This window comes from Caldovatus sediminis (assembly GCF_014644455.1).
GTDB lineage: Bacteria > Pseudomonadota > Alphaproteobacteria > Acetobacterales > Acetobacteraceae > Caldovatus > Caldovatus sediminis.
The window spans coordinates 54,474-108,547 of record NZ_BMKS01000005.1; the positions used below are offsets into that span (position 1 = coordinate 54,474).

Annotated in this window: 55 protein-coding genes (2 of these 55 cut by a window edge); 22 read left to right on the top strand and 33 right to left on the bottom strand. The window is 76.0% G+C overall.

The window, feature by feature from the left end; genetic code table 11:
* Both IEX99_RS09695 and IEX99_RS22685 read right to left on the bottom strand, forming a co-directional pair.
* Positions 1–203, bottom strand: the 5' end (the start) of a protein-coding gene (locus IEX99_RS09695; protein ID WP_188899842.1) for an Ldh family oxidoreductase. It extends 880 nt beyond the left edge of the window; 203 of the gene's 1,083 nt are visible here — the first part of the coding sequence; its start codon is at positions 201–203; the stop codon falls past the left edge of the window.
* A gap of 31 nt (positions 204–234) precedes the next feature.
* On the bottom strand, positions 235–369 hold the full coding sequence (locus tag IEX99_RS22685; protein ID WP_268237471.1) for a hypothetical protein: 135 nt from the start codon (positions 367–369) through the stop codon (positions 235–237).
* A gap of 108 nt (positions 370–477) precedes the next feature.
* Here IEX99_RS22685 and IEX99_RS09700 point away from each other — a divergent pair, with 108 nt between their 5' ends.
* The gene (locus tag IEX99_RS09700; RefSeq protein WP_188899843.1) at positions 478–1,452 is read left to right on the top strand and encodes a Bug family tripartite tricarboxylate transporter substrate binding protein; all 975 of its coding nucleotides are present in this window, start codon (positions 478–480) and stop codon (positions 1,450–1,452) included.
* Here IEX99_RS09700 and IEX99_RS09705 read toward each other — a convergent pair.
* The 3 genes from IEX99_RS09705 to IEX99_RS09715 all read right to left on the bottom strand — a co-directional run bounded on the left by IEX99_RS09705 (position 1,449) and on the right by IEX99_RS09715 (position 5,094).
* The gene (locus tag IEX99_RS09705) at positions 1,449–2,444 is read right to left on the bottom strand and encodes an NADPH:quinone reductase (protein WP_188899844.1); all 996 of its coding nucleotides are present in this window, start codon (positions 2,442–2,444) and stop codon (positions 1,449–1,451) included. The genes IEX99_RS09700 and IEX99_RS09705 overlap by 4 nt on opposite strands.
* A gap of 8 nt (positions 2,445–2,452) precedes the next feature.
* Positions 2,453–3,871 (bottom strand): M20/M25/M40 family metallo-hydrolase, encoded by a 1,419-nt coding sequence (locus IEX99_RS09710; protein ID WP_188899845.1) that lies wholly within the window; start codon positions 3,869–3,871, stop codon positions 2,453–2,455.
* A 71-nt stretch (positions 3,872–3,942) separates the two neighbouring features.
* Positions 3,943–5,094 (bottom strand): 2-methylaconitate cis-trans isomerase PrpF family protein, encoded by a 1,152-nt coding sequence (locus IEX99_RS09715; RefSeq protein WP_188899846.1) that lies wholly within the window; start codon positions 5,092–5,094, stop codon positions 3,943–3,945.
* Positions 5,095–5,204: 110 nt separating this feature from the next.
* Here IEX99_RS09715 and tcuA point away from each other — a divergent pair, with 110 nt between their 5' ends.
* From tcuA to holA, 8 genes are all read left to right on the top strand, one after another.
* Positions 5,205–6,713 carry an FAD-dependent tricarballylate dehydrogenase TcuA gene (gene tcuA, locus IEX99_RS09720; RefSeq protein ID WP_188899847.1) on the top strand — a complete coding sequence of 503 codons (1,509 nt, stop codon included), beginning with the start codon at positions 5,205–5,207 and terminating at the stop codon, positions 6,711–6,713.
* A gap of 116 nt (positions 6,714–6,829) precedes the next feature.
* Entirely contained in the window at positions 6,830–7,471 is a 642-nt protein-coding gene (locus IEX99_RS09725; protein ID WP_188899848.1) for a hypothetical protein, read from the top strand.
* Positions 7,472–7,523: 52 nt separating this feature from the next.
* Entirely contained in the window at positions 7,524–8,306 is a 783-nt protein-coding gene (locus IEX99_RS09730) for a DUF4412 domain-containing protein (protein WP_188899849.1), read from the top strand.
* A gap of 82 nt (positions 8,307–8,388) precedes the next feature.
* On the top strand, positions 8,389–9,063 hold the full coding sequence (locus tag IEX99_RS09735) for a hypothetical protein (protein WP_188899850.1): 675 nt from the start codon (positions 8,389–8,391) through the stop codon (positions 9,061–9,063).
* 92 nt (positions 9,064–9,155) lie between these two features.
* On the top strand, positions 9,156–9,836 hold the full coding sequence (locus IEX99_RS09740; RefSeq protein ID WP_188899851.1) for a LolA family protein: 681 nt from the start codon (positions 9,156–9,158) through the stop codon (positions 9,834–9,836).
* Positions 9,837–10,067: 231 nt separating this feature from the next.
* Positions 10,068–12,710, top strand: a complete 2,643-nt coding sequence (leuS, locus tag IEX99_RS09745) for a leucine--tRNA ligase (protein WP_188899852.1) — start codon at positions 10,068–10,070, stop codon at positions 12,708–12,710.
* Positions 12,676–13,377: an LPS assembly lipoprotein LptE gene (gene lptE / locus IEX99_RS09750; protein WP_188899853.1), complete on the top strand. Its 702-nt coding sequence runs from the start codon at positions 12,676–12,678 to the stop codon at positions 13,375–13,377. The genes leuS and lptE overlap by 35 nt, the downstream gene beginning before the upstream one ends.
* A gap of 26 nt (positions 13,378–13,403) precedes the next feature.
* The gene (gene holA, locus IEX99_RS09755) at positions 13,404–14,435 is read left to right on the top strand and encodes a DNA polymerase III subunit delta (protein WP_188899854.1); all 1,032 of its coding nucleotides are present in this window, start codon (positions 13,404–13,406) and stop codon (positions 14,433–14,435) included.
* A gap of 190 nt (positions 14,436–14,625) precedes the next feature.
* On the opposite strand, the gene IEX99_RS09760 is transcribed toward holA, so the two are convergent.
* The 3 genes from IEX99_RS09760 to IEX99_RS09770 all read right to left on the bottom strand — a co-directional run bounded on the left by IEX99_RS09760 (position 14,626) and on the right by IEX99_RS09770 (position 17,547).
* Positions 14,626–15,183 (bottom strand): DUF3576 domain-containing protein, encoded by a 558-nt coding sequence (locus tag IEX99_RS09760; protein WP_229677912.1) that lies wholly within the window; start codon positions 15,181–15,183, stop codon positions 14,626–14,628.
* Between the two features lie 105 nt (positions 15,184–15,288).
* On the bottom strand, positions 15,289–16,746 hold the full coding sequence (locus IEX99_RS09765) for a porin (RefSeq protein WP_188899856.1): 1,458 nt from the start codon (positions 16,744–16,746) through the stop codon (positions 15,289–15,291).
* Between the two features lie 111 nt (positions 16,747–16,857).
* On the bottom strand, positions 16,858–17,547 hold the full coding sequence (locus IEX99_RS09770; protein WP_188899857.1) for a thiamine phosphate synthase: 690 nt from the start codon (positions 17,545–17,547) through the stop codon (positions 16,858–16,860).
* Between the two features lie 3 nt (positions 17,548–17,550).
* Here IEX99_RS09770 and IEX99_RS09775 point away from each other — a divergent pair, with 3 nt between their 5' ends.
* Both IEX99_RS09775 and trpS read left to right on the top strand, forming a co-directional pair.
* Entirely contained in the window at positions 17,551–18,252 is a 702-nt protein-coding gene (locus tag IEX99_RS09775) for a YggS family pyridoxal phosphate-dependent enzyme (protein WP_188899858.1), read from the top strand.
* A gap of 107 nt (positions 18,253–18,359) precedes the next feature.
* On the top strand, positions 18,360–19,361 hold the full coding sequence (gene trpS / locus IEX99_RS09780) for a tryptophan--tRNA ligase (RefSeq protein WP_188899859.1): 1,002 nt from the start codon (positions 18,360–18,362) through the stop codon (positions 19,359–19,361).
* Positions 19,362–19,455: 94 nt separating this feature from the next.
* Here the strand turns inward: trpS and IEX99_RS09785 are convergent, their stop codons facing one another.
* From IEX99_RS09785 to IEX99_RS09795, 4 genes are all read right to left on the bottom strand, one after another.
* Positions 19,456–20,850 carry a dipeptidase gene (locus IEX99_RS09785; RefSeq protein ID WP_188899860.1) on the bottom strand — a complete coding sequence of 465 codons (1,395 nt, stop codon included), beginning with the start codon at positions 20,848–20,850 and terminating at the stop codon, positions 19,456–19,458.
* A gap of 81 nt (positions 20,851–20,931) precedes the next feature.
* Positions 20,932–21,933, bottom strand: a complete 1,002-nt coding sequence (locus IEX99_RS09790) for a cupin domain-containing protein (RefSeq protein WP_308421483.1) — start codon at positions 21,931–21,933, stop codon at positions 20,932–20,934.
* Positions 21,934–22,148: 215 nt separating this feature from the next.
* On the bottom strand, positions 22,149–22,628 hold the full coding sequence (locus IEX99_RS22460) for a hypothetical protein (protein WP_229677913.1): 480 nt from the start codon (positions 22,626–22,628) through the stop codon (positions 22,149–22,151).
* A 40-nt stretch (positions 22,629–22,668) separates the two neighbouring features.
* The gene (locus IEX99_RS09795; RefSeq protein ID WP_188899861.1) at positions 22,669–23,127 is read right to left on the bottom strand and encodes a hypothetical protein; all 459 of its coding nucleotides are present in this window, start codon (positions 23,125–23,127) and stop codon (positions 22,669–22,671) included.
* A gap of 222 nt (positions 23,128–23,349) precedes the next feature.
* Between IEX99_RS09795 and mdoH the strand changes: the two genes are divergently transcribed.
* A complete protein-coding gene (gene mdoH / locus IEX99_RS09800) occupies positions 23,350–25,110 on the top strand; it encodes a glucans biosynthesis glucosyltransferase MdoH (RefSeq protein ID WP_188899862.1) in 1,761 nt (586 codons plus the stop codon).
* 80 nt (positions 25,111–25,190) lie between these two features.
* On the opposite strand, the gene IEX99_RS09805 is transcribed toward mdoH, so the two are convergent.
* From IEX99_RS09805 to IEX99_RS09820, 4 genes are read right to left on the bottom strand one after another with little or no spacing between them, the layout of a single operon-like run.
* The gene (locus IEX99_RS09805; RefSeq protein ID WP_188899863.1) at positions 25,191–25,583 is read right to left on the bottom strand and encodes a helix-turn-helix domain-containing protein; all 393 of its coding nucleotides are present in this window, start codon (positions 25,581–25,583) and stop codon (positions 25,191–25,193) included.
* Positions 25,580–26,200 carry a Smr/MutS family protein gene (locus tag IEX99_RS09810; protein ID WP_188899864.1) on the bottom strand — a complete coding sequence of 207 codons (621 nt, stop codon included), beginning with the start codon at positions 26,198–26,200 and terminating at the stop codon, positions 25,580–25,582. Before IEX99_RS09810 ends, IEX99_RS09805 begins: the two co-directional genes overlap by 4 nt.
* A 30-nt stretch (positions 26,201–26,230) precedes the next feature.
* Entirely contained in the window at positions 26,231–27,025 is a 795-nt protein-coding gene (locus IEX99_RS09815) for a LutC/YkgG family protein (RefSeq protein ID WP_188899865.1), read from the bottom strand.
* Complete coding sequence (locus IEX99_RS09820; protein WP_188899866.1) at positions 27,025–28,458, bottom strand: lactate utilization protein B; 1,434 nt, start codon at positions 28,456–28,458, stop codon at positions 27,025–27,027. The genes IEX99_RS09815 and IEX99_RS09820 overlap by 1 nt, the downstream gene beginning before the upstream one ends.
* Before the next feature lie 191 nt (positions 28,459–28,649).
* Here IEX99_RS09820 and IEX99_RS09825 point away from each other — a divergent pair, with 191 nt between their 5' ends.
* Together IEX99_RS09825 and IEX99_RS09830 are read left to right on the top strand one after the other, a co-directional pair.
* Positions 28,650–29,900 carry an ABC transporter substrate-binding protein gene (locus tag IEX99_RS09825; protein ID WP_188899867.1) on the top strand — a complete coding sequence of 417 codons (1,251 nt, stop codon included), beginning with the start codon at positions 28,650–28,652 and terminating at the stop codon, positions 29,898–29,900.
* A gap of 189 nt (positions 29,901–30,089) precedes the next feature.
* Positions 30,090–30,665: a fasciclin domain-containing protein gene (locus tag IEX99_RS09830; RefSeq protein ID WP_188899868.1), complete on the top strand. Its 576-nt coding sequence runs from the start codon at positions 30,090–30,092 to the stop codon at positions 30,663–30,665.
* Between the two features lie 44 nt (positions 30,666–30,709).
* Here IEX99_RS09830 and IEX99_RS09835 read toward each other — a convergent pair whose 3' ends face one another.
* Positions 30,710–31,342, bottom strand: a complete 633-nt coding sequence (locus tag IEX99_RS09835) for a Maf family protein (protein WP_229677914.1) — start codon at positions 31,340–31,342, stop codon at positions 30,710–30,712.
* Positions 31,339–32,265 (bottom strand): pyruvate, water dikinase regulatory protein, encoded by a 927-nt coding sequence (locus IEX99_RS09840; RefSeq protein WP_456304525.1) that lies wholly within the window; start codon positions 32,263–32,265, stop codon positions 31,339–31,341. Before IEX99_RS09840 ends, IEX99_RS09835 begins: the two co-directional genes overlap by 4 nt.
* Positions 32,266–32,553: 288 nt before the next feature.
* Here IEX99_RS09840 and hemE point away from each other — a divergent pair, with 288 nt between their 5' ends.
* Positions 32,554–33,630, top strand: a complete 1,077-nt coding sequence (gene hemE / locus IEX99_RS09845) for a uroporphyrinogen decarboxylase (RefSeq protein WP_188899870.1) — start codon at positions 32,554–32,556, stop codon at positions 33,628–33,630.
* Between the two features lie 22 nt (positions 33,631–33,652).
* Here the strand turns inward: hemE and dnaQ are convergent, their stop codons facing one another.
* The 5 genes from dnaQ to IEX99_RS09870 form a co-directional block, all read right to left on the bottom strand.
* Positions 33,653–34,384, bottom strand: a complete 732-nt coding sequence (gene dnaQ / locus IEX99_RS09850; protein ID WP_229677915.1) for a DNA polymerase III subunit epsilon — start codon at positions 34,382–34,384, stop codon at positions 33,653–33,655.
* Positions 34,381–34,971, bottom strand: coding sequence for a dephospho-CoA kinase (gene coaE / locus IEX99_RS09855; protein ID WP_188899871.1), 591 nt, complete (start codon positions 34,969–34,971; stop codon positions 34,381–34,383). Before coaE ends, dnaQ begins: the two co-directional genes overlap by 4 nt.
* Positions 34,968–35,810, bottom strand: a complete 843-nt coding sequence (locus IEX99_RS09860) for a shikimate dehydrogenase (protein ID WP_456304526.1) — start codon at positions 35,808–35,810, stop codon at positions 34,968–34,970. Before IEX99_RS09860 ends, coaE begins: the two co-directional genes overlap by 4 nt.
* Positions 35,811–35,862: 52 nt before the next feature.
* Positions 35,863–36,492 carry a bifunctional nicotinamidase/pyrazinamidase gene (pncA, locus tag IEX99_RS09865; protein WP_188899872.1) on the bottom strand — a complete coding sequence of 210 codons (630 nt, stop codon included), beginning with the start codon at positions 36,490–36,492 and terminating at the stop codon, positions 35,863–35,865.
* A gap of 101 nt (positions 36,493–36,593) precedes the next feature.
* Positions 36,594–37,841 carry an MFS transporter gene (locus IEX99_RS09870; RefSeq protein WP_229677916.1) on the bottom strand — a complete coding sequence of 416 codons (1,248 nt, stop codon included), beginning with the start codon at positions 37,839–37,841 and terminating at the stop codon, positions 36,594–36,596.
* A gap of 76 nt (positions 37,842–37,917) precedes the next feature.
* On the opposite strand from IEX99_RS09870, the gene IEX99_RS09875 reads away from it, so the two are divergent.
* The 3 genes from IEX99_RS09875 (at position 37,918) to IEX99_RS09885 (ending at position 40,071) form a co-directional block, all read left to right on the top strand.
* Positions 37,918–38,730, top strand: coding sequence for a helix-turn-helix domain-containing protein (locus IEX99_RS09875; protein ID WP_188899873.1), 813 nt, complete (start codon positions 37,918–37,920; stop codon positions 38,728–38,730).
* A 161-nt stretch (positions 38,731–38,891) separates the two neighbouring features.
* Complete coding sequence (locus tag IEX99_RS09880; protein WP_188899874.1) at positions 38,892–39,125, top strand: hypothetical protein; 234 nt, start codon at positions 38,892–38,894, stop codon at positions 39,123–39,125.
* Between the two features lie 229 nt (positions 39,126–39,354).
* Positions 39,355–40,071, top strand: a complete 717-nt coding sequence (locus tag IEX99_RS09885) for an endonuclease III domain-containing protein (protein WP_188899875.1) — start codon at positions 39,355–39,357, stop codon at positions 40,069–40,071.
* Positions 40,072–40,328: 257 nt separating this feature from the next.
* Here the strand turns inward: IEX99_RS09885 and IEX99_RS09890 are convergent, their stop codons facing one another.
* Together IEX99_RS09890 and hisD are read right to left on the bottom strand one after the other, a co-directional pair.
* Complete coding sequence (locus IEX99_RS09890; protein WP_229677917.1) at positions 40,329–41,336, bottom strand: Ldh family oxidoreductase; 1,008 nt, start codon at positions 41,334–41,336, stop codon at positions 40,329–40,331.
* A gap of 4 nt (positions 41,337–41,340) precedes the next feature.
* Entirely contained in the window at positions 41,341–42,654 is a 1,314-nt protein-coding gene (gene hisD / locus IEX99_RS09895; RefSeq protein WP_188899877.1) for a histidinol dehydrogenase, read from the bottom strand.
* A 163-nt stretch (positions 42,655–42,817) separates the two neighbouring features.
* Between hisD and IEX99_RS09900 the strand changes: the two genes are divergently transcribed.
* Positions 42,818–44,863, top strand: a complete 2,046-nt coding sequence (locus IEX99_RS09900) for an AI-2E family transporter (RefSeq protein ID WP_188899878.1) — start codon at positions 42,818–42,820, stop codon at positions 44,861–44,863.
* A gap of 32 nt (positions 44,864–44,895) precedes the next feature.
* Here IEX99_RS09900 and IEX99_RS09905 read toward each other — a convergent pair whose 3' ends face one another.
* The 3 genes from IEX99_RS09905 to IEX99_RS09915 all read right to left on the bottom strand — a co-directional run bounded on the left by IEX99_RS09905 (position 44,896) and on the right by IEX99_RS09915 (position 47,459).
* Positions 44,896–46,071, bottom strand: coding sequence for a UxaA family hydrolase (locus IEX99_RS09905; protein WP_308421484.1), 1,176 nt, complete (start codon positions 46,069–46,071; stop codon positions 44,896–44,898).
* Between the two features lie 16 nt (positions 46,072–46,087).
* Entirely contained in the window at positions 46,088–46,372 is a 285-nt protein-coding gene (locus tag IEX99_RS09910) for a UxaA family hydrolase (protein ID WP_188899879.1), read from the bottom strand.
* Between the two features lie 151 nt (positions 46,373–46,523).
* Positions 46,524–47,459, bottom strand: coding sequence for a PfkB family carbohydrate kinase (locus tag IEX99_RS09915; RefSeq protein WP_188899880.1), 936 nt, complete (start codon positions 47,457–47,459; stop codon positions 46,524–46,526).
* Between the two features lie 91 nt (positions 47,460–47,550).
* Between IEX99_RS09915 and IEX99_RS09920 the strand changes: the two genes are divergently transcribed.
* The 3 genes from IEX99_RS09920 (at position 47,551) to IEX99_RS09930 (ending at position 49,623) form a co-directional block, all read left to right on the top strand.
* The gene (locus tag IEX99_RS09920) at positions 47,551–48,252 is read left to right on the top strand and encodes an RluA family pseudouridine synthase (protein ID WP_229677918.1); all 702 of its coding nucleotides are present in this window, start codon (positions 47,551–47,553) and stop codon (positions 48,250–48,252) included.
* 80 nt (positions 48,253–48,332) lie between these two features.
* On the top strand, positions 48,333–48,644 hold the full coding sequence (gene rpmB, locus IEX99_RS09925; protein WP_188899882.1) for a 50S ribosomal protein L28: 312 nt from the start codon (positions 48,333–48,335) through the stop codon (positions 48,642–48,644).
* Positions 48,645–48,726: 82 nt separating this feature from the next.
* The gene (locus tag IEX99_RS09930; protein WP_188899883.1) at positions 48,727–49,623 is read left to right on the top strand and encodes a sensor histidine kinase; all 897 of its coding nucleotides are present in this window, start codon (positions 48,727–48,729) and stop codon (positions 49,621–49,623) included.
* Positions 49,624–49,643: 20 nt separating this feature from the next.
* Here IEX99_RS09930 and IEX99_RS09935 read toward each other — a convergent pair whose 3' ends face one another.
* The 5 genes in view from IEX99_RS09935 to IEX99_RS09955 are tightly spaced (each overlapping or abutting the next) and all read right to left on the bottom strand, a layout consistent with a single transcriptional unit that may run on beyond the window.
* Entirely contained in the window at positions 49,644–51,233 is a 1,590-nt protein-coding gene (locus tag IEX99_RS09935) for an AMP-binding protein (RefSeq protein ID WP_188899884.1), read from the bottom strand.
* On the bottom strand, positions 51,233–51,976 hold the full coding sequence (locus IEX99_RS09940) for an ABC transporter ATP-binding protein (RefSeq protein ID WP_188899885.1): 744 nt from the start codon (positions 51,974–51,976) through the stop codon (positions 51,233–51,235). Before IEX99_RS09940 ends, IEX99_RS09935 begins: the two co-directional genes overlap by 1 nt.
* A complete protein-coding gene (locus IEX99_RS09945) occupies positions 51,973–52,764 on the bottom strand; it encodes an ABC transporter ATP-binding protein (RefSeq protein WP_188899886.1) in 792 nt (263 codons plus the stop codon). Before IEX99_RS09945 ends, IEX99_RS09940 begins: the two co-directional genes overlap by 4 nt.
* Positions 52,761–53,636: a branched-chain amino acid ABC transporter permease gene (locus tag IEX99_RS09950; RefSeq protein ID WP_188899887.1), complete on the bottom strand. Its 876-nt coding sequence runs from the start codon at positions 53,634–53,636 to the stop codon at positions 52,761–52,763. Before IEX99_RS09950 ends, IEX99_RS09945 begins: the two co-directional genes overlap by 4 nt.
* On the bottom strand, positions 53,633–54,074 hold the 3' portion of the coding sequence (locus tag IEX99_RS09955) for a branched-chain amino acid ABC transporter permease (RefSeq protein WP_188899888.1). The gene runs 428 nt beyond the window's last position; 442 of the gene's 870 nt are visible here — the last part of the coding sequence; the start codon falls outside the window, past its right edge; its stop codon occupies positions 53,633–53,635. The genes IEX99_RS09950 and IEX99_RS09955 overlap by 4 nt, the downstream gene beginning before the upstream one ends.

The following is a 54,074-nucleotide window of genomic DNA, read 5'->3' on the forward strand; positions in this document are numbered from 1 at the left end:
CGCGGCCGCGCGTTCAGGTTCAGCCGCTTCTCGGCCACGCGCTGCTCGTAGGTCATCAGCATCGAGATGCCGTGCGAGTCCACGCCCATCAGGTCGGTCTCGACCATCGCCTCGGCGGTGGTGGCGGCGAGGTCCTCCGCCATGCCCCAGGCGCGGAGGATGTTGAGGATCTGCTGGCGCACGCGGTCGGCGCTGACGTTCATGCTGGAACGGCTCCGTCTCGGGTCTCGTGGTTCAGGCGGCGGCCGGCGCGGGGCCGAGCGCCCGCGGCACGAGGGCGAAGGTCGCGTCGTCGAGCGGGCGGGCGAGGTCCGCGCCGCGGACGGTCGCGCCCGGGATCGCCCCGGTCGGCCCGATTGTCGGCGGCATTGGCGCCTCCTTCCCGATCCGGCATTCTTCTAGCGTGACCGGCCGGCCAGCCGCAACGTGGCCCGCCACCAGAAGAACCCGCCACCATGAAGAACCGGAGGAAACGCGATGAGCATCGCCAGGCGGAGCGTCCTGTCCGCCGCACCCGCCCTGCTGCTCGGCGCCGCGCGCGGCGCCGCGGCGCAGGACTACCCGACGCGCCCCGTGCGCGTGATCATCGGCTTCGCCGCCGGCGGCGCGACCGACATCATGGCGCGGCTGCTCTCCAGCCGCCTCAGCGAGCGCCTCGGCGGGCAGCCCTTCGTGGTCGAGAACCGGCCCGGCGCGGGCACGCTGCTCGCGGCCGAGGCGGTCGCGCGCGCGGCGCCGGACGGCTACACGCTGATGTACGCCTCCTCCTCCACCGTCATCACGCCGCTGATCAACCGCAGCTCGACCCTCAACGTGCCGCGGGACTTCGCCGCCGTCGCCATCGCCCAGGCCTCGCCGATGATCCTGGTGGCGAACAACGACTTCCCGGCGCGCACCATCCCGGAGATCGTGGCGATGGCGAAGGCGCAGCCGGGCCGGATCACCATCTCCCACCCCGGCATCGGCGGCATCAACCACCTCTCGCTCGCGATCTTCATGCAGCGCACGGGCACCGAGTTCACCCTGGTGCCGTTCAACGGCAACCAGCCATCGCTCAACGCCCTGATGCGCGGCGACGTGAACCTCGCCAGCGATTCGCCCTTTGCCACCCGCGGGCTGCTCGAGGCCAACCGCATCCGCCCGGTCGCGGTGACCACGGCGCGGCGCTCCGCCATCCTGCCCGAGGTGCCGGCCTTCGCCGAGTACCTGCCGGGCTACGACGTGCCCTTCTGGTCCGGCTTCATCGCCCCGCGCGCCACGCCGCCCGCGATCCTCGACCGGCTCAACCGCGAGGTCGAGGAGATCCTGAAGCTCCCTGACGTGCTGGAGCGCCTGCGCAGCTTCGGCGCCGAGCCGGTCGGCGGCAGCCGCGAGTCCTTCCAGCGCACGATCGAGGAGGACTGGAGGCGCTGGGGCGAGGTGGTGCGCCAGCTCGGCCTGCAAGGCGGCTAGGGCCGGCCGACCAGCACCACCACCTTGCCCTCCGCCCCCGCTTCCGCGAGCGCGTGCGCCTCCGCCGCGCGCTCCAGCGGGAAGGCCGCGGCGACGGGGAGGCGCATCCAGCCCTCGGCCACCGCGGCGCGCGTCGCCGCCACCGCCGCCCTGCGCGCCGCGCCGTCGAGCAGCATCGCCTGCACGAAGCGCAGCGTCGCGCCCTTGCGCGCGAAGGCGTAGTAGTCGAGCACCGGCGCCGGCTCGCGCGTCGAGGAGTAGGAGGCGATCACGCCGTGCGGCGCGATCGCCGCCGCGTCCAGCGCCTGGTTGGCGCCGAAATCCACCTCGACGATGCGGTCCACGCCGCGCCCGCCGGTCAGCGCCAGGACCCGCTCCGCCGCGTCCGGCGCGCGGTAGTCGAGCACCTCCGCCGCGCCGGCCGCGCGCGCGCGGGCCTGCTTCTCCGGCGTGCTGGCGGTGGCGATCACCCGCGCGCCGGCGCGCGCGGCGAAGCGCACCGCCGCCTGGCCGACCGCGCCGGCGCCGGCGTGGACCAGCACGGTCCGGCCGGCGATCGGGCCATCGGAGAACAGCGCGAGATGCGCCGTCAGGCAGGGCACGCCGAGGCAGGCGCCCTGCGCGAATTCCACCTCCGCCGGCAGCGGCACGGCCTGCTCCGCCGGCACGGCGCAGTACTCGGCGCAGGTGCCGCGGCCGCCGCGCGCGCCGAACACCCAGACGCGCTCGCCGATGCGCGCGCGCGGCACCCCTGCGCCGACCGCCTCGATCACGCCGGCGCCGTCGCCATGCGGGATGTAGCCCGGCTCCTCCGCCGCGTGCCAGCCGCGCACGCCGCGCCAGCCGGCGCGCGCCTTGGTGTCGTGCGGGTTGATGCCGGAGGCGGCGACGCGCACCAGCACCTGCCCCGGCCCGGGCTCCGGCCGCGGCAGCTCCACGAGTTCGAGCACCTCCGCCGGCGGTCCGGTGCGGCGCCAGACGATCGCGCGCATCGCGCGCCTCACCGCCGCCGCGCCGGCGCGGCGCCGGCGCCGATGTCCCACCAGATTCCGGCCAGCAGCCCGAGCCCCTCGCGCAGCAGCGGCGCCAGCGCGTGCTCGTTCGGGCCGTGCTGGTTGCAGCCGGCGTAGCTGCTCGGGATCCAGATCACCGGGATGCCGAGCTCCTCCAGGAACATGTCGGAGGGGTTCGAGCCCGAGGAATTCGGCACGACGTTCGGCGGCCGGTTCGCCGTGCGCGCCATCGAGGCCGCCACCATCCCCACCCAGGGATCGTCCGGGTCGGTGCGCGCGGCGCCGAACATGTCGCGCTCCACCACCGGGACGATCTGCACGCGCCGGAAGCCGCGCGCGTCCAGGTGGCGCCGCAGCGCCGGCACGATCCCGTCGCCCGGCACGTCCACCGTGTGGCGCACCTGCAGCCGCGCGCGCGCCCTTCCCTGCACCGCGTTGGTCGGCGCGTCCGGGTGGCCGGTGATCTGCGCCAGCACGATCACGCTGGTCCAGGCGAAGATCTTCTCGGCCCTGGTCAGCCCCGGCTCGCCCCAGTCCGGATCGGCCTCCGGCAGGCCGGGGATGTCCTCGAACACCAGCTCCGCGCAGGCGCGCTTCACCGACTCCGGGATCGCCTTCGGCGTCCATCCCTCCACCAGGATGCGCCCCTGCGGCGTGACGATGGAGGCGAGGGCGTGCGCCAGCACGAAGGCCGGGTCGGTCAGCACGCCGCCCCAGTGGCCGGAATGGTGCTCGCCCTCGCGGCACTCCACCACCAGGTCGAAGGCGACGCCGCCGCGCGCGCCGAGCTTCAGCTCCGGCATGAAGGTGGTCTGGCGCGGCCCGTCGAGGCCGATGAACACGTCCGCCGCCAGCAGGTCGCGGTCGCGCCGGATCAGCGCGCGCAGGCCCGGCGAGCCCTGCTCCTCGCCGGTCTCCACGACGACCTTCGCGTTGAAGCCGAGCCTCCCGCCGCGCTCCGCCAGCACCGCGCGCAGCGCGTGGATGGCGATCAGGTGCTGGCCCTTGTTGTCCGCCGTGCCGCGGCCGTACCAGCGGTCGCCGCGCACCGTGACCTGCCACGGGTCGAGCCCGTCCTGCCAGCGCCCCGCGAGGCCGCGCACCACGTCGCCATGGCCGTAGATCAGCACCGTCGGCAGGGCGGGGTCCTCGATCCGGGTCGCGAGCAGCACCGGACCGCGGCCCTCGGCGGGATTCTCCAGCACGCGCGTCGCGAAGCCCATGCCGGCGAGCACCGCGGGCAGCGCCTCCTCGCAGTAGCGGCGCAGCTCGGGCAGGCTGCCCGGCATCTGGCTCTCGGTGCGCAGGGCGACGAGCCGGCGCAGGTCGGCGAGGAACCGCCCGTCGTCGAACGCCGCCTGCGCCCGCGCGATCGCGCCCGCCCGCGTGCCGCCGATCTCAGCCATCGCCCCCTCCCATTGGAACGCCCCGCGATCGTGGCATCCGGCCCGCGCCGCCGGAAGCCCGCCCCTGGCGCTCACTCCGGCGGCAGCCAGGCCACCTCGCCCTGCATCAGCCGCCGCGCGGTGCGGAACATCAGCGCGCTCTCCGCCACCCAGGCGCCGTCCGCGCCGCGCCGCACCTCGGCCCCCGCGGCGAGCACGCCGGAGGGATTGCCGATCCGCACCTCCTCCGCCGCCCCGGCGCCGCGGCGGGCGAGCAGGTTCGGCAAGGTCCCCTCGATCCGGCAGGCGACGCCGAGGCAGAGCGCCGCGGTCAGCGGCACCGCGCGGTGCAGCCGCTCCATCGAGACCGCGCGCACCGCGATGTCATACGCCTCCGCCCCGATCGTCTCTCCACCGATGGTGCGGTAAGCGGCGGGCGCGGCCACCATCGCCACCTTCGGCACCCCGAGTCCCGCCTTCTCCGGCGACGCCGCCAGGCCCATCGCCACCGCGCCCACCCGGCGCAGCCGGTCGAGCCGGGCCATCACCCCGGGCCGCGCCTCGATCTCCTCCGGCGTCTCGGCCCCGGTCAGGCCCAGCGCCTCGGCCTCCACGAACACCACCGGCGTGCTCGCATCCACCAGCGAGGCGCGGTAGCGCCGCCCCTCGTCCACCAGCGCATCGAGCACGCGCCCCGTCGGCAGCAGCGCCCCGCTCGCCGCGCCGCCGGGCGCGAGGAAGTCGAGCCGCACCCGCGCCCCGGTGCCGGGCACGCCGGCGATGGCGAAGTCGCCGCGCACCTCCGCCCGGCCGTCGCGCACCGGGAAGCGCGCGTGGATCAGCTTGCGCGTGTTGGTCTGGTGGATGCGCACCAGCGCCTCGCCCTGCCGCGGCGCGCGCACCAGCCCCTCGTCCACCGCGAAGGGCCCGACGGCGGAGGAGAGGTTGCCGCAGTTCCCGGCCCAGTCCACCGCCGGCCGGTCCACCGCGACCTGGGCGAAGGTGTAGTCGAGATCGGCCTCCGGATGCGTCGGCGGCCCGATGATCACGGCCTTGGACAGCGAGGAGATGCCGCCCCCCATCCCGTCGAGCTGCCGCCCGTAGGGATCGGGGCTGCCGAGCACGCCGAGGAAGATGCGCTCCTGCGCCGCGCGCTCCGCCGGCAGGTCGCGGGCGTGGAAGAACACCCCCTTGGAGGTGCCGCCGCGCATGAAGACGGCGGGGATGAAGCGCTGGTTCGGCATGGCGGGCGGCCTCCCTCCGCGAGGCGGGGCGGACGCCCCGCGTTGACACGAATTTGCCGCGGTGCCTAGGGTCTGCGCCGACCAGCAGCGGGCAGGAGCGGAGGATCGGCATGGCCGGACAGGACGCGGCGGCGGCGTATGACGTGATCGTGGTCGGGGCCGGCAACGCCGCGCTCTGCGCCGCCCTCTCGGCGCAGGAGCAGGGCGCCCGGGTGCTGGTGCTGGAGAAGGCCTCGGTCGAGGAGCGCGGCGGCAATTCCACCTTCACCGCCGGCGGCTTCCGCTTCGTCCACGACGGGCTCGAGGACCTGCGGCGCGACGTCCTCGTGGACCTCTCCGAGGCCGAGGCGAAGCAGATCTACATCCCGCCGCAGTCCGTGGACCGCTACATGGAGGATCTGATCCGGGTCACCGAGGGGCTGACGACGGAGGAGCTCGCCAACATCCTCATCCGCCGCTCGCGCGAGACGATCGTCTGGATGCGCACCAGGGGCGGCGTGCGCTTCATCCCGATGTTCGGCCGCCAGTCCTACGTCGTGAACGGCATCCACCACTTCTACGGCGGCGTGAACATCGAGGCGGTCGGCGGCGGCTGGGGCCTGGTGGACTTCCTGATCAAGGCCGCCGAGCGCCACGGCATCGAGATCCGCTACGAGACCGGCCTGCGCAGGCTGCTGCAGGACCGCAAGGGCCGGGTCGTCGGCGTGCAGGTCTTCGGCCCCGAGGGCTACGAGGACATCCACGCCAGGGCCGTCGTCCTCGCCTGCGGCGGCTTCGAGTCCAACCCCGAGATGCGCGTGCGCTACCTCGGCCCGGGCTGGGAGCTCTGCCGCGTGCGCGGCACGCGCCACAACACCGGCGACGGCCTGCGCGCCGCGCTCGAGATCGGCGCCCAGCCCTATGGCGGCTGGTCCACCTGCCACGCCGTGCAGTGGGACATCAGCGCCCCGCCCTACGGCGACCGCCAGGTGCTCGACAATTTCCAGAAGCACTCCTACCCGCTCGGCATCATCGTCAACCTGAACGGCGAGCGCTTCGTGGACGAGGGCGCGGACTACCGCAACCACACCTACGCGAAGTACGGCCGCGAGGTGATGAAGCAGCCGCAGCGCACGGCGGTGCAGATCTTCGACGCCAAGACCATCGGCATGGTGCGCGACGAGTACCGCATCCGGCAGGTGACCAAGGCCACCGCGAACACGATCGAGGAGCTGGCCCGCGCGCTCGACATCAACCCCGAGGGGCTCGCGCGCACGGTGCGGGAGTTCAACGCCGCCTGCCGGCCCGGCGACTACAACCCGGCGATCCTCGACGGCAAGCGCACGGAGGGCATCGCCCCGCCGAAGTCGAACTGGGCGCTGCCGATCGACGAGCCGCCCTTCACCGGCTTCGTCGTCACCTGCGGCATCACCTTCACCTTCGGGGGCCTGCGCATCAACACGCAGGGCGAGGTGCAGGACGTGACCGGCCGCTCCATCCCCGGCCTCTACGCGGCCGGGGAGCTGGTGGGCGGGATCTTCTACCAGAACTACCTCGGCGGCGCGGGGCTGATGTCGGGCGCGGTGTTCGGGCGGCTCTCCGGCGCCAGCGCCGGGCGGTTCGCGACGGCGGGGGGCTGAGGCGGCGCCCCTTCGGCCGGCGGCGGGCGCGCCGGGCCTGCCACGCGGCCCGCATCGTCGTCCAGGCCGCGGGCCGGGTCTCGCCCATCCCCGCAGCGCCCGTCCCGCGAGGCCCCATGCGCCGCCGCCCGCTCCTCGCCGCCTTCGTCCCGCTCCTCGCCGCCCCGGCCTGCGCGCAACCGGCGGCGGAGCGCCCGACCAACCTGCGGCCGACCCGCGACGTCGCCATCCGCTACCGCGTCACCGGCCCCGACCAGGGCGAGATGCGCATCGCCCACTCCGCCGCGGCGGAGGCGATCCGCACCGACTACGCCGGCTTCGGCCCGCCCGGCCCGGTGATCGCCGACATCGCCAACCGCCGCCTGATCTTGCTGCTCGAACACCAGCGCGCGGCGCGGGTTCACCCCCTCTCCGAGCCGGAGCTCCGCACCTTTCGGCAGCCCGAGCCCGGCACCCGGTTCGCCCGCCTGGGCACGGAGCGCATCGCCGGCCACGCCTGCACCCTCTGGCGCATCATCCCGCCCATGCCCGGCGCCCCGCCGCTGACCGTGTGCCTCACCGAGGCCGGGGCGATGCTGCGCGCCGAGGAAGGGGGCCAGCGCGCCGAGGCGCTCGAGGTCATCTACGCCGTGCAGGACCCGGCGCTGTTCCGAATTCCGGACGGATGGCGGGTCGTCCGCGACTGTCGCGGCCGGCGGCCGCCTCCTCCGGCCGCCGGGACCGCGGCGCCTGCCCCGCGGTTGTGCTTCGTCCCTTGACCGCAACCCGAATGATGCGGGATCGTGAAAACCGCCCACGGACCGGGGGGCCATGACCATGCGTCGCCGATCGCCGCTCGCCGCCGTCTCCGCCGCCCTGCTGGCCGGGTCCGCCTCGGCCGGTGCCGCGCAGGACCGCCCGCTCGCCTCGCCGACCCGCGACGTCGCCGTCACCTACCGCCTCGGCGCCGGCGGGCCGACGGAGGAGATGCGCCTCTCCTGGCTCACCGCGGAGCAGCGCATGCGCCTCGACATGCCCGGCCAGGGCTACATGGTGATCGATCAGCGCGCCCAGCGCGCCTTCATGGTCATGGACGACCAGCGCATGGTCATGGAGATCCCCTTCGCCCAGAACACGCGGCGCATGGGCCAGCTCCCGCCCGGCGCGAGGCTGACGCGCGAGGGGCAGGACCGGGTCGCCGGCGCCCCCTGCACGATCTGGGCCTACCAGGAGCGCGGACGCACCGGCCGTTCCTGCATCACCGACGATGGCGTGGTGCTGCGCGTCGAGAGCGCCGCCGGGCCGGAGGAATCCATGGAGGCGCGGACGATCGCCTACGGCCCGCAGGACCCCAGCCGGTTCCGTCCCCCGGAGGACTACACCCTGCTGTCCATGCTGCCCGGCCCTGCGCCGGCCGGCCCGCCGCCGATCGCCTCCGGTCCGGCCGGGCCGCCCCCGTTCGGCGGGGCCGTGCCGCCCGGCGCCATGCCGTTCGGCGCGCTGCCGGCACTGCCGCCGGCCGGCGCGGTCGGAGCGACCTCGACCGGAAGCTCCTCCTCCGCATCCTCCGCGGTGGTGGCTCCGTACGGCGCCGCCCCGCAGCGGTCGCGCTGAGGCCCGTCCGGTGCGCGCGGCTGCGAAGGCGGCGGCACCGCCCCGCTCCCGCGAGCCCGTAACGCCCGTCCGGGGGACCCGCATGGCACACCGGTCATGCCGCCTTTTCCGCCCCTTGCGTGGACTCGCCATCGCCGTCGTGGCCCTGGCCGCGGCGCCGGTTCCCGGCGGTTCGGCGGCGGCCTCCGACCAGGAGGCGCCGGAAGGCGCCGCGCCGCCCCTGCTGCCGGTGCGCGACGTCGCGGTGACCTACCGCCTCGCGGGCCTCGGCGGCGCGAAGGAGATGCGCATATCCTGGCTGGCTGCGGCGGGCCGCCTGCGGCTCGACCTGCCAGCGGAACTCGGCGGCGTCATGCTGGTGGACCGCCACGCCCAGCGCGCCTTCATGGTCATGGACCCCCAGCGCCTGGTGGTGGAGCTGCCGCTCGGCGGCGACCTGCCGCGCCTCGGGGAGCTGCCGCCGGGCGCGCAGCTCGTGCGCGAGGGGCAGGACCGGGTCGCCGGCCTGCCCTGCACGGTCTGGCGCTACCGGGACCGCGAGCAGTCCGGCCGCGCCTGCATCACGGCCGACGGGGTCCTGCTGCGCGCGAGCGGGCCGGGGCCGGCGGGGACAGGGGATGGCGGCGCGCTGGAGGCGGTGGCCGTCGCCTACGGCCCGCAGGATCCGGCCCGGTTCGAGCCGCCGCCCGGCTACCGGTCCATGCGGGCCGCGCCGCCGGCAGGCGAGGCCCCGCCGACGCGCACCGCCGGCCGCTGAGGGAGCGCTCGCGCGCCCGGCTTCGGAGCGGGCGCGCCACCGCAGGCGTCAGCCCCTTCCCCCGGGCGGGCCGCCGCGCCACATCGGGGCGGATGACGAGCACGCCGCCCCGCCGCGCCCTCTCCCGACGCGCCGTCCTGGCCGCCACGGTCCTGTCCGCCGCCGCCGTTCCGCCGCCCGCCGCGGCGCAGGCCACGGCGCTGTCGGAGCGCGACCGCGCGGACCTCGCCCGCATCGAGGCCTATCTCAACGGCCTCACCACCCTGCGGGCGCGATTCCTGCAGATCGCCCAGAACGGCGCCACGGCCGAGGGAACCGCCTGGATCTGGCGCCCGGGCCGGATGCGCTTCGAGTACGACCCGCCCGAGCCGCTGCTGCTGGTGGCCAGCCACGGCCAGTTCCTGCTCTACGACCGGGAGCTGCGCCAGCCTTCCACCGTGCCGGTCTCGCAGACCCCGCTTGCCTTCCTCCTGCGCGAGAACCTGCGGCTCTCGGGCGATGTCACCGTCACCCGTGTCGAGCGCGGCGGCGGCTTCCTGCGGGTGACGCTGCACCGCACCGCCGCCCCGGCGGAGGGCCGGCTGACCCTCGTGTTCCAGGAGGACCCGATCGAGCTGCGCCAGTGGGCGGTGGTGGACGCCCAGGCCCGCGAGACGCGGGTCAGCCTGTCGCGCATCGAGACCGGCGTGCGCATCGACCCCCGCATCTTCGAGTTCAACGACCCCCGCTTCTTCGAAGAAACCGAGCCGCGGCGCGGACCGCCGGGCGGCTGACGCGGCCGCGGTCCGCCGCGCCTCACCCCCCGCCGCAGGCCTCGCGCCGCACGCCGCGCCACCAGGGGCGGCGGCGCCGGCGCCGGGGGCCGCGCCGGCCGACAGCGCGGCGAGCAGGGCGATGGCCGCGGCGCCGCGCCGGCCCGGCCGGGCCGCGCCCTTTCCAGCCGCGGCCGCGCGCCCTATGCCTCTCGCTCGAACCGACATCGCCGCAAATCCGCACCCCGCCCGATGAACGACACCGCCGCCCCATCCCCCACCGCCGCGCCGCGCCACGACTTCGCCGTCGCCGAGCCGCGCTGGCAGGCCGAGTGGGAGCGGCGCGGCTGCTTCGCCGTGCCCGACGTGCCGGACGGCAGCCGGCCGAAATACTACGTCCTGGAGATGTTCCCCTACCCCTCCGGCAAGATCCACATGGGGCATGTGCGGAACTATACGCTCGGCGACGTGGTGGCGCGCTACAAGCGTGCGCGCGGCTTCCTCGTGATGCATCCGATGGGCTGGGACGCCTTCGGCCTCCCGGCCGAGAACGCGGCGCGCGAGCGCGGCATCCATCCGGCGAAGTGGACCTACGAGAACATCGCCACCATGCGCGCCGAGCTGAAGCGCATGGGCCTCTCGCTCGACTGGGCGCGGGAGTTCGCCACCTGCGACGTCGCGTACTACGGCCAGCAGCAGGCGCTGTTCCTCGACTTCCTCGCCGCCGGCCTGGTCGAGCGCAAGGAGAGCTGGGTCAACTGGGACCCGGTGGACCAGACCGTGCTCGCCAACGAGCAGGTGATCGACGGCCGCGGCTGGCGCTCCGGCGCGCCGGTCGAGAAGAAGAAGCTCAGCCAGTGGTTCTTCCGCATCACCCGCTACGCGCAGGAGCTGCTCGACGGGCTGGCGACGCTCGACCGCTGGCCGGAGCGCGTGAAGACCATGCAGGCCAACTGGATCGGCCGCAGCGAGGGCGCGCGCGTGCGCTTCCGCCTGACCGAGCCGCTCGGCGAGCTGCGCGAGGTCGAGGTCTTCACCACCCGTCCCGACACGCTGTTCGGCATGAGCTTCCTCGCCGTCGCCGCCGAGCACCCGCTCGCCGCCGCGGCCGCCGCGCGCGACCCGAAGGCCGCCGCCTTCGTCGCCGAGTGCCGGCGCATGGGCACCTCCGAGGCGGCGATCGAGCAGGCGGAGAAGCGCGGCTACGACACCGGCCTGCGCGTCGCGCATCCCTTCGTCGAGGGCGCGACCTTCCCGGTCTGGATCGCCAATTTCGTGCTGATGGAGTACGGCACCGGCGCGATCTTCGGCTGCCCGGCGCACGACCAGCGCGACCTCGAGTTCGCGCGCAAGTACGGCCTCCCCGTGCGCCCCGTCGTCCTGCCGCCCGGCGCCGATCCGAAGACCTTCGCGATCGGCGACGCCGCCTATGTGGACGACGGCACGATCTTCAACTCCGGCTTCATGGACGGCCTCGGCGTCGCCGCCGCCAGGCGCGCCGCGATCGAGCGGCTGGAGGCGACCGGCCAGGGCAGGGGCGAGATCAACTGGCGGCTGCGCGACTGGGGCGTCTCCCGCCAGCGCTACTGGGGCTGCCCGATCCCGGTGATCCACTGCGAGTCCTGCGGCATCGTCCCGGTGCCGAAGGACCAGCTCCCGGTGGCCCTGCCGGAGGACGTGGACTTCTCGAAGCCGGGCAACCCGCTCGACCACCACCCGAGCTGGAAGCACGTCCCCTGCCCGCGCTGCGGCAGGCCGGCGCGGCGCGAGACCGACACCTTCGACACCTTCGTGGACAGCTCCTGGTACTACGCGCGCTTCTGCTCCCCGCGCGCGAAGGTGCCGGTGACACGCGCCGCGGTGGACGCCTGGCTCCCCGTGGACCAGTACATCGGCGGCATCGAGCACGCGATCCTGCACCTGCTCTACAGCCGCTTCTTCGCCCGCGCCATGAAGGCGACCGGCCACCTCGCCGTGGAGGAGCCCTTCGCCGGCCTGTTCACCCAGGGCATGGTCACGCACGAGAGCTACCGCGCCGCGGACGGCCGCTGGCTCTATCCGGACGAGGTGGAGATCACCGTCGCCCCGGACGGCTCGCGCCAGGCGATCGAGAAGGCGACGCGCGCGCCGGTGACCATCGGCCGCGTCGAGGCGATGTCGAAGTCCAAGCGCAACACGGTGGACCCCGGCGCGATCATCGAGCGCTACGGCGCCGACACGGCGCGCTGGTTCATCCTCTCCGACAACCCGCCGGAGCGGGACATGGAGTGGACCGAGGCGGGCGTCGCCGGCGCCTTCCGCTTCACCCAGCGCCTGCACCGCCTGACCACCGCCGCGCTGCCCGCCCTGCCGCCGCCCGGCACGCCGGTCCCGGCCACCGCCGACGGCCCGGCGAGGGCGCTGCGCCGCGCCACCCACCGCGCCATCGCCGCGGTGACCGAGGCGCTGGAGAGCTTCGCCTTCAACGTCGCCGTCGCGCGCATCCACGAGCTCGCCAACGCCATCGCCGAGGCCGAGACGGCCGGCGCGCATGCGGACGCCGGCCTCGCCGCCGCGCGGCGCGAGGCGCTGGAGGCGCTCGCCCGCCTGATCGGCCCGATGATGCCCCACCTCGCCGAGGAGCTCTGGTCGCTGCTGCGGCCCGGCGAGGCCCGGCTCGTCGCCGAGCTGCCCTGGCCGGAGGCCGATCCCGCGCTGCTCAAGGCCGAGACCGTCACCCTCGCCGTGCAGGTCCTTGGCAGGCTCCGCGCCACCATCGAGGTGCCGGCGGGGGCCGACGAGGCCACCGTCTTCGCCCTGGCGGAAGCGCAGGAGAACGTGCAGCGTGCGCTCGGCGGCAAGCCGATCAGGAAGCGCATCCATGTCCCGGGCCGTGTGGTCAATCTCGTCGTCTAGGGCCGCCTTCGCTCGGCCGTGGTCGCCGCACGGCTCCCGCTCGTCGTGTGGCGGGCCGGTCCACGCGCCCGGCCGCTTCCGGCCGTCCGCGGCCTGCTCCAGGCGCGGGCTGCTGCGCGGCGGCGCCGCCTCGGCCGCGGCGCTCCTCCTCCCCGGCTGCGGCTTCCGCCCGCTCTACGGCGAGGGCGGGGGCGAGGCGATCGCGGCGGAGGCGCCGGTGCGGGCCGAATTGGCCGCGGTCGAGGTGATGCGCATCCCCGAGCGCAACGGCCAGCTCCTGCGCCGCGCGCTGGGCGAGCGGCTGCACGGCGCCCATCCCCCGGTGCCGCCGCGCTACGACCTGCGCGTCAGCCTCGCCTTCGCCGCCGAGCCGCTCGGCTTCCGCCGCGACGGCACGCCGAGCCGCGTGCGCTACCGCGGCACGGCGAGCTGGTGGCTGCTGACGCGCACCACCCCGCCCAGGGAGGTCGCCTCCGGCACCGAGCGCGAGAACGACGCCTACAACATCCCGGACCAGCAGTTCTTCGCCGCCGACGTGGCGCGCGAGGCGATGGAGCGGCGGATGGTCGAGCAGTTCGCCTTCTCGATCGCGCAGCGCCTCGCCATCCACTTCCGCGGCCGCGCCGCGCCGGAGGTCGCGGCCGCCTCCGGCGCCGGCCGCGGCTGAGCGCGGCGCCGCTCCGCCCGCCCGCCGTGGCCAAGCTCGACGCCCGGCGCCTCCCCGGCTTCCTCCTCGGCCCCGGCCCGGACTGGCGCGTGGCGCTGCTGTTCGGCGACGACGCCGGGCTGGTGCGCGAGCGCGCCGAGGCGCTGCTGCGCGCCGTCGCCGCGCCCGACGATCCCTTCGGCATCGTCGAGATCCCGCGCGAGGCGGCGGCGAAGGACCCCGGCCTGCTCACCGCCGAGGCGGCGACCCCCTCGCTCACCGGCGGCCGCCGCGCCGTGCGCGTGCGCGACGCGACCGACGGCCTCGCCGCGGCGGCGAAGGAGGCGCTGGCCGGCAAGGGACCCGGCCTCGTCGTGCTCGAGGCCGGGGAACTGCCGGCGCGGAGCCGGCTGCGCGCCCTGCTCGAGCCCGCCGAGGCCGCCGCGGTGATCGCCTGCTACCGCGAGCGCGGCGCCGAGCTCGCCGCGAGCATCGGCCGCGTCCTGCGCGAGCTCGGCGTCGGCGCGGTGGAGCCGGCGGCGCTCGACTGGCTCGCCGGCCGGCTCGGCGAGGACCGGATGCTGCTGCGGCGCGAGCTGGAGAAGCTCGCGCTGCTGGCGGGCGAGGGCGGGACGGTGACGGCGGAGCTCGCCCTCGCCGCCATGGCCGAGGGCGGCGCCGCGCTCGACCTGGACGAGGCGCTGATGGCGGCGACCGGGGGCGACCTCGCCACCGCCGACCGGGCGCTGGACGCCGCCTTCGCCGAGGGCGCGACCGGGGTGGGGGTGGTGCGCGCGGCGCTGCGCCACGTGCAGCGGCTGCACCTGGCCGCCCTGGCGGTGGCCCTGGAGGGCGCCGCGCCGGCCGCGGCCGCGGCGGGCCTGCGCCCGCCGGTGTTCTTCCGCCACAGGCCTGCCTTCGAGCGCGCGCTGCGGCTCTGGCGGCCGGATCAGCTCGCCGCGGCGGGCGAGGCGCTGCTGGAGGCGGAGCGCCGCGCCAAGAGCACCGGCATGCCGGATGCCGCGATCGCCCGCGGCGCCGTGCTCGCGCTGGCGCGCCAGGCGGCGGCGCGCCGCTGAGGGGCGCCGCGCCGGCGCGGTGCCGCATGGACCCGGATCGCTCCGGCGGCGTTCCGGTCATGCGGGCAGGCTCGGGACGTTCGCGGGCGAGGGCCGTTTTCGCGCGGCTGCGCTTGCGGCACCGGCTGTCGCGCGTCGTCCGGCGAGCCGATCCGCGCTTCCGGCCGTTTCCGGTCGTCCGCAATCGGCTCTAACGCGCCGCGATGGCCTGGCTGCGCAGCTCGCGCGCGCGGGCGAGGATGTTGTCCTCCAGCGCGGCGGCGGTGCCGGGGGAGACCGGCTGGTCCACCCAGGCGCCATTGCGGTCGCGCACCTGGCGGTGCACCGACACGCGCACGCCGTCCGAGCGGAGCTGGCGGCCGAGGAGGTAGGCGGTGGCCCGGAAGCGCTCGGACGGCTCGGAGGGCGGGGTGTACCAGTCGGTGATGACGACGCCGCCGAAGGGATCGGCCGAGGCGAGCGGCATGAAGGAGAGCGTGTCGAGCGTGGCGCGCCAGAGATAGGCGTTGACCCCGAGGCCGCCGCCTGCGCCCCCCGGGTCTCCGGCATTGCCGGGCGGGCGCGAGCGATCTACGCCGAACACCAGCAGCCCGTCGGAGCTGCCGCTGAGGCGGCCCCGGACCTGGGCGCGCCGGCTGTCGTCGACGTACTCGTCGTTGCGGACAGCACGGGTTTCCCCGCAGGCCGCGGCGAAGGTCAGCGCGGCGAGGGGGAGGGCGAGGGCGATGCGGCTGGTGCGCGACGACATGGCGGCGGCACGATAGGCGAGGCGGGCCGACATGCAAGGGCCAAAAAGGAAGGGGCGGCGGGTTGCCCCGCCGCCCCGGAGTTGCGGATCCGATGGCGTGCCCGCTCAGAAGGCCAGACGGACGCCGGTGAGGAACACGTCGGCGACCGCGCGGTCCTGGATGCCCGGGCGCACCGGGTCGAGGTCGCGGTTGGTTTCCTGCACGCGGAACTGGCTGTACTGGGCGACCAGGTCGAGGCCCGGCGCCAGGCGGTAGTTGCCGCCGATGCCCCAGCCCCAGCGGCGCATCGAGGCCGCGGTGCAGGAGGCGCCGGGGGCGCAGGTGACCCTGACAAGGCCGGTGTCGCTGCCCACGCCGGCCGCCGCCGGGTTGTAGGAGCTGCGGCTGCCGCCCTCGAAGGTGCCGAAGACGTAGTTGGCGCCGATGGTGAAGGGGCCGTTGGTGTAGCTGAGGCCGAAGGTGTACTGGTTCATCGGCCGGTCGCCGCGGAAGGTGTTGCCCCAGAAGAAGTTGGCGTCGCCGTAGGTCCAGTTGCCGCCGACCGTGAGGCCGTAGGCGGTCGCCTGGGCGCCGATGGTCCAGACGTTCAGGTTGTTGAACACCCGGTGCTGCGTGCCGGAGAGGATGACGCCGGGCGCGTTCGGGTTGGTCGAGACGATGTTGGCCGCGGTCAGCTCGCGCTGCGCCGTCGAGGTCAGGTAGCCGCCGGTCACGGCGAGGCCGACGCCGCCGAAGCTGCCGCGCCAGCGGCCCATCAGCTGGATCTCGTTGCGGCGGGCGGCGATGTTCGGGCCGGCGCCGGGGATGCCGAAGTTGCTCGCGCCGGTCGCCGCGTAGCTGCGGTCGCACCACACCGAGGCGACGTTGTTGACGCAGCCGTGGTCGGCGCCCTCGTTGTAGTTCGGCGCGTAGCTCACGCCGAAGTCGAAGCCGAAGAACTGCGGCGAGAGGTAGATGATCTTCGTGCTGTCGCCGATGCCGCCCGGCGTCGTCTGGGTGCGCGCGCCCATCTGGCGGGTGACGAAGTCCTCCCACTCGCCGAAGATGCCGCCGGTGCCGAAGCCGGTGATCCAGCCCGTGCTCATCAGGCCGATCGCCCCGTCCTCGTCGCCGAAGCGGATCTGGCCGAAGGTCGGGTGCCCGATGAAGACGTAGGCCTCGTCCAGCGCCGCCGAGGTCTTCGGCGTAGAGCCGCGGGTCTGGTCGATCGAGCGGCCCTCCTGGCCGTCGAAGTTGATCTCGATGACCGCGCCGTAGGTCATCCCGTTGGCGGCCTTGCCGTCGACGAAGACGTGCACTTCGCCGTTCGTCGAGAAGTCGTGCTTGCCGAGGCGCGCCCGGTTGTTGGCCGCCGGCACCGACTGGTCGGCGTTGCCCGCGGCGACGTTGGTCGGCGTCGTGTTGTTCGCGATCGACTCCTGGCCGCCTTGCTGCGTGTAGCCGTAATAGGCGCGGAAGAAGCCGCCGATCCGGACGGTCGGGGCCTGCTGCGCCTCGGCCACCGACGGCCCCAGCAGCGCCGCGCCGACCACCGCCGTGGTGCCCAGCAGGATTTTGCGCATTCCAGTCCTCCTCACGTGCCGGGAGCCCCCGGCCTGTTCCGTTCGGCCCCCCTCCTGCCCCCCCGGACAGGAATGCCGCTCCCCGGGCGGGGCTCGGCAGGCCTGGCCAGACTATGGGTCAGCGGAACGAACCGGAGCAACAGGGGTCGGACCGTCATCGCGACATCCCCGAGACAGTGTGTCGCGGCCGCCACACGAATCGGTGAGGGCCCCGATCGCCGCCAGCCCCAGCAGCCGCGCGCGGGGCAGCCGCCGCACCGTCGCCGGCCCCACCCCGCCCAGCGCCGCCGCCCGCCCGCCGCGGGGCAGGCGCCGCGCCAGCGCCGCCCAGCGCAGCGGGCCGAGCGCCGGCTGGCCGGGATGGCTCGCCGTCGGAAAGGCCGGGGAGAGGAAGGCGAGGTCGGCCCCGAGCCGCCGCACCCGCGCCGCCCCCGCCGCCCCGCCATGCGCGGCGAGGCTGAGGCGGGCCCAGGGCGCCCCGGCCCGCCGCGCCCGCAGGAACGGCAGCAGCCCGGTGCTGGCGCGCCGCTCCGGCAGGTGCAGCCCGGCGCGCAGGCGCAGCGCCGCGCGGCCGTCGCCGGCGACCAGCAGCACCAGGCCGCGCCCGCGCGCCAGCCGCGCCAGCCGCGCCAGCACCGGGGGCGCGAGCCCGCGCGCCAGCACCCCCGCCGCGCCGCGCCGGGGCAGCCGCGCCGCCGCCGGCACGGGATCGGGCAGCCGCACCGGGTCGCTCACCAGCCAGAGCGCGGGCAGGCGGGGGGGCGGGTTGAGCCGCCGCGCCGCCGCCTCTAGCGTCCGCATCGCATGGACCAGCTCCCCGCCGCCTCCGCCTCCGCCGCGACCATCGCCGCCAACCTCGCCCGGGTGCGCGAGAGGATCGCCGAGGCCGTCGCCCGCGCCAACCGGCCGGCGGGCAGCGTCACCCTCGTCGCCGTCTCCAAGACCCAGCCGGCCGAGGCGGTGCGGGCCGCCCTCGCCGCCGGGCAGACCGTGTTCGGCGAGAACCGCGTGCAGGAGGCGGCGGCCAAGTTCCCGCCGCTGCGCGCCGCGCATCCCGCGCTGCGCCTGCACCTGATCGGCGCGCTGCAGACCAACAAGGCGCGCGAGGCGGTGCGCCTCGCCGACGTGATCGAGAGCCTCGACCGCCCGCGCCTCGCCGCCGCGCTGGCCGAGGCGATGCGCAGGGAAGGCCGCCGCCCGACCCTGCTCGTCGAGGTCAACACCGGCGACGAGCCGCAGAAGGCGGGCGTGCCCCGCGCCGAGGCCGAGGCCTTCCTGCGCGCCTGCCGCGACGAATACGGGCTCGCGATCGCCGGCCTGATGTGCATCCCGCCGGCGGGGGAGGACCCGCGGCCGCATTTCGAGTACCTCGCCGGGCTCGCCGCGAAGCACGGGCTCGGCGTGCTCAGCATGGGCATGAGCGCCGACTTCGAGGTCGCGATCGCCTGCGGGGCGACGCATGTGCGGATCGGCACCGCGGTGTTCGGGGCCCGGCCCCGGCCCTGAGGTCCCGACGGGGCCGGCCCGGCCGCCCGCGGCCCCGTCCCGCTTGACGCCCCCGCCGGCGCGCGGGAAACCGCCGGCGACTCCCCCAGCGCACGGTCCCGCTTGCCATGCAGCGCGTCTTCTCCGGCATCCAGCCCTCCGGCGTGCCGACCCTCGGCAACTACCTCGGCGCCATCCGCAACTGGGTGCCGATGCAGGACGACCACGACTGCATCTTCTGCGTCGTGGACCTGCACGCGATCACGGTCTGGCAGGACCCGAAGCAGCTCACGCAGCAGACGCGGGAGATGGCGGCGGCGCTGCTCGCCTGCGGGCTCGACCCGCGCAAGTGCATCCTGTTCGTGCAGAGCCACGTGCGGGCGCACGCGCAGCTCGCCTGGATCTTCAACTGCGTCGCGCGGCTCGGCTGGCTGAACCGCATGACGCAGTTCAAGGACAAGGCGGGCAAGGACCGCGAGAACGCCTCCGCCGGGCTCTACGTCTATCCGAACCTGATGGCGGCCGACATCCTCGCCTACCACGCGACGCGCGTGCCGGTCGGCGAGGACCAGAAGCAGCACCTCGAGCTCGCCAACGACATCGCGCAGAAGTTCAACCACGACTACGGCGTGACGTTCTTCCCCGCGATCGAGCCGCTGATCCGGGGCGTCGCCGCGCGGGTGATGTCCCTGCGCGACGGCACGAAGAAGATGTCGAAGTCCGATCCCTCGGACCAGTCGCGCATCAACCTCACCGACGATCCGGACACGATCGCGCTCAAGATCCGCCGCGCCAAGACCGATCCGCTGCCGCTGCCCGAGCACGTCTCCGGCCTGGAGGGGCGGCCGGAGGCGCGCAACCTGGTCGGCATCCTCGCCGCCATCACCGACACGCTGCCCGAGAACGTGCTGCGCGAGCACGGCGGCAAGGGCTTCGCCCAGTTCAAGGAGGTGCTGGCGGAGGCGCTGGTCGCCCACCTCTCGCCGATCGCGGCCGAGATCCGGCGCCTGCTCGCCGACCCGCACGCGATCGACGCCGCGCTGCACGCCGGCGCCGAGCGCGCGCGGGCGATCGCCGACCCGATCGTGGCGCGCACGCAGGAGATCGTGGGCTTCCTGCCGGAGCGCTGAGGCGGCGCCCGGCCGCGCCCGCCGCACCGCCCTCGCGCGCCGTTCGCGCTGGCGCTCCGCGCCGCCGGCCTGCCGCGGCCGCCCGCGATCCGCTCTACCCCGCGCCGAGCGCGGCGAGCAGCCGCGCGTGGCTGCGGATGCCGTGGCGCAGGCAGCGCAGCTCGAACTTCTCGTTCGGGCTGTGCACCTGGTCGTCGTTCAGGCCGAAGCCCATCAGCAGGGATTCGAGCCCGAGGATGCGCCGCATGCTCTCCACCACCGGGATCGAGCCGCCGCTGCCCATCAGCACCGCGGGGCGGCCGTATTCCTCGGCGAGCGCGGCGCGGGCGGCGCGCACCCAGCGGGACTCGGCCGGCACCTCGATCGCGGGGCTGGCGCCGAAGACCTGGATCTCCGCCTTCGCGTCCGCGGGCAGGCGCGCGTCGAGGAAGGCGCGCAGCCCGGCGATGACGCGCTGCGGGTCCTGGCCGGGGACGAGGCGGAAGGAGAGCTTCGCATGCGCCTCGGCCGGGATCACGGTCTTGCTGCCCGGGCCCGTGTAGCCGCCCCAGATCCCGTTGATGTCGGCGGTCGGCCGCGCCCAGAGCCGTTCGAGCGCGGCCCGGCCGCGCTCGCCCGCGGGCACGGAAAGCCCGACCTCGCCGAGGAAGGCCGCCTCGTCGAAGCCGAGCGCCTCCCATTCGCGCCGCTGTTCGGGCGCGAGTTCCGCCACGCCCTCGTAGAAGCCGGGGAGACGGATGCGGCCCTCGGCGTCCTTCAGCTCGCCCAGGATGCGGGTCAGCAGGTTGATCGGGTTGAGCGCGCTGCCGCCGTAGAGGCCGGAATGCAGGTCGCGCGAGGCGGCACGCAGGTCGATCTGGACGTAGACAAGGCCGCGCAGCCGCGTGGTGACGGCGGGGGTGGCGATGTCCCACATGCCGGTGTCGCTGATCACCGCGACATCGGCGCGCAGCTCCGCGCGCTGCCGCTCGAGGAAGGCGTCGAGGCTCGGGCTGCCGATCTCCTCCTCGCCCTCGACGAGGACGGTGGCGCGCACGGGAAGGGTGCCGGCGAGCGCGTGATGGGCGCGCAGCGCCTCGAGCCAGGTCATCACCTGGCCCTTGTCGTCCACCGCGCCGCGGGCGCGGATGCGCGGGCCGTGCGGGCCCTCGACCAGGACCGGCTCGAAGGGCGGCGAGGCCCAGAGGTCGAGCGGCTCCGGCGGCTGCACGTCGTAGTGGCCGTAGTAGAGGAGGTGCGGGGCGTCCGCCCTGCCGGGCCCGTCGTGGTGGGCGACGACGCAGGGATGGCCCGCGGTCGGGCGGATCTCGGCGCGGAAGCCGAGGCCGGCGAGCTGGTCGCGCAGCCACTCCGCGGCGCGGCGGCAGTCCTGCGCGTGCTGCGGCTGGGCGCTGACCGAGGGGATGCGCAGCCACTCGAACAGCCGCGCGCGGGAGGCGTCGAGGTTGGCGTCGATGTGGGAGAGGAGGGCGTCGAGGGGGACGGTCATCGGGCGCCTCGGCTGGCCTGCGTGGTCCGCCGCAGTCTGGCCGTCGCGGCGGAGGACGGGAAGCCTCGGCCGCTCCGCCGCCTATGCCGCCCTCTCCAGCAGCCCCCAGCCGGCCAGCCGCCGGCAGAAGGCCAGCGCGTCCTCGCCGCCGAGCTCCGCCGGCGTGGCGCCGTCCTCCAGCCGCTGCAGCCACGCGAGCCGGGTGGCGTCCAGCGTCTCCGCCCCGCCGCTCCAGCGCAGCACCGCGCCGCCGTCCTCGCGCGGCACCAGGTGGTGGTGCATGGTGTCGGCGAGGCGCAGCCGGTCCTCCGGACCCGGCGGCGGGGTCAGCAGGCCGCGCGCCGGCAGCGGCAGGCGGTCCGTCGCCAGCCGGTCGAGGAGGCGCAGCGCCAGGCGCTCCATCGCCGCCGGCGTCGCCAGGGCGCGGAGGCGCTCCGCCGCGCCGGCGGCGAGTGCCGCCGCCGCCTCCGGCTCGGCCAGGCGCCAGCTCGGGAAGCCCTGGCGCAGGGCGGTCCCCGCCGCCGTCTCCGCCTCCAGCAGGCCGAGCAGGTCGCGCAGCGCCTCGGCCCAGGCCGGCTCGAACAGGCCGACCGTGATGTGCAGCGAGGCCGTGGCCGCGCCCTGCTCCACCTCCGCGTCGTGCATCACGCCGCGCGGCAGGTAGAGCGCGTCGCCGGGCGCGAGCGTCAGCGTCGCCGGCTCGCCCTCCGGCCGCACCGAGCCGCTGCCGGCCCAGGGGATGCGCCGCGTCGGGTGCGGCACCGGCTGGCCCGGCCAGACGCGCCAGCGCTTCGCGCCCTCCACCTGCAGCACGACCACGTCGTGGGTGTCGTAGTGGATGCGGAAACCCTGGCTGCCCGGCGGGGTGAGGTAGATGTTGGCCTGCACCGGATGCAGGAACACCCGCTCCAGCCCGCGGCAGAAGCGCGCGAGCGGCGCGTGCAGCTCGTGGAACTGCGAGACCACCAGCGTCGCGCCGGCGTCGAAGCGGGCGAGCAGGCGCGGCAGGTCCACCCGCCCGTCCTCGTCGGCGTATTCGTGCTCCGGCACGGCGGCGCTGCCCTGGCGCGCGCTCTCGGCCATGGAGACGCGGGGGCTGCGCGCCGCGTCGGTGCGCAGGAAGGCGTCGAGGTCGGCGACCGAGAGCAGCGGACGGAAGCGCGCCGGGTCGGGGCCGGGCAGGTGGCGCCATGCGGCGGCCTCGCGCAGCGCGAAGCCCTCCTCGAGGGAGAGCGGGGCGAAGGCGAGGGCCCAGGCCTGTTCGGCGAGGGTGGCGAAGGGTGGCGGCGTCGGCTGGCTCAGCGATAGGGTCCCCGGCCGCGGCCCGGCGCGTCGCGCGGGTCGCTGTCGCTGCGGCCCGTATAGGGCACGCCGCGCCCCGGGGCATCGCGCGGGTCGGAATCGGAATAGCCGGTGTACGGACGCCCGCGCCCCGGCGCGTCGCGCGGGTCGCTGTCCGAGTAGCCGGTCTGCGGACGCCCGCGCCCGGGGGCGTCGCGCGGGTCGGAGTCGGACCAGCCGGTATGGGGGCGCCCGTGGCCCGGCGCGTCGCGAGGATCGGAATCCGAATACCCGGTGCGCGGCCGCCCGTAGCCGGGCGCGTCGCGCGGGTCGCTGTCCGAATAGCCGGTCTGCGCCGGAATGCGCTTCACCCCGCCGCCCTGCGCCTCGGCCGCGCCCGGAGCGCCCGCCGCGATCGCCGCGGCCCCGCCGGCCCCGGCGAGCCGCAGCACCAGCAGCCTGCGGCCGAGGCGCCGGCGGTCTTGGATGTCGCTCATGGTGCGCGCCCTTCCCTTTCCTTGTCGGCCGGTCGCCGGGTCAGTAGCCGCGCCGGCCGTGGCCGGGGGCGTCGCGGGGATCGGAATCCGAGAGGCCGGTGCGCCGCCAGCCGCCGCGGCCGCGGCCGGGCGCGTCGCGGGGGTCGGCGTCGGTCAGCCCGGTGCCTCGGTAGCCGCCGCGGCCGTAGCCGACACCGTCGCTCGGATCGGCATCGGTGTAGCCGGTGCGCGCGCGATAGACCGGGCCGACGCGCCCGCGCCCCGGCGCGTCATGGGGATCGGCATCGGTGTAGCCGGTGCCGGGCGGGCGATAGGCGATTCCGCCCCGGCCCTGCCCCGGCGCATCGTAGGGATCGGCGTCGCTCACGCGCGGCGGCGGCGCCACCGGCACGGGCACCGGCACGCAGCCGGGCAATGCGGCGGCCACCCCGCCGAGGCCGGCGAGCCGCAGCACCAGCAGGCGCCGACCGGCCCTGCCCTCCTTCGGGTCCTCGGACATGTCGCCGTACCAACCCCGCCGTCGATCAGCCTGTGAGGCGCCGAAGGATCGCCCGCGGCCCTTGGTTCTGCAAGCGTTAAGAACGGCGGCGGCGCCGTGGGTCGCGGCCCCTGCGCCGACAGCGGAAGGGTGCGCGCCGTGGCGCCGACCCGGTCGTTCCCGATCTGCCGGCCCGCGCCGCGCTGCCGCATCTCCGCCACGGTCTTGCAATAACCGGCCCGCGTGATCCCCGCCGCCGAGGCCATCCGCGCCCGCCGCGCCGCCTTCCTGCTGCTGGTCCTCGCCGTGCTGGCGGGGCTGGTCGCGCTCGCCGTCGCCGCCCTGGCGCCGGGCGGGTGGAGCGCGGCGGAGGTCGCGATCCTGCTCTGCTACCTCGGCGCCGCGCCGTGGTCGGCGCTGTCCACCGCCAATCCGCTGATCGGCTTCGCCATCCGGATGGGCAGCCGCGACCCGCTCGGCGCCGTGCTGCCGGCGCTGCGGGCGGCGCGGCCCCCGGGCGGCGTGCCGCGCCTCTCGACCGCGATCGCCGTCTGCGTGCGCAACGAGGACATGGCGGCGGTGCTGCCGCCGCTGGCGCGGCTGCTCGACGGGCTGGAGGCGGCGGGCGCGGGGCACCGCTTCGCGCTCTGGATCCTCTCCGACACCCTGGACCCCGCGCTCGCCGCGGCGGAGGAGGCGGCCGTGCGCCGCTTCGCCGAGGCGCGCGCCGGCCGGCCGGTCCCGGTGCGCTACCGCCGGCGCGCCGACAACGCCGGCTTCAAGGCCGGCAACCTCATGGACTTCCTCGACCGCCACGCCGCCGGCCACGACCTGCTCCTGCCGCTCGACGCCGACAGCGAGATGAGCGCCGCGGCGGTCCTGCGCCTCGTCGCCTGCATGGAGGCCGATCCCGCGCTCGCCATCGTGCAGCCGCTGATCGCCGGGCGGCCGGCGCGCGCCGCCTTCCCGCGGCTGTTCCAGTTCAACATGCGCCAGGGCATGCGGAGCTGGGCCACCGGCCAGGCCTGGTGGCAGGGCGACGAGGGCCCCTACTGGGGCCACAACGCCATCCTCCGCATCGAGCCGTTCCGCCGCCACTGCCGGCTGGAGACCCTGCCCGACGGCAGGCCGATCCTCTCGCACGACCAGGTCGAGGCGACGCGGCTGCACGCCGCCGGCTGGAAGGTGCGGGTGCTGCCCGACGACACGGGCAGCCTCGAGGCCAACCCGCCCGCCATGCCGGAATTCCTCGCCCGCGACCGGCGCTGGGCGGCGGGGAACATGCAGTATCTCGCGCTGCTCCGGCAGCCGGGGCTGACCGCGATGGCGCGCTGGCAGCTCGCGCAGGCGATCCTGCTCTTCGCCGCCGCCCCGCTGTGGTGCCTGATCCTGGTGCTCGCCGTGGCGAACGCGGCGAGCGGGGGCGGGGAGGGGACGCCGCCCGGCGCGCTCGCCGCCTTCCTGCTCGCGAGCTGGGGCGCCTACTACGCGGCGGAGCTGACGGGCCACGCGGAGGTGCTGCTGAAGCCGGCGCTCGCCGCGCGCTACGGCGGGCGGGGGCGGTTCGCGCTCGGGGCGGCGGCGGCAATGCTGTTCGCCCTGCTGTTCCAGCCGGTGCGGCTGGTGCACCAGGCGCGCTTCCTGCTGCGGCTCGCCACCGGGGGCACGCGCGCCGGCTGGGCGCCGCAGAACCGGGCCGAGCGCGGCGTGGCCTGGGGCGACGCGGCGCGGATGCTCTGGCCGGAGACGGCGCTCGGCCTCGCGCTGACGGCGGCCCTGGCGGCGACCTCCTGGTCGGCGCTGCTGTTCGGCCTGCCCTTCCTGGCCGGGCTCGTGCTCGCGATCCCGCTCTGCGTGCTGACCGCCGCGCCGGGCTTCTCCGCCCTGCTCGCGCGCCACGGGGTGGCGGCGACGCCGGAGGAGCTGGCGGCGCGCAGCGCGCCCGAGCGACCCCCCGGCGCCGCGCGCGGCGAGGCGGCAGGGGCGCCGGCCTCTCCGGCCTGAGACGGAGCGCCGTTCTCGCGCCCCCGGCCGTTTCCCGCCGCCCGCGATCCGCCCGGCGGCCGCGGGCGGAGCGGGCCGGCTCAGCCGCTCGTCCGGCCCGTCTCCGTCCCCGGCGCCGGCGCGTCGCGGTCGAGCGTGGCGTTGAGGGCGGCGATGGTCTCCGGCCGCAGGCGCCGGATCTCGCGCGCGAGGCGGTTGGCGAACTCCGTCGCCTCCGGGCTGAGGCCGGCCGTGTCGAGCCGGACGCGCGGATGCGACAGCCGGGCGAGGCGCGCCAGCTCCTCCGCGTCGTCCCAGATCAGGCCGAAGAACTCGTTGATCTGGTGCACGAGGCCGGGCGAGGGGCGGCCGCGGCGTCCGTGCTCCAGCGCCGAGAGATAGGCGGGCGAGACCTGCAGCGCCGCGGCCAGCTCGCGCAGGGTGACGCCGCGCTGGGCGCGCAGCGCGCGCAGCCGGGCGCCGAAGGGCGTCATCGCCGGCGCGCCCCGGCCGGCGCGGCGCCGCGCCCCGGGCGACGGCGGCGCAGCAGCAGGTGCACCGCGCCGCCCCGCGCCGCGTGCGGATGCGCCGCGCCGAGCAGCAGGCCGCGCAGCTCCGGCGCCTCGAGCCAGTGCGGCAGCTCGCGGCGCAGCACGCCGCCCTCCGGCCCGGCGCCGCGGCCGGTGACGATGGCGACGCAGCGCAGCCCCTCGGCCTGCGCCGCGTGCAGGAAGGCGCGCACCGCCGCGTGCGCCTCCGCCGCGCGCAGCCCGTGCAGGTCGAGGGTGCGCTCCGGCCGGGTGTTTCCCCGCCGGAGGTCGCGCCAGCGGCGCGCGTCGAGCCCCGGAGGCGGCGCGTTGAGCGGGAGCGCGGGCGGCGGCCGGGGCGCGGACGGGGCGGGCCGGGCGGCGCCGCCGGACGGCGCGGCGGGCGCCGTCGCCATGCCGCCTCCGGCGGGGTCCGCCGCGGGCGGCGCCGGCGGATCCTCCGGCGCGCCGCGCGCCCGGAGCGGCACCACGCCGCGCGCGACGAAGGCGCGCCAGAGGGCGCGGTCCTCGTCCGTCAGGCCGCGCGCGGCGCGGCGGCGGGGCGGGGGCAGGGCGTCGAACATGGGTCGGTGTGGCGCGGATCGGGCGGCGACTCACCCCTCATGTGGGGATGGTGCCGCCGCCGCGGCATCCTGCCCGGCGGGCGGGCCATGCATGGCGGCCCCCGGGCCGGCGCCCGCATGCCCCGACGGCGCGGCCGCCGCGTCGTCCTCGATCAGCACGACGTGCAGGCGGCGCGGGCCGTGGGCGCCGAGTTCGAGCGTCTGCTCGATGTCGGCGCTGCGCGAGGGGCCGGTGACGAGCATGACGTTGCGCGGCATGAAGCCGCCGGAGGCCGCGTCGCGGTGCTCCGCGCGCAGCAGGTCCCACGCCTCCTCGTAGGCGCCGACGACGCGGCGCGCGCGCAGCACGACGATCGCGGTGTCGGGCAGCAGGTTGAGCGTGGTCGGGCGCTCCGGGGCCGAGGGCAGCACCAGCGTCCCGGTCTCCGCGACCGCGGCGAAGGCGTGCTGGACGGAGACGGCGTCCTCGGGCCGCGCGGCGCGCGCCTCGACCTGCAGCATCGGGCGTGCGGCCCAGGGGAGGGCGTCGAGCTCGGGATGCGGGGCGCGGACGAGCCGCGCGGGGAGGTTCTGCGCGGCGAGATAGTCGGCGATCGCGGCGGGGACGGCGGCGGCGTCGGGCACGCGCTCGACGGTGCCGAATTCCTTCTCGACGTTGCGGACGAAGAGGGCGAGCTGCTCGGCGCGCGGCACGCGCGAGCGGGCGGGGACGAGGTGGCGCGGGTGGCGCTCCAGCCGCCCGGCGAGCATCGCCGCCTGGTCGGCGGGCAGCGGGCCGCGCCGCAGGCCGCGCCGGATGGCGCCGAGGATCGCGTCCCTCGACATCAGGCCCGCCGCTCCCGCTGCGCCCTGGCGTAGCGCGCCATGAAGGTGCCGCCCGGCTCCGGCACCGGCAGGTCGCGGCCCCTGGTCCAGCCCCCGGCGAGCGGCAGGGAGCGGAAGGCGCCCCGGCCGCGGCCGAGCAGCGACAGCGCGCCGACGGCGAGGCGCGTGGCGGCGCGATAGGCGCCCGGCCGCCGCGCGAACCAGGCCCAGAGGCGGAGGTTGCCGCGCACCGTGGCGGGGGTCAGGTGGCGCTCGAACTCCCGCTCGCGCCAGTGGCGCATCATGCCGGGGAGCGGGATCTTCACCGGGCAGACCGCCTCGCAGCGTCCGCAGAAGGTGGAGGCGTTGGGCAGGTGGCCGGCCTTGTCCACCCCGACCAGGGAGGGCGTCAGCACCGCGCCCATCGGCCCCGGATAGACCCAGCCGTAGGCGTGCCCGCCGACCGCGCCGTAGACCGGGCAGTGGTTCATGCAGGCGGCGCAGCGGATGCAGCGCAGCATGTCCTGGAACCCGGTGCCGATCATGCCGGAGCGGCCGTTGTCGAGCAGCACCACGTGGTACTCCTCCGGCCCGTCGAGGTCGCCCGCCCGCCGCGCGCCGGTGGAGAAGGTGGTGTAGACGGAGAAGTCCTGCCCGGTGGCGCTGCGCGCGAGCAGGCGCAGCAGCGCGCAGCAGTCCTCCAGCGTCGGCACGACCTTCTCGATCGAGGCGAGCACGACGTGCACGCGCGGCAGGGTCTGGGTGAGGTCGCCGTTGCCCTCGTTGGTGACGATGACGCTGCTGCCGGTCTCGGCGATCAGGAAATTGGCGCCGGTGATGCCGACGTCGGCGGCGAGGAAGCGCGCGCGCAGCCGGCTGCGCGCCTCGGCCAGGATGTCGCGCCGCTCGCGGAAGACGCGCTCGCGCGGCAGGTCGGTGTGGGCGGCGCGGAAGCTCGCCTCCCAGTCCTCGCGGTTGAGGTGGAAGGCGGGGGCGATGATGTGGCTCGGCGGCTCGCGGCGGAGCTGGAGGATGTACTCGCCGAGGTCGGTCTCGACGGGGGTGATGCCGTGCGCCTCGAGGTGCTCGTTCAGGCCGAGCTCCTCGGAGATCATGGACTTGCCCTTGGTGACGGTGCGCGCGCCGACGCGGCGGCAGATCGCCAGCACCGCGGCGCGCGCGTCGTCCGCCGTCGGACACCAGTGCACCGTGCCGCCGGCGGCCTCGACCTTCGCCGCGTAGGCCTCGAGGTAGAAGTCGAGATGGGCGAGGGTGTGGTTCTTGATGTCGCGGCCGATCTCGCGCAGGCGCTCGAACTCCGGCAGCGCCGCGATCGCCGCCTGGCGGCGGGCGAGGAAGGCGCCGCGGCTGCCGGAGAGCGCCTTCTGCAGCGCGGCGTCGGCGAGGGCGCGCGCGGCGTTCTCCTTGAAGGCGGGGGAGGTGATCTGGGGCAAGGCGAAGGGTTCCGGTGCGGCACGGAGCGTGGGCGGAATGTAGCGCGGACGTCCCCGCCGGCCAGGGGCGCCGGCGCGCCCGCTCCCGCCCGGAGGAAAGCCTTGGTCCCGGGGCGCGGCCGGGTCTAGCCTTGCCCGCCAGCCGGGCAGCCCGCCGAACGACCCGGCGCCGAAGCATCAGGGAGACGTCCATGACAGCCACCGCCCGCGGGATCACCCGGCGCGCCGCCCTCGCCGCCGCCGCCCTCCCCCTCGCCGGCGCCCTGCCGGCTCGGCGCGCCCGGGGGCAGAGCCCGGCGATCCGCATCGGCGTGCTCACCGACCTCTCCGGCCCCTACTCGGACAACACCGGCGAGGGCTCGGCCGTCGCCGCGCGGCTCGCCATCGAGGACTTCATGCGCGAGCGGACCGGCATCCGCGCCGAGGTCCTCGTCACCGACTTCCAGAACCGCCCCGAGGTCGGGCTCAACGCGGCGCGGACCTGGTACGACCGCGAGGGCGTGGACATGATCCTCGACGTGCCGAACTCGGCGATCGCCTTCGCCGTCGCGGCCCTGTCGAAGGAGAAGAACAAGGTCGCGATCTTCACCGGCGCCGCCTCCTCCGACCTCACCGGGCGGGCCTGCGGGCCGAACCACCTGCACTGGGTGTACGACACCTGGTCGCAGTCCCACGCGACCGCGACCGCGCTGGTCGCCGAGGGCGGCGACACCTGGTACTTCATCACCGCCGACTACGCCTTCGGCCACGCGCTCGAGCGCGACACCGCCAACTTCGTGCGCGCGGGCGGCGGGCGCGTGCTCGGCGCGGCGCGCCATCCCTTCCCGGGCACGACGGACTTCTCCTCCTTCCTCGTGCAGGCGCGGGCAAGCGGGGCGAAGGTGCTCGGCCTCGCCAACGGCGGCGTGGACACCGCCAATTGCGTGAAGCAGGCGGCCGAGTTCGGCCTGGTGCGCGGCGGGATGCGCATCGCCGCGCCCCTGATCCTGCTGCCGGAGATCCATTCCCTCGGCCTCAACACCGCGCAGGGGCTGGTGGCGAGCGACACCTTCTACTGGGACCAGGACGAGGGGAGCCGCGCCTTCGCCCGGCGCTTCCAGCCGCTCTACCGCGGCATCATGCCGACCCACATCCACGCCGGCGGCTACTCGGCGACGCTGCACTACCTGCGCGCGGTGGCGAGCATGGGCGTGGCCGAGGCCAAGGCGGACGGCGCCGCGGTGATCCGGCGGATGAAGGAGATGCCGACGGACGATCCGCTGTTCGGCCGCGGCGTGGTGCGGCCGGACGGCCGCAAGATCCACCCGGCCTACCTCTACCAGGTGAAGGCGCCGTCCGAGAGCCGCGGGCCGTGGGACTACTACCGCCGCCTGCGCACCATTCCGGCCGAGCAGGCCTTCCGCCCGATGGCCGAGGGCGGCTGCCCGATGGTCCAGACCTGACCGGTTCGCCGCCGGCGCTGCGGAAGGGACCGGACGCGGGCGGGAACGCCCCTGCGTCCGGCCCGGAGCATGCCCACGCGCCCGCTGGACGCGGCCCGGACCCGGCGGTAATCCCTGCGCCCGCCCTCCGTCGGCACCGCTCCTCCGAGGCAACCGGCCGAGTCCCCGGATCCAGGAAGAACCGCCACCGTGATCTCTCGCCGCCTACTCCTTCGCGCGGGCAGCGCCACGCCGCTCGCCGCCCTGTTCGCCTCCGCCTGCACGCAGCGGCCGCCGGTCACCGCCGACGGCCGCTACCCGATCATGGCGATCCTCGAGGACGCGCCGGACCTTCGCCGCTTCGTCGTCCTCCTCGAGCGCTCGGGCATGGCCGAGACGCTGCGCGGCGACGGTCCCTTCACCGTCTTCGCACCGACCGATGCGGCCTGGGCCTCCGTGCCGCCCGAGGCCGGCGGCGGCACCGGCACGACGGTCGCCGCCGACCCGCAGCGCCTCGCCGCGGTGATGCGGGGGCTGATTGCGCGCGGGCGTCTCTCGCGCGCCGACATCGCCGCACGCGACGGGCTGGTCACCACGCTCGACGGCGGCCAGGTGCGCGTGGCGCCGGGCGGACAGCAGGTGGTGCGCGTCGCCGCCGCGTCCGGTGCCCGGCCGGCGCCGTCGCCGACCCGAGCGGAAGGGGTCGGGCCGGCGGCGACCATCTCCCGCCCGGACCTGCGGGCAAGCAACGGCGTGATCCACGTGATCGACCGGATCTTCCTCTGACCGGGCGCGGGCGGGCCGGGCGTCCCGCCGGGCGGGCGCCCGCCTCAGCGCAGCAGCACGCCGTGGCCGCGCAAGAACTCGAGCAGCGGCAGCAGCGGCAGGCCGAGGATCGCCGCATGCTCGCCGGCGATCCGGGAGAAGAGCTGCACGCCGAGCCCTTCCAGCCGGTAGGCGCCGACCGAGCCCGTCACTGCCTCGCCCTCGCACGCCAGGTAGGCATCGAGGAACGCCTCCGAGAAGTCCCGCATCACGAGCCGCGGCACCGCGACGTGCTGCCAGACGCGCTCGCCCTGGCGCCAGCACGCCACGGCGGTGACCAGCTCATGCGTCCGGCCGCGCAGCGTGCGGAGCTGGGCGCGCGCTGCCTCGAGGTCCGCGGGCTTGTCGAACCAGCGGCCCTCGCAAACCAGGATCTGGTCGGCGCCGATCACCAGGGCCTCGGGGTCGCGCGCGGCGACCCGCCGCGCCTTGGCCTCGGCGAGCAGCAGCGCGGCGTCGGAGGGCCGGATGCCCTCGGCCCGCGCGGAGGCCTTGATCGCGTCCTCGTCCACCGCGGCGGTCGCGACCTCGAAGCGCAGTCCCGCGGCGGCGAGCACGGCCCGCCGCGCCGGCGAGGCGGAGGCGAGCACCAGGCGCGGCGCCTCGGACTGCAGGGCGACGGCCGGTGAGGTCCTCACGGCGCTGGCTCCGCCTTCCCGACGCGGCCGAGCACCGGCGCCGCCGGATCCGCCGGGGCATGGGCGAGCACCGGCTCCGCCGCCCGGCCGCGGCGCGCATGCCAGGCCTCCATCAGCTGCAGCACTGTCGCCGCGGTCTCCTCGATCGAGCGCCGCGTCACGTCGATCACCGGCCAGCCGCGCTGGGTGCAGAGGCGCCGCGCGGCGAGGATCTCCGCCTTCACCGCGTCCGGGTCGATGTAGGCGTTGGTGTCCTGGCGCACGCCGCCGGCGCCGATCAGCCGCAGGCGATGCCGGCGGATCTCGATCAGCGCGTTGGTCTCGATGGTGAGGCCGATCACCGGGCAGGGCGGGTTCTCTAGCTCCGGCGGCAGCGGGGCGCCCGGCACGATCGGCACGTTCGCCGCCTTGATGCCGCGGTTGGCGAGATAGAAGCAGGTCGGCGTCTTGCTGCTGCGCGACACGCCGACCAGCACCACATCGGCCTCGGCGATGCCCGCGAGGCCCTGCCCGTCGTCGTGCGAGAGGACGAAGTGCATCGCGTCGATGCGGCGGAAGTAGTCGGCATCGAGCACGTGCTGCGCGGCGCGCTTCTCCTTCGCCCGCCGCCCGATCGCGCCCTGCAGGAGATCCATGACCGGATCGAGCACCGACATGCAGGGCAGTCCGAGCCGCGCGCAGGTCTCCTCCAGCGCGTGGCGCAGCGAGCGGTCCACCAGCGTGAACAGCACCGGCCCGGGATCGTGCTGGATGCCCTCCAGCACGCGGTCGAGCTGCAGCCGGGAGCGGATCAGGCTCCAGCGGTGCACGATCACGTGCGCGTCCTCGAACCGCGTGATGGTGGCGCGCGCGATCGAGTTCAGCGTCTCGCCGGTGGAGTCCGAGACCAGGTGGAGATTGATCGAACGGCCGGTCGTCGTCACGGGAAGAGCGTGGATCGCTGTGGACAGCGGGGACATAGCGCCGTCCCCCGGCGCTGCGAAGCGCAAGCCGGGGGCGAGCCGCGCCCTCGCGGCGTCGCGGACGCCCCGCGGGGGTCCGTCGGGAAGCCGGGGAGGGCGGGAATTGCGCAACGCCCGGAACGGTTTGCGCGGCGACCCTCGCGTGGACGGTCCTGTGGACGGCCGACGGGCGCCCTGCATCCCCGTCATCCACAGCGCCAACAGGGACTCCCGCCTTCTTGAATCCCTCTTCAATGGATAAGGAGAGGCATGGAGACCGATCGCGAGGCGCCGCGCGCGGGCGGCGCGGACAAGCCGCTGCTCCGCGCCCTGGCCGGCGAGGCCGTGTGGCCGCCGCCCTTCTGGCTGATGCGTCAGGCCGGGCGCTACCTGCCGGAATACCGGGCCGTCCGGGCGCAGGCCGGCGATTTCGTCGCGCTCTGCACGACGCCCGCGCTTGCGGCGGAGGTGACGCTGCAGCCGGTCCGCCGCTTCGGCATGGACGCGGCGATCCTGTTCTCCGACATCCTGATCCTGCCCTGGGCGATGGGGCAGCCGCTGCGCTTCGCGGAGGGCGAGGGCCCGATCCTCGAGCCGGCGGTGCGCGACGCGGCGGGCCTGGCGGCGCTCGACGCGCGGGGGGCGGTGGCGCGGACGGCGCCGGTGCTCGAGACGGTGCGCCGGGCGCGCGCCATGCTGGCGCAGGAGGCGCCAAGGGCGGCGCTGATCGGCTTCGCCGGCGGCCCCTTCACGGTCGCCTGCTACATGGTGGAGGGACGCGGCAGCCGGGACTTCGCGCTGGCGCGCGAGCTGGCCTATCGCGATCCCGCCTGGTTCGGCCGGCTGATCCGCCTGCTCGCGGAGGCGACCGCGGACTACCTGATCGCCCAGGCCGAGGCCGGGGCGGAGGCGCTGATGCTGTTCGACAGCTGGGCAGGCCTGCTGCCGCCGGCCCAGTTCCGCCGCTGGGTGATCGAGCCGACCGCGGCGGTGGCGCGCGCGGTGCGACGCCGGCATCCGGAGGTGCCGCTGATCGGCTTTCCGCGCCTCGCGGGGCCGATGCTGGCGGAATACGCGCAGCGCGTCGCCGGCCTCGGGGCCGTCGGGATGGACACGGCGATGGAACCGCGCTGGGCCGCGCAGGCGGTGCCGCCGGGCATCGCGTTGCAGGGCAACCTCGATCCGCTGGCGCTGGTCGCCGGCGGTGCGGCGCTGGAGGTGGAAGCGCGCGCGATCCTCGCGGCGATGCGGGGGCGGCCCTTCGTGTTCAACCTCGGCCACGGGATCGTGCCGCAGACCCCGCCGGAGCACGTCGCCGCGCTGGCGCGGCTGGTGCGGGCGGGGTGAGGGCGCGCCCGGCCGGCGTCGGTCAGTCGGCCACGCCCTCCGGCGGCGGCGCGTAGGGCGGCCTGAGCCACAGCGCGTCCTTCAGCTTCGTCGCGACGAACCGGGCGTGCGCGGCCCGCTCCGCCTCGCTCGGCACGATCGGGCGCGACGTCCGCGCCACCGGCGCCGCCGTCCCGGCGGCCGTCGAACCGGCAGCCGGCGCGCCGACGCGCGCCGCGGCGAGGGCGAGGCCCGGCTGGCGCCCGCCCATCAGCTCCAGATACACCTGCGCGAGCAGCCGGCAGTCCAGCACCGCGTTGTGCGTCGTCCGCTGCGAGAGGTCGATGCCGAAGCGCCGGCACAGCGCGTCGAGGCTGTTGGGCAGGCCGGGGAAGCGGCGCTTCGCCAGCTCCAGCGTGTCCACCATCCGCGCGCGGTCGAGCGGCGGGCGGCCGCAGCGGCCGAGTTCGGCGTCGAGGAAGCCGAAGTCGAAGGGCGCGTTGTGCGCCACGATCGGATCCTCGGCGAGGAAGGCGAGCAGCTCGTCCAGGATGTCGGCGAATTTCGGCTTGCCGCGCAGCATCTCGGCGGTGAAGCCGTGCACGCGCGTCGCCTCCTCCGGCACGTCGCGCTCGGGGTCGAGCAGGTGGTGCAGCACCCGGCCGGTCGGCACGAGGTTGACGAGCTCGATCGCCGCGACCTCGAGCAGGCGGTCGCCCGCGGCGGGATCGAGGCCGGTGGTCTCGGTGTCGAGCAGGACCTGCCGCATCGTCATGCCTGCCTCAGCCTGCGCACCAGGCGGCGGATCGCGCGCTGCGCGTGGTGCCGCGACAGGCCGGTGCGGATCACGTGGTCGGCGCGGCGGCGCTTCAGCGCGTCCGGCATCTGGCGCGCGAGGATGGCGGCGAGCCGCTCCTCGGTCATGCCCCCGCGCGCGAGGACGCGCGCGCGCTGCACCGCGGGCGGGGCGCTGACCACGACCACCTGGTCCACCCGGCGCTCGCCGCCGGTCTCGAACAGCAGCGGGATGTCGAGCACCACCAGCGGCGCGCCGCGCCGGCGCGCGCGGGCGAGGAAGCGGCGCTCCTCCTCGCGCACCAGCGGGTGGACGATGCGTTCCAGCCGCCTGAGCGCCGCGGGGTCGCCGAGCACCGCCTTGCGCAGCGCCTCGCGGTCCACGCGGCCGTCGCGCACCGTGCCGGGGAAGGCCTCGCCGATCGGGCGGACGGCGCGGCCGCCGCGCGCCTGCAGGCGGTGCACGGTGGCGTCGGCGTCGAACACCGGCACGCCGAGCCGGCGGAACACGGCCGCCGCGGTGGACTTGCCCATGCCGATCCCGCCGGTCAGGCCGAGCACCTTCATCGCGGCGGGATGCCGGCGGCGACGAAGTCGCGCAGCGCCGCGTCCACCTGCGGCTCCACCCCGAACCAGCGGGCGAAGCCGGGCCGCGCCTGGTGCAGCAGCATGCCGAGGCCGCCGACGGCGGCGAGCCCGCGCGCCCGCGCCGCGGCGAGCAGCGGCGTCTCCAGCGGCACATAGACGAGGTCGGCGACCACCGCCCCGGCGGGCAGCGGCGCCAGGTCGAGTTCCAGGGGCGGCTGGCCCTGCATGCCGAGCGAGGTGGTGTTGACGAGCAGCGCCGCGTCGCCGAGCGGGGCGCGCTCCGCGACGCCGATCGGCCCGCCGAGTTCCCGCGCCAGCGCCTCGGCGCGCGCCCGGGTGCGGTTGACCAGCGTCAGGCGCGGGCAGCCAGCGTCGAGCAGCGCGGCGGCGACGGCGCGGGCCGAGCCGCCGGCGCCGAGCAGCACCGCGGGGCCGCGATCGGCGCGCCATCCCGGGACCTCCTCCCGGATGCTCTCGAGGAAGCCGTAGCCGTCGGTGTTGCTGCCCTCGATCGTCCCGTCCTCGCGGAAGACGAGGGTGTTCACCGCGCCGGCGCGGCGCGCGGAGGGCGCGACCTCGTCGCAGACGGCGAAGGCGGCCTCCTTGTGCGGGATGGTGACGTTGGCGCCGCGGAAGCCGAGATCGGCGAGCGAGCGCACCGCCTGGGCGAAGCGCTCCGGGCGGACCGGGAGCGGCACATAGGCGCCGTCCACCCCGTGCCGCTCCAGCCAGAAGCCGTGCAGCCGGGGCGAGCGCGAATGCGCCACCGGCCAGCCCAGGATGCCGGCGAGGCGCGCGTGACCGCTGAGGATCGGCATGGCGCGCAGGAAGCCCGGCCGCGGGGCGCGGGTCAATGGGGGCCAGCGGCGCTCAGACCTCCTCGGCGCGCGCGATGCGCCGCACCCCGGCCGCCGCCATCTCGGCCCAGGCGCGGGCGAGCGAGCCGCCCGTGTCTATGGCGCGGCTCGCCTCCTCGACGACGCTCGCCTCGAAGCCGAAGCGGCGCGCGTCGAGCGCCGTCCAGGCGACGCAGAAATCCGTCGCCAGGCCGCAGACGACGACGGCGCGGACACCCCGCGCCGAGAGCCAGCCGTCGAGGCCGGTGCGCGTCCGGCGGTCGGCCTCGAGCAGGGCCGAGTAGCTGTCCACCTCGCGGTGCATCCCCTTGCGCTGGATCATCGCGGCGTGGGGGATGTCGAGGTCCGGATGCAGGGCCGCGCCCGGCGTCGCCATGACGCAATGGTCGGGCCAGAGGACCTGCGGGCCGTAGGGCATCTCCACCGTCTCGAAGGGCGCGCGGCCCGCGTGCTGCGAGGCGAAGGAGCGGTGGTCGGCCGGATGCCAGTCCTGGGTCAGCACCACGGTCGCGAAGCGGCGGGCGAGGGCGTTGATCACCGGGACGACGGCGTGGCCCTCCGGCACGGCGAGGGCGCCGCCGGGGCAGAAATCCTTCTGCACGTCCACGACGATCAGGGCGGTGGAGGCGGGGATCTCGGGCATGGGGTCTGTTCCTCTCCGCGGCGCCGCGCGGGCGTGGGGGACCAGATGGCGCGCGATCCGCCCGGCCGGAAGGACCGGCCGCCGCGCCGCCGGCCGCGCGACTATTCCGCCGCCGCCGCGGAGGGGCGCGGCAGCGCCGCCTTCTCCCACAGCTCGGGGTGCAGCTCCTCCTTCCGGTCCGGGAAGGCGAAGGCGCAGGCCAGGATCACCGCGCTGAAGCCGCCGAGCACCAGCATCGCCGCGGCGAGGTTCCCGGTCGCCTCGTGCAGGAAGCCGATCAGCGGCGAGGCCGCGGCGGCGCCGAGGAAGCCGATCGTGAACCGCACCGAGTAGAGCTTCGCGCGCAGCGCCGGCGCGACGTAGCGCGCCGTCATCGTCTCGTTCACCGTCACCTGGCCGAACACCGCCGCCGCCACCGCGCCGGCCACCGGCAGGACCAGCCAGCCCTCCAGGAAGGAGAGCGCGAGCAGCCCCGGCACCAGGGTCAGGGCGAGCGGCATGAACACCGCGCGCAGCGTGTTGCGGTCGATCAGCCGCCCCACGGTGAACTGCGTCAGGCCGCCGCAGAGCGTGACCAGGAAGGCGAGCATGCCGACCACCGGCAGCAGCCCGGGCGAGTTCGCCAGCCGCTCCTCCATCAGCTTGGGCAGCAGCAGGGTGTAGGCGTTGAACACCAGGCCGGAGGTCGCGGCGATGGCGAGCAGCACGAGCACGGCGCGGCGCACCACCGCGGGCGGGATGGCCGGGAAGGGCCGCGCGGTCGGCCGCGCCCGGGCGAGATCGATCGGCGGCTCGCGCCAGTAGAGCAGGCCGACGCCGATGCAGGCGAGGCCGGGCAGCAGGAAGGCCCAGCGCCAGCCCGCCTGCGCGGCGACGAAGGCGGTCACGACCGGCGCCAGCGCCACGCCGAGATTGCCGAACACGCCGTTCACGCCGACCGCGCGGCCCACCCGGTCGCCCGCCGCCTCGACCAGCATGGCGGTGCCGATCGGGTGGTAGATCGCGGCGAAGCCGCCCATCAGCGCCAGCACGACGCCGAGCGCCCAGGGCGAGGTGACGAGACCGGCGGCCGCCATGAACGCGCCGGTGCCGAGGAAGAACGCCACCATCAGCGCGCGCCGCCCCACCCGGTCCGCCAGCCATCCCATCGGCAGCGAACCGAGGCCGTAGAGGACGAACATGCCGGTGCCGAGCGCGAGGATCGGCCCGTACTCGAGCCCAAGCCCGAAGGCGTCGCCGGCCGGCGGCACCATGGCGAGCACGGCGGTGGCGAGGATCAGCAGGCTGTAGTGCGTCAGCACATGCGCGGCGTTGATGAAGGCGATCTGCCGCGTCACGGGGTCCTTCACGCGTGGCGCTCCGTCGGTCGTTCCCTCAGGCGGGCGAGCAGCCTATCCTGGCCGTCCCGCGATGTCCGGTCACATCATGTCGCCAGGCCGACAGGCCCCCGCCGCCGCGCCGCTCCGCCGCTTCCCGCAGGAGGCGGTAGACCGCCCCCTCGCCGGCTTCGTGCAGGACTACGCGGACGGCCACGCCACCGGCTGGCACAGCCACGCCCGGGTGCAGCTCCTCTACGCCACGCGCGGGGTGATGCGCATCGCCACCGAGGCGGCGGACTTCGTCGTACCGCCGGGCCGCGCGCTGTGGGTCCCGGCGCGGCTGCCGCACGCGGTGACGATGCGCGGGCCGGTGGCGATGCGCGCGCTGTTCCTGCGCGAGGACGCGGCGCGCCGCGCCGGGCCGCCGCGGACCGCGGTGCTCGCGGTCTCGCCGCTGCTGCGCGAGCTGATCCTCGCCGCCTGCGCCGAGCCGCTGGAGTGGGACGAGGGCGGGCGGGGCGGCCACATCGCGGCGCTGATCGTCGAGGAGATCGCGCGGGCGCCGAGCCTGCCGCTCGGCGTGCCGGCGGTGCGCGATCCGCGGCTGGCGCGGCTCGCCGCGGCGCTGGCGGCCGACCCGGCGAGCCCGCTGACGCTCGAGGACTGGGCGGTGCGGTGCGGCGCCAGCGCGCGGACCTTGGCCCGGCTGTTCCGGCGCGACGCCGGCATGGGCTTTGCGCGCTGGCGCCAGCAGTTGCGGCTGGTCGAGGGGGCGGCCCTGCTCGCCCAGGGGGTGCCTCCGGCGCGGGCGGCGGCGGCAGTGGGCTATGCCAGCGCTCCCGCCTTCGGCGCGGCGTTCCGCGCCGCCTTCGGCCTGACCCCGGGCGCCGCCGGGCCGGGCCGAGGCGGGGCGGCCTGAGCGGTCGGCGGCGCCTCCACTCCGGCGGGGGTTGCGAGGAGCCGGGGGCGGATCGCTCCGCGCTTGCCTCACATCCGTGTGTTGTCTACAATTTAACATAACATTAGCGTCACCACGGCGCCGCCAGCCGCCCCGCCCCTGTCCCAGAAGGACACCGCCCCATGCGATCCGAGACGATCGAGGTCCTCCTGCTCTGCGGCATCGTCTTGTGCGGCGCATTGTCCTTCGGCTGGATCTCGGCGGAGGACCTGCGCCACATGCTGTCCCTGCTGTTCCTCTGGGCGGCGCTGAGCACGGCGCTGGTCGGCGCGGCCGGCGCCTGGGTGGCGATCGTGCGCTCGCTGCGCGCCCGGAACGCGGCGAACGCGCAGGCGGCGGGCAACAGCGTCCGCTGAACCTCTCCGCCGCTGCGCGTCACGCCAGCCAGCTGCGCGCCGCCGCGCAGCGCGCGAGGCCAGGGGCACACTCGGCCAGCCCCCCAGCGCGGGCGCCAGGGTGAGGGGGAATCAGGCCGGAGAGCGTCATGCGGAAGCCCGGGTCGCCGACCGGCAGCTGATCCGGTCCGCCTGCGGCACCCGCGCGGCGCGGCGGGAGGCGGCGGGCGCCGGCGCGCGTTCCGGCGCCATGGCCGCCACGCCGAAATCCGCCGCGGCGTCCGCCGGCGCGCAGGGCCGCCCGGACAAGGAACCCTTCGACATCGCCGTGGCGTTCCGCCGGCTGCGCCGCGCCACCGCCGGCCTGCCCAAGGCGGCGATGTTCGAGCTGCGCGACCGCGGCTACGGCTCGCCCTTCGAGCAGCTCGTCGCCGCGCTGGTCTCCGCCCGCACGCGCGACGAGACGACCGTCCCGGCCTGCCTCCGCCTGTTCGCGGTGGCGCGCACGCCGGCCGCGCTGGCGGCGCTCGACGAGGACCGCCTGGCGGCGCTGCTGCGCGGCGTCACCTTCCCCGAGGCGAAGGCGCGGGACCTCAAGGCCATCGCCCGGCGCATCCTGGAGGAGCATGGCGGCCGGGTGCCGGACAGCGCCGAGGCGCTGAGGCGCTTCCGCGGCGTCGGCCCGAAGATCGCGGCGCTGACCCTCGGGGTCGGGTTCGGCCGGCCGGCGATCGCCGTGGACGTGCACGTCCACCGCGTCGTCAACCGCTGGGGCTACGTCGCGGCGCCGACGCCGGAGCGCACCCAGGCGGCGCTGGAGGCGGTGCTGCCGCGACGCTACTGGATCGAGATCAACGAGCGGCTCGTGCCCTTCGGCAAGTTCGTCTGCACCAGGGAGCGGCCGCGCTGCTCCGGCTGCGTCCTGCGCCCGATGTGCCGGCAGGTCGGGGTCGCGCACCCGCGCTGAGCGCGCGCCGGCATCGCGCCGCCGCCTGCCGCGTTGTCCCGGGGCCATGCCGAGCGCCGACACCGCCGCCACGCGGCGGGACGCCGAAGCCGCCCTCGCCGCCTCGACGGGCTGCGCACGCCGGAGGGCGTGCCCTTTCCCGCGTGCTGAGCCTGCCCGATGCGGCGGTGGCGGCGCGGGAATACGCGCGCTTCGTGGCCGATCTGCGCGCCGCGAAGCAGGCGGCGGGGGCGTGACGGCGCGGGCGGGGCGCGGCCCTACCCGGCCAGCGCCTCGATCTGCCGCAGCAGCGCCTCCGGCACCTCGATCCCCTCCGCCGCGGCGCGCGCGGCGAGGGCGGCGCGGCGCGCGCCCGGCAGGCGCACCCCCTCCTCCGCGAGCATCGCCGCGGCCATCGCCTCGACCCGGTCGAGGAACACCTCGCGCCCGGCCAGCGCGTCCGGGGCGATCGCGACCAGCGCCTGGCCGAGCCGCGGACGGTTGCCCGCGTCGGCGAAGAAGCTGTCGGCCTCGAAGCCGAATTGCGCCCCGGTCAGCGCGCAGCAGAGCAGCTCGACGACGAGGGCGAGCAGCGCGCCCCTGGCGCCGCCGATGGCGAGCATGGCGCCCGACAGCGCCGCCCGCGCATCGGTGGTCGGCGCGCCCGCGGCATCCAGCGCCCAGCCCTCCGGGATCGGCCGCCCCTCGCGCGCCGCGACCATGATCCTGCCGCGCGCCACGGCGCTGAGCGCGAGGTCCACCACGAGCGGCGGCAAGCCCTCGCCGCGGCGCGGGAAGGCGGCGGCGACGGGGTTGGTGCCCATCAGCGGCCGCCGGCCGCCCGGCACCGGCATCGCCGCGGGCGAGTTGGTGAAGGCGAGCGCGACCAGCCCCTCCTCCGCGGCCAGCCGCTCGACGAACAGGCCGATCGCGCCGGCGTGGTGGCTGTTGGTGACGCCGGCGAAGGCGACGCCGTGCGCCCGCGCGCGCCGCGCCGCCTCGGCCAGGGCGAGGTCGAGCGCGGCGTAGGCGAGGCCGTCGCGCGCATCCACCAGCACCGCGCCGCCGCGCCCGGCGACGACGGCCGGGACCGCCCGCCCGTCGGCGCGGCCGTTGCGCAGGAAGGCCGCGTATTGCGGCACGCGCGAGAGGCCGTGGCCCGACTGCCCCTGCGCCTCGGCGGCGACCAGGGCGCGCGCCGTCGCCGCGGCCATCGCCGGATTCGCGCCGGCGGCGGCGAGGGCGCGCCGCACCAGCGCCTCGGCCTCGGCGAGCGGGAGCCTCACCACGTCAGGACTGCACCGGCACGCCCGTGTCGAACCGCTCGCCGGGGAACCACTTGCCGAGGCGCAGGTCGGCGGTGCGGGCATGCGCCTCCATCCCCTCGTGGCGGGAGATGCGCGCCACGATCGGGCCGAGCGCGCGGTTCGCCTCGCGCGTCACCTTCTGCCAGGTCAGCGGCTTGAGGAACTTGTGCACCGAGAGCCCGGCCGAGTAGCGGGCCGCGCCCTTGGTCGGCAGGATGTGGTTCGGCCCCGCCGCCTTGTCGCCGTAGGCGACGGTCGAGCCCTCGCCGAGGAACAGGCTGCCGTAATTGGTCAGCCGCTGCAGCCACCAGTCGAGGTCGGCGGCCAGCACCTCCAGGTGCTCCGCCGCGTAGTCGTCGGAGACCTTCGCCGCCTCCTCGCGCGTGTCGCACGTCACCACCTCGCCGTAGTCGCGCCAGGCGGCGGCGGCGGCCTCGCGCGCGGTCGGCGGCAGCGCCGCGATCAGCTCCGGCACCCGCCTCACGCAGTGTTCCGCGAGGCCGCGGTCGAGCGCGACCAGCCAGGCCGGGCTTTCCGCCCCGTGCTCCGCCTGGCCGACGAGGTCGGCGGCGACGATCTCGGGATCGGCGGTGGCGTCGGCGATGACGCAGATCTCGGTCGGGCCGGCCAGCACGTCTATGCCGACGCGGCCGAACAGCATGCGCTTGGCCTCGGCGACGTACTTGTTGCCGGGGCCGACGATCACGTCCGCCGGCCGGCCGGTGAACAGGCCGAAGGTCATCGCCGCGATCGCCTGCACCCCGCCGAGCGTCAGGATCATGTCGGCGCCCGAGCGGTGCATCGCGTAGAGCTGCTTGGCGTTGATCGGCCCGCCCTTGTACGGGGCGGAGGCCGCGACCACGAAGGGCACGCCCGCCGCCTTGGCCGTCGCGATCGCCATGTAGGCGGAGGCGATGTAGGCGTAGCGCCCCGCCGGAACGTAGGCGCCGACGCAGTTCACCGGCACCAGCCGCTGCCCGGCGACGAGGCCGGGCGCCAGCTCGACCGAGAACTCGCGCACGCTCTCGCGCTGCGCCTCGGCGAAGCGGCGGACGTTGGCGATGGCGCGGTCTATGTCGCGCCGCGTGCCCTCGTCCACCTCGGCGGCGCGGCGCGCGATCTCCTCGGGCCCGACGACGACCGGGCCCTCCCAGCCGTCGAGGCGCTTCGCGTAGTCGAGCACCGCCTGCTCGCCGCCGGCCTCGATCCGCGCCAGCATCTCGGTCACCACGGCGCGCGCCGCGCCCTCCTCCGAGGCCGGTGTCTTGGCGGCCTTCTTCAGCCAGGTGACGGCCATCTCGCTGCCTCCGCAAACCACGGTCGCGTCCAGCCTAGCCGATTCGCGCCGCCGCGCCATGCGGCGGGCGGCGCGGTCCGCCCCCGCCGGGCGATGCGGGCCGGCCGCGGCGAACCCGGGCGGCCGGGGGGCGTTGGAGGCCCGCCCGTCAGGCGCCTCTGCGATGCCCGATCCGCGTCCCCCCTTTCCCGCCGCGCGCCGCGGCGTGCCGGCGGCCGGCATGCCGGGGCCGGGCGCCGGCGTGGCGCTGGCCGGGCTGGTCGCGGTCGCCGTGCTGTATCTCGGGCGCGACCTGTTCGTGCCGCTGGCGCTCGCGGTGCTGCTGAGCTTCGTGCTCGCCCCCGTGGTGCGCGCGCTGCGCCGGCTGATGCTGCCGCGCGCGCTGGCGGTCATCGCCAGCGTGCTGTTCGCCTTCGCCGTGCTCGCCGGCCTCGGCACGGTGATCGGCGCGCAGGTGACGGTGCTGGCCGGCAGGCTGCCGGAATACCAGGCGAGCATCGCCCGCAAGCTCGCGCCGCTGCGCGAGCCGGACAGCCTGCTGGAACGCGTCTCGGAGGCGCTGCGCCGCCTCGAGCGCGCCGGCGGGAACGGGTCCGGGGAGCGCGGGCCGGCGGAGGGTGCGGCCGTCGCGCCGCCCGCGGAGACCGCGCCCGCCGAGGCCCCGCGCGCCGCGCCGCGGCGCGCCGAGGGGCCCGGCCCCCTGCCGCCGCTCCCGGTCGAGCTGCGGCGGCCCGAGCCCTCGCCGGTCGAGCGGCTGCGCGCCGTCGCCGAGCCCCTGCTCGCGCCGCTCGCCGTCACCGGCATCGTCGTCGTGCTCGTGGTGTTCATCCTGCTCTACCGCGAGGACCTGCGCGACCGGCTGATCCGCCTCGCCGGCGCGCGCGACCTGCACCGCACCGTCGCCGCGATGGACGACGCGGCGCTGCGCCTGTCGCGCTACTTCCTGGCGCTGACGGCGATGAACGCGATCTATGGCGCGGCCATGGCCGTGGCCCTCTGGCTGCTCGGCGTCCCCAACCCGGTGCTCTGGGGCATCGTCGCGGGGCTGATGCGCTACGTGCCCTTCATCGGCTCCTTCATCGCCGTGGCCGGGCCGCTGCTGCTGGCGCTGGCGACCGGGCCCGGCTGGTCGCTCGCCTTCGCGGTGGCGGCCCTGTTCCTGGTCGGCGAGCTGGCGATGGGCCAGGTGTTCGAGCCGCTGGTCTTCGGCCATTCCACCGGCCTCTCGCCGATCGCGGTGATCGCCGCGGCGGCCTTCTGGACCTGGCTCTGGGGCCCGATCGGGCTGCTGGTCGCGGTGCCGCTCACCGTCTGCCTGGTGGTGCTCGGGCGGCATGTGGACCGGCTGGAATTCCTCGCCGTGATGCTGGGCGACCAGCCGGCCCTGGAGCCCGAGGAGGTCTTCTACCAGCGCGCCCTCGCCGGCGACGGCGACGCGCTGGTCGAGCAGGCCGAGCGCGCGCTGCGCGACGCGCCGCTCTCGGCCTATTACGACGAGGTGGCGCTGAAGGGGCTCGCGCTGGCGCAGGCGGACTGGTCGCGCGATGCGCTCGATGCCGAGCGGCTGTCCATCATCCGCCGGCAGGTGGAGGCGCTGCTCGACGACCTCGCGGACGAGGGGGACGAGGCGCCGCCGGAGCCGCTGGTGGGCGGCCCGGACGGCGAGGCGGCGCAGGCCGCCGGCGCGGCGCGGCCGGCGACGGGGCGCATCTCCCCGGTCTGGGCCGCGCCGGGCAGCGTGCTCTGCATCGCCGGGCGCGGGCGGCTCGACGATCTCCCGGCGGGGATGCTCGCCCAGCTTCTCGGCATGCACGGCATCGGCGCGCGCGCCGAGCCGAACGCGGTGCTGCGTGCCGCCGATGCCGGGGGGCTCGACCCGCGGCGCGTGCGGCTGTGCGTGCTCTCGGTGCTGGAGCGCGGCAGCAGCGTGGCGAGCATCCGCTATTTCCTGCGCCGCGTCCGGCGCCGGCTGCCCGGCGTGCCGGTGGTGCTCGGCCTGTGGCACGCCGCGCCCGGCAGCCCGACGCTGACGGCGTTGCGCGCGGAGGCCTCCGCCGAGGGCGAGAGGGAGGAGGTCCTCGCCTCGCTGCGCGAGGCGGTGGCGTTCTGCCTGCGCGCCGCCCGCACCGCGGCGGCGCGCGAGGCGACGCCGGGCGGGCCGGAGGCGGGCGCGGCGGGCGGCGCGCCGCCGCTGCCCGCCGCGAGCTGACCGGCCGGCGCGCCTGCCGCCCCCGCGCCGCCTCAGGCGCTCTCGTAGAGCCGGGTCAGCGAGAACTCGCGGTGCCCGAGCAGCTCGGCCGCGGTCAGCTCGCCGTCCGCGGTGCGGAGGATGCAGTCGAGCAGCGCCTCGCCCGCCTCGTCCATGTTCATCCGCCGCTGCAGGATGCCCGTCACGTCCACGTCGATGTGCTCGCTCATCGTGCGCAGGGTGCGCGGGTTCGCCGTCAGCTTGATCACCGGCAGGATCGGGTTGCCGATGACGTTGCCCTGGCCGGTCGGGAAGGTGTGCACGGCGAAGCCGGCGGCGGCGCAGAGCGTGACCATCTCCGCCGCCGCGCTCGAGGAATCCATGAACCAGAGGCCCGGCCCGGTCGGCGTCTCGGCCTTGTCGAGCACGCCGTCCACGAGGCACTTCTTGCCGATCTTCTGGATGTTGCCGAGCGCCTTCTCCTCGATCGTCGTCAGCCCGCCCTCGATGTTGCCCTTGGTCGGCTGGGACTCGGAGAGGTCGTTGGTCTTGTGCGCCTCGATCACGCGCTGGTAGCGGTCGAACATCGCCATGAACTTCGCGCGGATCTCCGGCGTGCGGCAGCGCGCGGCGACCAGGTGCTCGCCGCCCGTGAGCTCGGTGGTCTCGCCGAAGACCAGCGTGTTGCCGTTCTCCCACAGCTTGTCGAAGGCGTTGCCGACGGTGGGGCAGGAGGCGAGGCCGGAGGTGGTGTCGCTCTCCCCGCACTTGGTCGAGACCCAGAGCTCGCTGAGCGGCGCGCGCGTCCTCTTCAGGCGGGAGGCGTGCTTCACCATCCGGTAGGCGGCGCGCGAGGCGCTGGCGATGGTGTTGATGTCGCCGTTCTGCTCGATGGCGAAGCCCTCGACCGGCTTGCCCGACTTCGCGATGCCCTCGACCACGCGCCCGGTCCAGCCCGGCTCGATGCCGATCACGACGACGCCCGCGACGTTGGGGTTGGTCCCGGTGCCGATCAGGGTGCGGAAGTGCAGGTCGAGGTCGGCCCCGAACTGCAGGCGCCCGTAGCTGTGCGGGATCGCCATCGCGCCCTTGATGTTGTTCGCCACCGCCTCGCAGGCGGCGTTGGAGAGGTCGTCCACGGGCAGGACGATGACGTGGTTGCGCACGCCCATCCGCCCGTTCTCGCGCCGCCAGCCCTCGAAGGTCGCGGCCTTGAGGTTGATGCCCATCGCCCGCCGCTCCCCCTCACCAGCGCTTGGTCTTGACGTTGTGCACGTGCAGGTGCTCGCCGGCGCCGATGTCCTGCACCGCGCGGCCGATGTCCACGCCGTACTTGATGACGGTGTCGCCCGCCTTGATCGGCCGGATCGCCAGCTTGTGGCCGATCGGGATGTCCGACCTGGCGTCGAACTCGATCGTCCTGTCCTGGTCCATGATCCAGCCGGTGAGCTTCTGGCCGGCCTTCAGCCCCTCCACCACCACCACGCCGACGGAGTCGCCCTCGTCATGGACGACGAAGTGGATCGTCATCGCACCGCCTCTCCTCCCGCTCGGAAGTCCGCCGGACCCTAAGCCTTGCCTCGACGGCGGGTCAACGTGCGCGGCGGCAGGCGCCGATCCGCCGCCGCCCTCCCCGCCGCGGCCGGCCCGCCCGGGCCGCCGCGCCGCGGCCGGAGCCGCCTCACTCTCCGGCCAGCAGCGCCTCCACCATGGCCCGTGTCGGCGTCCGCCCGTCGCGCGCGCGCAGCGCGCCGGCGGCGGCGGCGAAGCGCATGGCGGCCGCGATGTCCTGCCCCTCGGCGATCGCCAGCGCGTAGGCGCCGTGGAACACGTCGCCGGCGCCGGTGGTGTCGGTGGCCTCGATGCGGAAGCTCGGCGTCTCGCGCAGCCGCATGTCGTCGCGCGTCATCCACAGCGTGCTCCGCTCGCCCCGCGTCACGGCGGCGAGGCGCGTGTGGCCGCGCGCCAGCGCCCGCCGCAGCCCCTCCGCCGGGCGCAGGGCGCGGGCGAAGTTCTGCAGGCCGGTGGTCGAGAACACCGCGTGGTCCGCGCGCGGCACCAGGTCCACCAGGATGCGCGTCTCGCTCTTCTCCGCGTCGAGCACGCTCGGCACGCCGCGCGCCCGCGCCGCCTCCAGCGCCGCCGCCGCGCCCTCCGGCCAGCGCGGGTCGCAGAGCAGGGCGGAGGCCCCGTCCAGCGCGTCGAGCGGCAGCCAGGAGGGGTCGCGGTCCAGCCCCTCGCCCCGGAAGCTGAGGGTCGTCCGCTCCCCCGTCCGGTCCACCAGCACCGCCGAGACCGGCGTGCGCGCGCCGCTCACCCGGCGCAGCGCGGTGACGTCCACGCCCTCCTCGGCCAGCGCCTCGGCCAGCGGCTCGCCGTTCAGGTCGTCGCCGACCCGGCCCCAGAAGGCCGCGCGGCCGCCCAGGCGCGCCACCGCGATCGCCGCGTTGGCCGCGAGCCCCCCGGGGCCGAGGCGGTAGGCGCGGGCGGTGGCCTTGGCCGGCGGCTGGGGTATCTCCTCGACCCAGAAGGTGTGGTCGGCCACGACGGTGCCGAGGCAGATGACGAGCGGCCGCGGCGGGGCATCGGGGCGGCGGACGGCGGCGGAGGGTGGCATGCGGCGTGATCGCGCTCCTGCCCGGCAGGTTCGGCCGGCGGGCCGCCGCTGGGAAGCCCCCGCCGCGCCGCCGGAGGGGATCGCCCGCCGTGTGCTGCACCGCGACGGGGCGCGGCTGGTGCTCGACAAGCCCGCCGGCCTGCCGGTCCACCGCGGACCGCGCGGCGGCCCGTCGCTCGAGGACTGGCTGCCGGCGCTGCGCTTCGGCAAGCGGCGCGACCCGCAGCCGGCGCACCGGCTGGACGCCGACACCGCGGGCTGCCTCGTGCTCGGCCGCACCCGGCCGGCGCTGGCGCGGCTCGGCGCGCAGTTCGCCGCCGGCCGGGTGGAGAAGGTCTACTGGGCGGTGGTCCGCGGCGCCCCGCCCGCCGCCGAAGGCGAGATCGCGGCCCCGCTGCGCAAGGTCTCCACCGCCGCCGGGGGCTGGCGCATGGTGGCGGACGCCGCCGGCGGGCAGCCGGCGCGCACCGCCTGGCGGGTGCTCGGGCGCGGCGCGGGCGGCCTCGCCTGGCTGGAGCTGCGGCCGCGCACCGGGCGGACGCACCAGCTCCGCGCGCATTGCGCCGAGCTCGGCTGCCCGATCCTCGGCGACGCGCGCTACGGCGGCGGCGACCATCCGGGTGGCCTGCACCTGCTGGCGCGCGCCGTCGGCCTGCCCGGCGAGGGCGAGGACTGGCCGCCGCTGCGCGTCGAGGCCGAGCCGCCGCCGGCGATGCGGCCGGCCCTCGCGGCCTGCGGCTGGGCGCCGCCGCCGGCGGCCGGCTTGACGGCACCCTGCCGCTCGGCCACATAGCCGGCCTTCGGTTCGAGACCAGCCCGCGCGCGGCGCCGCCTGCCGCCTGCCGCGCGCCTGCGAGATCGGGAAACTCCGCCATGGCCCGCCGTTGCGCCATCACCGGCAAGGGCGTGCTGACGGGCAACAACGTCAGCCACGCGAACAACAAGACCCGCCGGCGCTTCCTGCCCAACCTGCAGGAGACGTCGTTCTTCTCCGACCTGCTCGGCGCCCCGGTGCGGCTGCGCGTCTCGACCCGGGGCATCCGGACCGTCGAGCACAACGGCGGGATCGACGCCTTCCTCCTCGGCACCCCCGACCGGCGCCTGCCGGAGGAGGCGCGCGCGCTGAAGCGCCGGCTCGAGCGCGCGAAGGCGGAGCGGGAGGCGTCGGCCGCCGCGGCGGCCTGACGGGGCGCGGCCTGCCCCGGCCGCGTTCCGTCGGGGCGGGGTTAACCCCTCGTTCACTCTTTGCGGCGTAGGCTGGCGGTGCATGACCGCCGCCGCCGCGCTTCTGCCACAGATGCTGGTCGCCCTTGGGCTGTCGGCCTTCGCCGTCGGGATCGCGCTTATGCTGCGCGCGACGGGGCGGCGGCGCGCCGCGGCCGCCCTCGCGCGCGCGGAGGCGGCCGAGCAGCGGGCCGCCGCGGCGGAGCGCCGGCTCGGCCTGGTGGCCGCGGAGCTGCGCGGGCCGGGCCTCGCCATGCTCGGCCAGGCGGAGCGGCTGCTGCGCGGCCTCGACGCCGCCGCCGACCGCCGGCCCGCCGCCGGCGCGGCAAGGATCGAGGCGGAGGCCCTCGCCGCGGTGGCCCGCGACCTGCTCCGCCTCGCCGAGCAGCTCAACGACCTGCTCGCCCTGCAGCCCGGCCCCCCCGCGCTGCGCGAGGACACCTTCCCGCTGCGCCCCCTGCTCGACGAGGCGATCGCCGCCGTCGCGGCGGAGCCCGGCGCCGGCGGCCGCCACTGGCGCATCGCGCCCGAGCTCGCCGCGCTGTCCCTGCACGCCGACCGCCGGGCGCTGCGCGGCGTGCTGCGCTCCGTGCTGGCCCGCGCCGCGCGCCTCTCCCGCGCCGGCGACTGCATCGAGCTGCGCCTCGACCCGGACCGCGGCGACAGCATCGCCATCGTCATCGAGGACGAGGGCAGCGGCGTGCCGAGCGAGGACCTTGCCCCCGAGGCCGTGGAGAGCGATCCGGTCGCCATCCTGCCCGCCGCGGCGGGGCGCACGCGCGGCGTCGGACTCGGCCTCGCCGTCGCCCGCGCCCTGCTCCAGGCCCATGGCGGAGGGCTGGAGCTGGAGGCGGCGCCGGGCATCGGCGCGCGCGCCTCGCTGCTGCTGCCGCGCAGCCGGGTCGCCGCCGCCGGGGCGATCGCCGCGGCCGCAGCCTGAAGCGGGCGAGGACGCGCCGGTCAGGACCCCTGGCGCGAGGCCCCCGCCGCCACCTGTTCGGCCATCTCGCGCAGCTTCACGCGCTGGATCTTCACCCCGTTGGGGCTCTGCGTCACCGGGAACTCGGCGATCGGCAGGATGCGCCGCGGCACCTTGAACCGCGCGAGGTCGCGCCGGCAGGCCTCGAGCAGCGCCGCCTCCTCGAGCGTCGCGCCGGCCTCGGGCTGGACGAAGGCGATGGCGACGGTGCCGCCCTCCACGCCCACCACCTGCGCCTCGCGCACGCCCGGCTGGCGCTTGAGGAAGGCCTCGATCTCCTCCGGATTGACCAGGAAGCCGGACAGGCGCAGCGCGTCGCCCATCCGCGTCTCGAAGTCGAAGCCGAAGCCGTCCGGATGGACCGCGCCGAGGTCGCCGCTGCGGAAGAACCCGTCCGGCGTCATCGCCTTCGCCGTCGCGGCCTCGTCGTTGAGGTAGCCGATGAACATGGAGGGGGCGCGGAACTCCAGCTCGCCGCGCTCGGCGAACTGGCCGGTCGCCGGGTCGCGCGCGCGCACCTGGGCGTCGGCGTTGACCGGCCTCCCGCCGCCGAGGGTGCGGCGCACCGGATCGGCGGGGTCCTGGTAGGCGTAGAGCGCCTGCATCTCGCTGCTGCCGTAGAGGTTCAGCGGCGCGAGGTTCAGCGCCTCCGCCCGCGCGTAGAGCCGCGCGACGCCGGGGCGCAGCCCGGCGATGCCGGTGACGCGGAAGGGCGCGTAGGGGCGGCCCTCGGCGACCTCCAGCACCTCCTCGATCATCTCGTCTATGGCGTGCCAGTGGGTCACGCCCTCGGCGCGGATCAGCGCGTCGGCGGCCTGGGCGTCCCAGCGGTCCATCAGCACCAGCTTGGCGCCGCCGGCGATGCCGCACATCGCCGAGGCGTTGCCGTAGGTGCCGCAGAGCGGCACGGCGATCAGCACCGCCGCCCCCGCCGCGTCGGTGCCGATGTGGCGCATCACGTCGTGGGCGTGCCCGGCGATGGCGCCCTGGCGGTGCAGCACGAGCTTGGGGCCGGAGGTGGTGCCGGAGGTGGTGAAGGTGAGACAGGCGGAATCCGGCGCCGCGTCGTCGCGCGCGCGCTCCGGCGCGCCGTCCAGCGCCTCCCAGGGCAGCACCGGCAGGCCGGCCAGGCGCGGCGCCCCGCCCGCGTCGAGACCGACGACGAAGCGCAGCGGCGCGCGCGCATCCGCCGCCACCTCGGCGAGCAGCGCCGGGAAGTCCACGCCCGGGAAGCCCCAGGCGGTGGCGAGCGCGCTCGGCCGCGCGCGGCCCAGCAGGTGCGCGACCTCGGCCGGACGGAACCGCGTGTTGACGTGGACCGCGCAGGCGCCGAGCCGGGCGAGGGCGAACTGCAGCACCAGGTACTCCGGCCGGTTCGGCATCCAGACCGCGACCCGGTCGCCGGGCCCGACGCCCTCGCGCGCCAGCCCCTCGGCGACGCGGCGCGCCGCCGCGGCGAACTGCGCATAGCCGAGGCGCCGCCGCGGCCCGGCGATCGCCACCGCGTCGGGCGCCTGCGCCGCGGCGCCCTCCAGCAGTTCGGTCAGCGTCTCGGGCCGGAGGCGGAGCATCAGAACAGCTCCATCAGCCGCGCGTGGTCGGACAGCTCGGCCGGCGCCCCCTCGAAGATGAAGGTGCCCGACTTCATCACCAGCACGCGGTCGGAGACGGCGAAGGCCTCGCGCACGTTCTGCTCGACGAGCAGGATCGCCATGCCGCGACTCTCGCGCAGCGCCGCGATCGGGCGGATCAGGTCCTGGAACAGCTTGGGCGCGAGGCCGATCGAGGGCTCGTCGAGCAGGAGCGCGCGCGGGCGCGTCAGCAGCGCGCGGGCGATCGAGACCATCTGCTGCTGCCCGCCGGAAAGCGTGCCGGCGCGCCGGTTGCGGAACTCCCGGATGCGCGGCAGGACGCCGAGCACCTCCTCGACCCGCTCCTCCCGCTCGGAGGCGCGGACCCCGGCCGACCACAGGGCGAGACCGAAGATCTCCTCCACCGTCAGGTCGGGGAAGACGCCGCGGCCTTCCGGCACCAGCGCCACGCCCGCGGCGCCGAGCGCGGCCGGCACGTGGCGCGGCAGGGTCTCGCCGAACACGCGGATCGTGCCGGCGGCGGGGCGGTGCAGGCCGAACAGCACGCGCAGCAGCGTGGACTTGCCGGCGCCGTTGTGGCCGATCAGGCACAGGATCTCGCCGGCGCCGAGGGTGAGGGAGACGTCGCTCAGCACCTCGCGCCCGCCGTAGCCGGCGCAGAGGCCGCGCGCCTCGATCGCGGGCGGCGCGGCGGCGCGGGCGGTCTCGACGGCGGCGCTCAAGCCGTGGTCTCCGCGGCGGCGGTCGCGGGCTCGTGCCGGTCGCCGAAGTAGATGGCGGCGAGGGCGGGGTCGCGAAGGATGGAGCGCGGATCGCCCTCGGCGATCACGCGGCCCTGGTCGAGGAAGGCGATGCGGTCCGACAGCTCGGCCACCACGTCGAGGTTGTGCTCGATCAGGCAGATGGCGACGCCGCGCCCGGTCGCGGCGCGCAGCAGCTCCGCGAAGCGCGTGCGCGACGCGGGATCGAGGCCGGAGGCCGGCTCGTCGAGCAGCCAGATGTCCGCCTCCGCCGCGAGGATGCGCGCGAGCGAGAGGAACTTCCGCTCCGCATAGGCGAGGTCTATGGCGCGCGCCCCGGCGAGCGCGGCGAGGCCCGTCGCCTCCAGCGCCGCCTCCGCCGCCGCCTGGCGCCGCTTGCGGCCCGCGGCGCCGCCGGGCTGCCAGAACCAGGCGCTGCGCTCGGTGGCGGCGAGGACGTTGTCGCGCACCGTCATGTGGGTGAAGAGGCGCAGGTCCTGGAAGGAGCGCGCGACGCCGAGCCGCGCCACCTGCCAGGGCTTGAGCCCGGTGATCGGCCGCCCGCGCACCCAGGCCGCGCCGGCGTCGGCGCGGAGGTTGCCGGTGATCAGGTTGAACAGCGTCGTCTTGCCGGCGCCGTTCGGCCCGACCAGGGCGGTGACCTGCCCCGCCGGCAGCGCCAGCGACACGCCGGCCACCGCCTGCAGACCGCCGAAGGAGCGCGCCAGCCCCTCGCAGCGCAGCGGCGCGTCCTCGCGCGCGGCGCTCATGCCGTGGCCCGCCCGCGACTGAGGTCGCCGACCAGCCCGGCGGGGCGGAAGATCATCAGCAGGGTCATGGCGAGGCCGTAGAGGATCTGCTGGATGGCGCCGACCTCGCTGGGCGGGATGAAGGGCAGGAAGGCGAGGCCGGCGGGGAGCGAGAGCAGGATCACCGTGCCGATCAGCGGCCCCCACAGCGTGCCGGTGCCGCCGATGATCACCATCGCCATCACCAGCACCGAGTACTCCATGGTGAAGCTCTCGACGTTGACGAAGGAGGTGTGCAGCGCGTAGAGCGCGCCCGCCACCCCCGCCCCGGCGCAGGCGAAGCCGACCGCGAGCGTCTTCGCCGCCGCGACGTTCTTGCCGAGCGCCTCCGCCGCGCTCTCCGCGTCGCGGATCGCGGTCAGCGTGCGCCCGAAGGCGCCGCGGGCGAGCAGCGCGGTGGCGAGCAGGACCAGCGCCAGCGCGGCGAGCGCCACCGGCAGCACGCCGACCGGCACGCCGAACAGGGTGGGCAGCGGGATGCCGACCAGGCCGCCGATGCCGCCCGTCAGCGGCTTCAGCTCCGCGAACAGCGTCACCGCCACCATCTGCAGGCCGAGCGAGGCGGCGACGAAGTACTCGCCCCGCACCCGCAGCGCCGGCAGGGCGAGGCAGAGCGAGAGCCCGCCCGCGATCGCCGCCGCGAAAAGGCAGGCCAGCACCACGTCCGGCACCAGCAGCAGCGCGATCTGCGCCCCGGCATAGGCGCCGAGGCCGAAGAACACCGCGTGCGCGATCGAGAAGATGCCGGCGTAGCCGACGATGAAGTTCAGCGTCGCCGCCAGGATGCCGAAGATCGCGAGCTGGGTCGCGAGGTTGGAGAGATAGGCGATCATCGCGCCATCGCCACGCCGAAGATGCCGCTCGGGCGGAAGAGGATGAAGGCGAACAGGGCGAGGAAGGACACCGCCTCCGCCCACTGCGTGTCCACGAACTGCAGCGCGAGGCTCTCCGCCACCCCGAGCATCAGCCCGGCGAGCGCCGCGCCGCGCAGGCTGCCGATCCCGCCGACGATGGTCGCGGCGATCGAGATCAGCATCACGTGGTGCCCGATCGCCTCGTTGAGGCCCGAGGTCATCGCCGTGACGATCGCCGCCGGGGCGGCGAGCGCCGAGCCGATGGCGAAGGCGAGCACGGAGATGCCGTTGGCCGACAGGCCGTAGGTGCGGATCAGGTCCGGATTCTGCGCCAGCGCGCGCAGCGCCACGCCGGCGTGGGTGCGCGTCAGGAACACCGTCAGCGCGGCGAACAGCACCGCGGCCGTCGCGATCGCG

Bases quoted from the DNA above. Each gene is read 5' to 3' on its own strand.
- IEX99_RS22685 (WP_268237471.1), bottom strand. From the start codon at position 369: ATGCCGCCGACAATCGGGCCGACCGGGGCGATCCCGGGCGCGACCGTC.
- IEX99_RS09700 (WP_188899843.1), top strand. From the start codon at position 478: ATGAGCATCGCCAGGCGGAGCGTCCTGTCCGCCGCACCCGCCCTGCTG.
- IEX99_RS09705 (WP_188899844.1), bottom strand. From the start codon at position 2,444: ATGCGCGCGATCGTCTGGCGCCGCACCGGACCGCCGGCGGAGGTGCTC.
- IEX99_RS09710 (WP_188899845.1), bottom strand. From the start codon at position 3,871: ATGGCTGAGATCGGCGGCACGCGGGCGGGCGCGATCGCGCGGGCGCAG.
- IEX99_RS09715 (WP_188899846.1), bottom strand. From the start codon at position 5,094: ATGCCGAACCAGCGCTTCATCCCCGCCGTCTTCATGCGCGGCGGCACC.
- tcuA (WP_188899847.1), top strand. From the start codon at position 5,205: ATGGCCGGACAGGACGCGGCGGCGGCGTATGACGTGATCGTGGTCGGG.
- IEX99_RS09725 (WP_188899848.1), top strand. From the start codon at position 6,830: ATGCGCCGCCGCCCGCTCCTCGCCGCCTTCGTCCCGCTCCTCGCCGCC.
- IEX99_RS09730 (WP_188899849.1), top strand. From the start codon at position 7,524: ATGACCATGCGTCGCCGATCGCCGCTCGCCGCCGTCTCCGCCGCCCTG.
- IEX99_RS09735 (WP_188899850.1), top strand. From the start codon at position 8,389: ATGGCACACCGGTCATGCCGCCTTTTCCGCCCCTTGCGTGGACTCGCC.
- IEX99_RS09740 (WP_188899851.1), top strand. From the start codon at position 9,156: ATGACGAGCACGCCGCCCCGCCGCGCCCTCTCCCGACGCGCCGTCCTG.
- leuS (WP_188899852.1), top strand. From the start codon at position 10,068: ATGAACGACACCGCCGCCCCATCCCCCACCGCCGCGCCGCGCCACGAC.
- lptE (WP_188899853.1), top strand. From the start codon at position 12,676: ATGTCCCGGGCCGTGTGGTCAATCTCGTCGTCTAGGGCCGCCTTCGCT.
- IEX99_RS09760 (WP_229677912.1), bottom strand. From the start codon at position 15,183: ATGTCGTCGCGCACCAGCCGCATCGCCCTCGCCCTCCCCCTCGCCGCG.
- IEX99_RS09765 (WP_188899856.1), bottom strand. From the start codon at position 16,746: ATGCGCAAAATCCTGCTGGGCACCACGGCGGTGGTCGGCGCGGCGCTG.
- IEX99_RS09770 (WP_188899857.1), bottom strand. From the start codon at position 17,547: ATGCGGACGCTAGAGGCGGCGGCGCGGCGGCTCAACCCGCCCCCCCGC.
- IEX99_RS09775 (WP_188899858.1), top strand. From the start codon at position 17,551: ATGGACCAGCTCCCCGCCGCCTCCGCCTCCGCCGCGACCATCGCCGCC.
- trpS (WP_188899859.1), top strand. From the start codon at position 18,360: ATGCAGCGCGTCTTCTCCGGCATCCAGCCCTCCGGCGTGCCGACCCTC.
- IEX99_RS09785 (WP_188899860.1), bottom strand. From the start codon at position 20,850: ATGACCGTCCCCCTCGACGCCCTCCTCTCCCACATCGACGCCAACCTC.
- IEX99_RS09790 (WP_308421483.1), bottom strand. From the start codon at position 21,933: ATGGCCGAGAGCGCGCGCCAGGGCAGCGCCGCCGTGCCGGAGCACGAA.
- IEX99_RS22460 (WP_229677913.1), bottom strand. From the start codon at position 22,628: ATGAGCGACATCCAAGACCGCCGGCGCCTCGGCCGCAGGCTGCTGGTG.
- IEX99_RS09795 (WP_188899861.1), bottom strand. From the start codon at position 23,127: ATGTCCGAGGACCCGAAGGAGGGCAGGGCCGGTCGGCGCCTGCTGGTG.
- IEX99_RS09805 (WP_188899863.1), bottom strand. From the start codon at position 25,583: ATGACGCCCTTCGGCGCCCGGCTGCGCGCGCTGCGCGCCCAGCGCGGC.
- IEX99_RS09810 (WP_188899864.1), bottom strand. From the start codon at position 26,200: ATGTTCGACGCCCTGCCCCCGCCCCGCCGCCGCGCCGCGCGCGGCCTG.
- IEX99_RS09815 (WP_188899865.1), bottom strand. From the start codon at position 27,025: ATGTCGAGGGACGCGATCCTCGGCGCCATCCGGCGCGGCCTGCGGCGC.
- IEX99_RS09825 (WP_188899867.1), top strand. From the start codon at position 28,650: ATGACAGCCACCGCCCGCGGGATCACCCGGCGCGCCGCCCTCGCCGCC.
- hemE (WP_188899870.1), top strand. From the start codon at position 32,554: ATGGAGACCGATCGCGAGGCGCCGCGCGCGGGCGGCGCGGACAAGCCG.
- dnaQ (WP_229677915.1), bottom strand. From the start codon at position 34,384: ATGACGATGCGGCAGGTCCTGCTCGACACCGAGACCACCGGCCTCGAT.
- coaE (WP_188899871.1), bottom strand. From the start codon at position 34,971: ATGAAGGTGCTCGGCCTGACCGGCGGGATCGGCATGGGCAAGTCCACC.
- IEX99_RS09860 (WP_456304526.1), bottom strand. From the start codon at position 35,810: ATGCCGATCCTCAGCGGTCACGCGCGCCTCGCCGGCATCCTGGGCTGG.
- pncA (WP_188899872.1), bottom strand. From the start codon at position 36,492: ATGCCCGAGATCCCCGCCTCCACCGCCCTGATCGTCGTGGACGTGCAG.
- IEX99_RS09875 (WP_188899873.1), top strand. From the start codon at position 37,918: ATGTCGCCAGGCCGACAGGCCCCCGCCGCCGCGCCGCTCCGCCGCTTC.
- IEX99_RS09880 (WP_188899874.1), top strand. From the start codon at position 38,892: ATGCGATCCGAGACGATCGAGGTCCTCCTGCTCTGCGGCATCGTCTTG.
- IEX99_RS09885 (WP_188899875.1), top strand. From the start codon at position 39,355: ATGGCCGCCACGCCGAAATCCGCCGCGGCGTCCGCCGGCGCGCAGGGC.
- hisD (WP_188899877.1), bottom strand. From the start codon at position 42,654: ATGGCCGTCACCTGGCTGAAGAAGGCCGCCAAGACACCGGCCTCGGAG.
- IEX99_RS09900 (WP_188899878.1), top strand. From the start codon at position 42,818: ATGCCCGATCCGCGTCCCCCCTTTCCCGCCGCGCGCCGCGGCGTGCCG.
- IEX99_RS09905 (WP_308421484.1), bottom strand. From the start codon at position 46,071: ATGGGCATCAACCTCAAGGCCGCGACCTTCGAGGGCTGGCGGCGCGAG.
- IEX99_RS09910 (WP_188899879.1), bottom strand. From the start codon at position 46,372: ATGACGATCCACTTCGTCGTCCATGACGAGGGCGACTCCGTCGGCGTG.
- IEX99_RS09915 (WP_188899880.1), bottom strand. From the start codon at position 47,459: ATGCCACCCTCCGCCGCCGTCCGCCGCCCCGATGCCCCGCCGCGGCCG.
- rpmB (WP_188899882.1), top strand. From the start codon at position 48,333: ATGGCCCGCCGTTGCGCCATCACCGGCAAGGGCGTGCTGACGGGCAAC.
- IEX99_RS09930 (WP_188899883.1), top strand. From the start codon at position 48,727: ATGACCGCCGCCGCCGCGCTTCTGCCACAGATGCTGGTCGCCCTTGGG.
- IEX99_RS09935 (WP_188899884.1), bottom strand. From the start codon at position 51,233: ATGCTCCGCCTCCGGCCCGAGACGCTGACCGAACTGCTGGAGGGCGCC.
- IEX99_RS09945 (WP_188899886.1), bottom strand. From the start codon at position 52,764: ATGAGCGCCGCGCGCGAGGACGCGCCGCTGCGCTGCGAGGGGCTGGCG.
- IEX99_RS09950 (WP_188899887.1), bottom strand. From the start codon at position 53,636: ATGATCGCCTATCTCTCCAACCTCGCGACCCAGCTCGCGATCTTCGGC.